Below are 57671 nucleotides of genomic sequence, written 5' to 3'. Positions count from 1 at the left end.
CAGTCCTGGCCGGAGATTTCCACATAATTTTTCCTGTTTGTGTAGAAATCGTGCCCCTCTGCGCCCGGTTTATAAAACGAACGATTGGAGTCATATACATAGATCCGTTTTTTGCCGCCTACCTCTTCTGTTGCGTACCCGATGAGGGAGTGGCCACCGCTATCCTGGGGCGAAAATTCTTTGGTAAGACTGATCGTAACAGGATCATTTTTAGAGATATAATATTGGGCCTGCGAAAAAGCGTATGAGCCATCCCGGCTAAAGGGGCTATTAAGAACGTCCAGCAGGAAAGAAAGAAAGCCATGATTGATCTGGTTACCATGTACAATCTGGATGGCTCTTTTCAGTACCGGATCAGCAGGCCCCAGGGTGTCAATACTGGGCTTCATTCCCGGATTGGTGAAAATTCTGCCTGGATATAAACAGGGTGGATAACAGAATCCCAGGTGGCCACCATTTTTCAGCAGTAACAGGGCCAACGCATTCATGCCAAAGCAATGCCCGTCTTTCACGATAGCAGATTTGAAGAGTGCATCGTAAAACAGGCCATCGAAATCAGCAGATCGTTCTGCCGATACGCCGATAAATGCTTCCCTGAAAACATTCCATGACACTTCTTCCTGTACAAAATTATCAAAGTACCAGGTATTGTTCCGTATCCAGTTGGTGTCCTGTGCGGTGGCTGGCATTGCCATGAAAGCCAGCGGTATTAAAAGGAGCCTTATATATCTGGTGATCATATCGGAAAATTTTAATAGTAACGGAGATGAATACACGTTTTTCTCATCTTTTACCCTTTAAGGCGAGATGAGCTGCGGTGATGTCAACGCGGAAAGCTGCCCGTTTTTCATCAGTAGTCCTATGCGGTACCAGTATTGTACATTGTGCACCACCTGTTTGTCTGTATAAGTATTTGTTTTCATTACGCCTGCAGCTACCGGAATAAAAGGGCCACCGGATGAGGTGCTGCGATATACCATAAATCCGGTATGCAGTGCAGGATCGAATGCAGGTGACCATTGCAGCAATATGCCGCAGGTGTCTGTCTGTAAGGTGAGTGTTTCCAGAACCGGGGCTGGGATTTCTGTTTTTGCAAAGGTAAATGTGCTGATGGCAGCGGCCTTGCTCAGCGGTGTTTCGTTACCGTCATAATCGATGCCCACCACTTTATACCAGTAAGTTTTTTTAGGTTCCACTGTTTTATCTTCAAAAAAACCTGCACTCATCCATGGAGTGGCCTGCACGGAAATACGATCACAGACCGGTATGCCTGGCGATGTATAGGGTGCTGTAAGTACCTGCGGTGGGGCCGGAGGCAACTCGATAGTCATACCACCTACCCATTTATAGGCGGTATCACCCGGCTCGTTAGCGGGAAGCTTACCAGTGGCGCGATATACATGATACGCTCTTGTGTCTTGTGTGGGAGGTCCCATCCATTCCACCCGTATCTGGTTGGCCTGTGCATACAAACCAGCAATCAGTGCTGGTTCTGGCGGTGTATGGTCGCGGAGGCGCTGACAAATGATCTGGCCTTTTTCTATCGGAGAAGGAAACGGGAAGCTACCACTCTGGTTGCCGGAAGAATCTTTTGCTTTCACCCAATAGGCGTAACAGAGCGGTGATCCTTTTGGTATAGTGTGGTCATCAATGATAACGTGATTCGCTGCAAGCGCTTTCTTTGCAGAGTCTTGTGTGACTTCTCCCAGAAAAACAAACGGTCCGCTACAGGGACAGGGCAGGAGAGTTGTTGGTCTGTTGGGTTCATCAGGTGGTCTTCCTGCTAAAGTATTATTAAACGTAAGCCCACCTCCGGGGAGATTATACAGTCGCCATTGCAGGCAACTGTCATTAGGATTACATTCTTTCCACTCGCCCAGGTGACAAAGGCTCCGATATACCATGTAACTGGCAATATCGGGTTCTGCATTGAGCTGCCACTTCACAGTAATATGTTCTTCTTCTCCCTGTGCTGTTACTCCGTGTACAATATCCGGTTTGGTTGTATCTTTTACCACCGCGGAGGTGGCAGTAGACCATGGACTGATATTGCCGGAGAGATCTATTGTGCGAACGCGATACCACCACGTTTTATCGCCGTAAGGGGCACGTAGCCCCGGTCCATAGTCAGTGGTATCCCTGGATTGTAGTCCACGGACCGGATGTACTTCTCCGATTAAAACAGCCCTCGTGGTGTCAGACATATTGGAAGAGGGGAAGCGGTATACTTTGTAATGCATGGCACTGTCGGGCTGCTCCCAGTGCCCATTGATATCCCTTACTACCTGTGTCCACCTGATATTCACATAGCCGGCTACGTTATCTGGTGTGGCAAAAATATCGATGGGTACTGCAGGTGGAGTAGTGTCTCTTGCGGTGGCACCAATAGCCGTAAGTGGGGATACTGGTCCGTGGCGTCCGAAGAAATCAACTGTGCGTATACGATAATAATACCTCACGCCATTGCGTGGCCCGCTGATGTGATTGACGATGGTTACCGGTTCCTGCGCAACTACTTCATGTGCCACAGGTTTACCGGAAACGGGATCGAAATGCTGATAATCGGTGTAGCCTTCCATTGTTGGAATAAGCGTATCTCCATTGAGATGATGACTGACGCGTCCGGTGTTTACTGCGGGATTTATCCGTCTGTAATAATTGTCAGGATTAGTCCTGAAACCGCTACCTAATGGGTTTACTGAACGTTCTACCACATAGCCGCCGGCACCGGGTACGGTATTCCAGCGTATTTGTATCATCGCATCGCCGGCTTCTGCAACAATACCTGTTGGTGCTGGCAATGGCGTGAACACACCGGCTACCACCTTCAAATCGGTACCTGCTTCTCCCAGCTGATTTCCCGCAGCATCCAGGCCTACTATTCTGTAAAAGTAGGTATTACCGGAAAGGACGGACCAATCCTCATAGGCCAGCCCTGCAGCTCTGGCAATGGGCATATTACGTGCGGTGAGTTGTCGTAGCAAAGTATATTTAGGAGAATCTGCATGGATCGTGTTCATCTGGCAGGGATCGAACAGGGCGGTGTCTGCGAGACTGCCGGCTACAATTTTCCAGCTGGCAGAATCCGGCGCAGTAATGAGCAGGGACTTGATGGTAAAACAGTTGCCGGCTGGCGCGACCGGCAGGTGATTGATTGGTGTAACCGGATACGCTGTTGTGATATTTTCCTTTCGGAAAATGTTATACTTCACTGCATGTGATACAGGTTGCCAGTTGAGTGCAATATAAAGTCCGGGACCGTCCTTACTGCTGATGGCAATGGCATTTTGTGCATAGAGTGCAGGATCAACCAGCCAGCAGAGAAGAAACAGATGTATTTTAAGGAAAGTCTTCATTATTGATGTTTGATCAGACAGATAAAAACCACTAACGGATATAGAAACCTTCTTCGGAATTCACGCCCAAATTAAGTGCTATTGATTTGCAGACAACCCAGGCCACGCATCCTTCGAGACCCACTTTTCCCTGGAAGGAAAGTGGATACGGAAGCATCAGCTGCAGGTTATAATAAGCGCCGGCAGATACCAGTCCTCCCAGTATTTCTCCATGGATACGGCCGCCGAGATTACCGATTACATAGGGCAGTCCTATTCCGGGCGTAAAGCCGCCGAAACGCCTGCCTATATCCGGTGTTAACACAAAGGCGCCGTAGCCTACGAACATATCATACTCTCCGGATACCACATAGAGGTTCACCCCATTCTGTACGTGGAGATAGCCGTATATACCAGTGAGAAGATCTGGCATGGCGGTCATATTAAGGTTATATCGGGGGTCGGCACTCATCAGCACCCATGCTCTTGATTTAGGGGCATTGTTGCCGATATAGAAACCAGCGCCAACACCAGTGCCGGCAGCAGTTCCCATTATTTTTAGTTTTACCATTCCCTGCAGCTCATGGAAATTGAGTCCCCAGTGCCAGTTCAACTGCCCTTCTGCTTCCAATGAATTGGCTGCCATGACGCTGTCCTGTACGGTGCGGAATTTCCCGGCTACTTCCCCTTCCATGAAATCATCTGCGTTGTTAAGGGTGAACTGTATGTGCCCATTCACTAATGCATCCAGCCGTGCTGCAACAGACAGGTAGGCTTCTCCATCAATCGTCAGTTTTGACAGATTGGGTGTTTGCTGCAACATGGCGGAGAGGTAGGAACCGGAGCGGGACGCGATCATCATATTGCCGGCAGCGGTTATTTCGCCTCCTATTGTCAGGTTGGAGATGCCATCGTTCTGCAGACAGGCGCAGCCCCATATCCGTTGTAGTTTGGAGATATTGGAAATAGGGCCCAGCGCAATGGAACGGTGGTCGTTCAGGTCGGATCCGATACGTATGCAGCTGCCACGGCGGGAGAGGTTGAGGAAAGAAGGCAGTGTGCCCCCGGGTATACTACGCAGGTTACTGGTGCCGATGCCGGTAAAGCCATCCTGTGCATCATCGGCATACTTCAGCGTAAAATCAAAAACACCCAATCCGTTCGACCAGTTACCTGCAATGGTGGAGTCAGTTGGATGAAACGCTCCTTCTGTGGCGCTGCTTAGTGCGATACGCCGGTTGTAATAGGGCGCGGTTGCCATCGATGGATCATAATAATCCTGGATATGGAGATAGTCACCACCGAAGAATGGAAAATGTACGGTGCCGCCTACACGAAGAAATGATTTTACACTGAGATCGGGATCATAAGTTGACAATGCTACGGCATCATGTACAAAATTGAAGCCGTCGAATTGTTGTCCGGCACTATTAAAATCGAAGAAGAAACGACCGGGAGTTCCGTTTGCCAGCAGCTCTCCCCAGGTAAGCCAGAAGGGTTGCGCGAAATGAACGCTTTCCAGCAGACCAGCAGCCGTGATGATCACCTGTCCGGTTTTCACGCTGACAAGTCCTGCATTGCTGAAACCTGGTCGGGGGAGCAGGTTTAACCCCCAGTATTTCAACGATGCATTTTTGGGGATGGTCAATTTCCCGCCGGCATTGTTGGCCGTGGACGTGAACACCATTTCTTTGAACGTCAGTTTTTCATCCAGCGGCTCTGGCAGATTGATACTGTCACGGTAATCGCATTTTACAACAGCACTTTCCACACATTGCAACGTGAGATGGCCCGGACCACCATTCCAGGTGTTGGTTATCGATGTCCGGAATGGCTCGACGCCTTTGTATAATGGATTTTTGTTGTTGCCCAGTTCCAGTCCCGGATGTTCCAGTGCCACCGTAACGATGTTGCAGTTGACTCCTTCTGTGGCAACATGCAGCCACATAGATCTGTCGCTGAAAATCATGAGCCTTAACGGGCTGCTGCTGCAGGAAAGTAATGAATCCCTGGGTTTCCATTTCCCGGGAATATCGGGAGAATTGATGATCAGGCATTTTAGGTTCTTAATGGTGGCGCCCTGCATATTGTTGGCATCCAATGATGCCACAGAAGTCAGGCTTGACGGTCCTGAAAACTGCTTACCATCATTGCTCACCGGCATAAAAGCAGGGCGTGGTTGTGCGGAAAAAAACAACCATACGGTATCAGACGAAACCCCGCCAAATGATTGGCGGTCCGCACCACCGGCTTTGACAAAGTCGCCCCAGAAAACGGCGGAATCATCTGGTATAGCCGATTGTCCTGACAGATTCATAGAGGCTCCGAAATTCAGCGTTGCTCTTTGCAGTACCACGGCATTATCATTGCCGCGTCGTATAGCCGTTCTGGGTAGGGTGACCACGCTCTCTTCCAGCAGGCCGGAGGAAATGCTGCTTGCTCTTACGATCACTTTCCCGGTATGGAATGCAATATCATAACCTGCCGGCTGAGAGCTGGCATATCTGTAAGGACTGCTTACCATGCCGGCGGTGAGGCCGTTGCTTTCTATCAGCGCAGTACTGAATGCATAATCTGCCTGCAGGTAGCCGATATTGGAGATAACACTACCTGCCGGTAGTCCTTTGGAGTGCCCGGCAAGGAGCCACACGCCTTTCCAGCTATTGGGCTGCCCGGAAGGCACATAGGCAGCGGTTGAACTGAAGTCAGCGATATAACCAGTGCCCTGTATACTGAGGGTGGTAGCACCTATACCAAATTCGCCATATGTGGAATCGGGCCGGGCTTTGTAAAATTCGCATTGTGGCGACAGGTTGATGTTGCCAAGATCCAGTGCAGCGCCTCCGCAATTTCCGGTAGCAGCAAGTGAGTTGGGCAGGATGAGTTTTGCCACTGCTGATGCGCCTCGTTGACTGATGGTAAGGCTGCTGACTTCCAGCCTGAACCCCGGATGTACATTCAGTGAAAATGGTGCTATCGGTATTGCCGGATCAGTGGGGTATTGGGCTGTACCGGTTTGCACAGTGCCAGTGGCTGCATAACGCCCGGGCACGTGCACGGTAAGATCCGTGAATCGCACCCTGATCCCCTCCGGCCTTTTAAGGCCGGCCATCTCATTCAGGTACCGGGAAAAAGAGGTAGCGGTAACACCTTCATGCGGTAACAGCAACTCCACCTTTGACCCGATGCTGGTACGGATGCCCAGCGCAGTGGCATCACGTATACTGATTTCTTCACCATTGGCATTACGTACACTATCTACTACAGCAACCATCACTGGTTGCATTACTGCAGTGGCGGAAATATAGTGCTGCCACCAGGGACTTGCGCTGCAGCTGAATTGTATCCGGGCTAAACCAGTCAGGTGTATATAACCACCTGACAAAGGACTCCATTCGCCGCTTTCATATTCTTCTACTACCAGCTTAAAGCCGCCCATTATCAGCGTATCAGGGAATTCTTTCAATAGAAAATATGGATTATTCAACAGGTTACCGGTGTTGTGCCGAACTACCCGTACGTAGGCCGGCGGCTGTGCCGATGCCCGGTAGGCACAGAGATGAAAGGCAAACAAGGATACCAGTATCCATATTATGATCCTGAATGTGAGGGGTTTCATAATATTTTTTTTGGAGTAATCAGAGCGACAAACACGCCTGCATACGAAAAATGAGTCGATATAATGTGCTACAGTGGCCGAAAAACAATTAATTGAAAAGGCTTACGTTATAGGATGATACCGTCACAGCTGTATCTTATATTTTGAGGTCTGGAGAGAAACCTGTTGTAACAAACTTCCCTATAAAGATAACATCTTTTTTAGAATTTTTCTCCCGGAAGAAAAATTATCGAAGGATAGCCGTTCATTTTTTGTTTATTTCGCGGCGATATTATTTCTGGCAGCTCCCCGGCAGGTGTATTCCCTGTTTTCTGCGTCCCGGGGATATGATTGGGGTATGGCATTGATGTAGCCAGACAATCTTTCCGGGCATATGAACGTACCTGATATGATTATTTGCGGTCAGCCATGTATCATGGCTGACCGGATGTTGCTTTAAAAGTGCAAAACAGGAAATGCTGTCTGGTATTAAATGGCGTGATATGTTCTTCCGTGATACATTTGATCTTTGTAAAACCGTTTGATAGTTGCGCTGCCAGCGCCGTTTCATCATATTGCTTAATGGTTAGTCCACTACATTTTGTCGGACCATCATAGGAAAAGGTGCCAATGGTCATATAGCCTTTTACTGCTTGCTTGGCAATGCGGAGGTACTTTTCAATTTGTTCGGAAGTCGTCATAAAGTGAAAAGCAGCCCTGTCATGCCATAAATCATAGGTGTTGGTAGGGTTAAATGTTGTTATATCGGACACTATCCAGGTCACCTTCTCCGCGAGCACGCCCAAACGTTTCTGAGCCCGTTCCAACGCTTTTTCAGATATATCCAGTACGGTAATATCTTCATAGCCTTCCCGGAGCAGGAAGTCAACCAGCTTGCTGTCACCGCCGCCAATATCAATGATCCGCGCTGATTTCGGAAGGTTCATTTCACGAATGAGTGCCAGTGAGATTTCAGGTACTTCCTGTGTCCAGCTTACTTCATTTGGCTGCTTGCCTGTATAGATATTTTCCCAATGTGCTTTCTGATCCATCATCATGTTTTCGGACCACAAAGATATCTATTCGGTAAGAACTTTCCTCAATTACACAGGTGGCCATAAAAGACCTGTCCGGCTCCATTCCCCTCAGAATGAACAAAGTGAATAGATCTTCCCGCATTAAATATCAGTAAATTTAATATAGTGGAATATTGACTTTGTCGTATATGATCACCCCATCAAATAACTATCAAATCATGAATGCCCTGGGAAAGTCAGTTAAAGGAATGTATGTGTTCTTATTCGCGCGAAGGGTTTTTTACCCGTTCAATCTTTTTTTGTACAAATTGAGCATGTGCGGGCTAGGCCTCAGGAATTACGAGAATGAGGTGGTGTCAGGAGAAAAAGCATTTATTAAATACCTGATGGCCGGGCAGCATCTTGATTCCGGTGTTATCATGGATATTGGTGCCAATATGGGCAACTATTCCATTATGCTCAGGAAAAATAATATCAGGTTACCTATTTATGCTTTTGAGCCTCATCCCGTGGCCTTCCGGAAATTGCAGGAGGTGGCTGCAGCACACGATTTTACGCCTGTGCCGCAGGGAGCAGGAGAAGTAAGTACCCAGGCTGCCATGTATGATTACCGTGGAAATGGAGGTTCAGAACATGCCACCATGTACAAAGATGTGATAGAGCATCTTCATAAAGGACAGGCAGAGGAAGTGGCTATTATGCTCACTACCATTGATGAATTTGTAGCATTAAATAACATATCAAAGATCGCGCTATTGAAAATTGACACAGAAGGTCACGAGCTAAGCGTGTTGAAAGGGGCGCAGCAAACCATTGCCAAAGGACTGGTATCCGTCATACAAATCGAGTTCAATGAAATGAACATCATCTCCAGAACATTTTTCAAGGATATTGTTGATATATTACCAGGCTATGATTTTTACCGGTTATTACCCGATGGATTAAAAGCACTGGGAGCGTATAATTCCACCGGTTATGAAATATTCTCTTTCCAGAATGTAGTAGCATTAAAACGCGACTTGAATTAATAGGCGTTTTTATCTCCCTTAATCATATTCATTAATGTCTGAAAAATGATCTGGCAGTCCAGCCAGAAACTATAGTTCTCAATATACCACAGATCAAAATCAACACGCTTTTGCATCTGACCAGATATCCTGGTTTCACCTCTGAAACCATTCACCTGTGCCCAACCTGTAATTCCCGGCTTCACTACATGTCTTAGCATATAGTGCTGTATAGTGTTCTTGGATTCCTGGTGTAAAGGAATGGGATGGGGGCGGGGACCTACCAGCGACATATCTCCCAGCAGTACATTGAAAAACTGGGGAAGTTCATCGAGATTGGTTTTGCGCAAAAAACGTCCGATGCGGGTCACCCTGCTATCGTTGCGTGCTGCCTGCTGGTATCTTCCATTTTCATCCACGATATCCGTGTTGATGACCATAGAACGGAACTTATAACAGATTATTTTTTTGTTCTTCAAGCCCCATCTTTCCTGTTTGAATAAGATGGGGCCAGGAGAAGATAACTTAATCAGTAAGCCTATAATGGGAAATAACCAGCTGAATACCGTAATAAAAAGTAAACAGGTAAAGCAAWATTCAAAAATACGCTTGAACCTTTGTTGGGTGAGATCATCCAATGGAGAGGTCCGGATCGTTAAAAGCGGGAACTTACCAAAGAAGTTCATACTGGCAGTAGACGTGCAGAAGCGATGACAATCCGCTATGATTCTTACGCGTTTGGCTTCCTTTTCACTGGCTATAATGATATTTTCCATCTGCCCGTTTAATGTTTCCGGTAAAGCGATGATCACATCATCTATTTCATGATCTTCCAGTATCCTGGTAAGATCAGACACCTTGCCCAGGTACTGCCGGTGCAGGTGATCATTGGCCTGCTCATCCACAAAACCAACACAGCGGTAACCAAAGTGATCGTTGGATAAAATTGTTTTATAAAACTTCATTCCTGTGTCGCCGGTACCTACTATGAGTATATTTTTTATGTTATAACCATTTGACCTTAACCTTAAGAGGGACTGCTTTACAAAAAATTTAACGATAGTAATACTGATGAAGATAAGAAAAGTATACAGCAGCGTGAATGTTCTGGGATAAGGATAATACTTGAAAAAATAGAAGAACAGAAATGTGAAGAAGCAGGCCTGTAACAAGACGGTCTTGAGAATCGCAACAAATTCATAAGAAAACGACCGGGTCCTGAATTCATCATATAGATGAACAGACATACCGATGGCAGTCCATGCTGCAATACTGATGCCCAGCAGTAACAAATTAAATTGGGAAAAATATACATCTCCTAAACCAGCAATATATTTTCTGGCGCAGAGGAACGCCAACGTGAGCACTATGTAATCAATGAGTAATCTCAGAGAGAAATTGATTTGGTTTCCTGGTTTCATAGTATTGTTGTTAAGTCAGTTCCCGATAGCTTCAAATACCTGCAAAAACTTGTTTTCAATATGATGGATGTCAAAATGTTTTTCCGCATACGACCGGCCATTATACCCCATTTCCTTTCTTAAAGATGCATCCGCTACCAGCTTCTCTATATGATGACAAAAACCCTGGTGATCATCCGGCGCGGTGCAATAGCCGGCTTTATTTTCCAGCACAATAGCAGCACTCAGATTGGACGGGGGAATAGCAAGTACAATGGGCTTTTGCGCACATAAATAAGTAAGCACTTTTGAGGGTACGGAATAGATGCCTGCATCATTTTCCAGTATGCCCAGTAAAATGTCCGCAGCGCCCAGTACCTGGCTCATATCCCTGAAATGCTGGAATGGTAATAATAACAGGTTGTCCAATTGTTGTTGCTCCTTTTCTTTTTGCAGAAATGCTGCACCAAGTCCTTCTGAAATGACGATAAAAACAACATCCTTATGTTTACTGAAATACGCTGCTGCGGCAGAAAGCATGGCAGGATTATGTTTTAACCCAAGTGTACCGGAATAAATAATGCAGGTTTTATCCATTACCTGGTGTTGCCTGGCCCATTGATTATTTTTATCCATCAGTGTTATTTCCCTGATGGGTGCCCAGTTGGGGATGCAGGTGACCAGGTTGGGATGGATTTTCCACTTGCGGAACAGATGGTTAAAATCCTGGGTGATACTAATAACATGTGAACTTTTCTTAAGCAGATTTATTTCGAGGCGCTTGAAATAATACCAGATCGGGAAGCTGAAGAAGCCCAGCCGCCGCCTGGCGATTTGCCTGATAGCAACTGCATAGATGTCCTGACACCAATACACAAATTTAATCCCCTTGCTGATGCAATACCGCTGCACATGTTGTTGCACAAATAAGGGCGTGGTACCACTTAACACTACATTGGGTTTAAATGCCTCCATTTTATCAATTAACTGCCGGGCATATTCAATTTCCTGTTTTCTTCTTTTTAAAAGGGAGTATTTATCAAACTTGCCTTTGATCATAATAGGCAACACTGTCAATCTGTTCCCGTCAACAGGCAGATCTTCAAAGTTTCCTTTGGGTGATTGAAAGGACACGGAGTAGGCATGCAGGACTTCATGCCCGCTTTGCACAAATTGCCGGCTTAATTGCAACGTAAACGCATGACCCGAATGATCGTTGACCACAATTTTCATACTGTCTTTCTTTTATATAATAGATCCATTTGAAGGATTTGTAATTTTTCAGATTGCAGGAAACCCACTGGGGCGATGAATTCAAATCCCAGGTCTTTAACAAAATTGTGCATCTCATCAAATAATGGTTCCCCTTCATACATTTGAACAAATGAGGTTTCGAATAACAGGTAATCAATTTGCCGGAGCGTATTCACCGCACCTTTTAATACTTCTTTTTCAAATCCCTGCACATCCATTTTTAAAAGTAATGGCGCCACTAAGGGAGAAGAAGGACGGAAGTCGTCCAGTCGCTTCACCTGCACCTGTATTTCGTTTGAGGTGGCAGTTTGGGGAAGCATGTTTTTTTGTAAAACAGATACATGAAGCGCAGAGCTGGCGTGAGAATAAGCATTGCTGTTAAATGCAAGGGTGCCTGTTGAATTACCCAAAGCAAAGTTGTAAGTATTGATCAGGGGCAACCGGCGTGTATTACGTTGTAATATGGAAAACACTTCCGGAAGCGGCTCAAAAGAATGAATGGCTGCTTCGGGATAGAAATGATTGGCTGCCAGGGCAAACTGTCCCTGGTTAGCGCCTACATCCAGGATGACACTCAATGAAGGAATGTAATGCCGGCAGTTATGTACTATCAGGGTAGAGGCAACGGATGCTCCTTTTTCCCACAAGGGTGTGAAACCCCTCCCCGAGGTCAGAAATACTTTTACTGAATCCGCAATTTTGAAAATAATACTCATTTAGAAAATTTATAATTCCAGCAATCCTGATAAAATCCAATCGTTTCCCGTACGCTTTTAGCCCATGTAAACTGTTGCACCTGTGCTAACCCATGCGTAATTACCTGTTGTCTGTAGCTGTCATTTTCAAGGCTCTGAATTTTTTCTGCGAACAGGAGAGGATCTGCTTTATCTGCCAACAACCCTGCATTTCCCACTATCTCAGGCATGGACGTAATGTTGGTAGTAACAACCGGACAGCCAGCCTTCATCGCTTCACCCGGAGGAAATCCAAAACCTTCATAAGCAGATGGATACAGCAAACAGAAAGCGTGATTGTATAAGCTATTCAGATCAACCTGGTTCACAATAGGGAAAATATGATAACGACCTGCAATTTTTTCCTGCATTCCCTGCAGTTCTTTTTTATCCCAGGGCTCACCACCTATTATTACGAGTTGATAAGCGGGCGGTAATAACTCCATTACTTTTACTGCAATGGAGAAGTTCTTATAGTTCCTGCGCGCGCCCACATATAGAATGAATTTTTTATGGAGATCCATATCCAGTGAACATCTGACCGGCAATTGCTTATTAATCGGATAAAAATCATCAGAAATGCCATGATAGATGACCTTCACTTTTTCCGGATCTATGGCCGGGAAAAAGTGAAGCAATTCCTTCCGGGTACTTTCTGAAATGCAGATGATACCATCTGCACGATTGATACCATATGCCTTTTGCAGCGTATTGGCCAGTCCCCGCGGAAATTTTGAAGCGAGTTTCCTTTCATGTGCGAAGTCATGCACAGTAAGCATATTCAGAATGTTTTTCTGGGTAGAAACCCGGAGGTAGCCAGCATGAAAAACGGAAGCTGCAGGGAGTTGATACCGCATGGGCAGGTAGCGGAGATATTTACTGGGAATCCAGCTTTCACGGATACAATTGAATGGATGATAGTTTATTTTCTGCTCAAAAATATTCTTTGGTACCGGAGAGGCATTTAAAAAACAAATGGCTTCACCACTGTTGCATATGCCCGACAGCAGCTCATACCAGTAAGCAGATACACCACCTGCTTTTTGAATAGAGAATATAATATTGTCCAAAAATATCTGCATCATGAGCTGTTCTTTATATCCACATGTGTAACATCACCGGATTGCCGGAGATGTAATGAATTCCTTTTACGAGATGGTTATATTCTGGTACCACTCCTTTTATCAGGGCTATCAGCTTTTCGTAATCCTGCCCTTCATGATAAGTGGTAATGGCTATTTTAGGCTTGCTTTCCCGGATCGTTTTCAGTGCGCCCCTGATCATGTTTTCCTCAAATCCTTCAATGTCTGCTTTCAGGTAATCTATCCGGATGCCTTTATCAGCAAAGAGACTGTCCAGCGTAACTACATCCACTTCCACAGAATGCCCGTTGTTACTATGCTGCTGGAGGGTACCATTCAGTACGGTGTAACCGGAGATAATATTCATGTATGCTTTCTGACAAACATCCCCGGCAGCTACGGGAAGAATCACTACTTTGTTTTTTTGTTGAAAAAGTTGTTGCAGGGAATCTACAAACAAGGGCAGGGGTTCCAGTACAAAAATGCGGCTGGCAGTATATTGATGCTGGAAAGCAAAAAAGCCTTCTGCACTGCCGCAGTCTACTACCACATCACCCGGAGCTACCTTTGTTTGTGGTATTTCATAGTAATGCCAGTGAGGAGGTCTTGCTTCTGCCAGTATCATCGCCAGACTATAAAATGGCGCTGAGGATGGATAGATGAATATATCATCAAACCCTTGTATCCGGTAATAGGAGTAGTGATCATCTTTATTTACGAGGACTGCCTTTTGCCTGGCTACCGCATACATGCCGGGTGAAAACAGATGATACATCATTTCACGCCATGCTGTTCGTTGCCTTACCGTTTTATTGAACAGGTAATGATATAGTAAGGCCCCCCGGAACCTAATGCCCCATAGTATATTCCGTATTTTGTTCATATTCATTTTCATTAGTTGCCTCATTTTCATATGCACTGAGCAATGCGACTATTATTAAAAAGAGATCGATCTGACTGAAAAAGAAACAGACGCCCACAAATGCAAAATAGTTGCGCTGAAAAGCGGGTGTATTTGGAGTTGTTTTAGTAAGTATCAGGAAGAAGAACAATAACGATACAGCTCCAAATTCAGCGAGAATGAAGAACCATCGCATGTTAAGATTATGACCACCAACACCATCTACCCGATTTTTGTAACTAAGCTGCCCGAAGAAGTAATTGGGAGGAATGAACGTGCTGTTTCCGGCGCCGTATCCCGATAAAAGAAGATAGGGCTCATCCTTCAGGAAATCCACTATAGGTAACTCCATATCCCTTTGGAGCGGAATACCCATGATGATATTATTCTTTTGCCATATCTCATTATCGTACCGGTAGGCAGATCTTTCAAAGAGCAGTTGATAAATAGGCTGGTTCCGGTTTTCCATATAATGTTTCAGGAAATATTCCTTGGAAGCAGCTACGATGAGGAAGATGCCTACGATCATGCCTAGTGTACCCAACATTTTCACCCTGACGGAATTGAATTTCTTAAACGTAGAAAACAGGAAGGCGCCGGCCAGTATGTTTATCCAGAATGTTTGGGAAGCGGTGAGAATACCAACAACCAATGTAACAGCTACCATTTTGTAGTTTCTGTCTTTAGCAAATAGCGGGATCGCCAACGATAAAAAGGCGCTGAATATTTTAGGCTCTGAGAAAAATGCCTGTACCCGCAACCCAAGCGGGCCATTGATTTGCTCCAGCATATACCGGCTTTGTAACCCCAGTAGTTCTCCCAATGCTATATTCCTAAAGACCAGCTGCACGGCAATCTGTATGGTGGCTACTACACAGGAGATGCCCGCTATTTTTTTTATGGTGGTGATGAATTTGTCGAATGAAAGCTGATTTCTGTCCTGCACTATCTTTGCCCCAATGGCAAATAGCGGTAAGTAAGTTTTTACGTAAAAATAGATAGGCTTGGTACAAAACGCCAATAGTTTACCTCCCGGGTAATAGAATGGATCCTTGTATAGCTGTGTAATAAGAAATACCGAAATATGGGAGAGCAGCGGCAGCAACAACAGGAACAGATATTCTTTCCGGATGTATTGTCTGCCTGTCAGCAGCTGATGAAGCTGTTCGATAAAAAAGAAGATACCGATAAAAAAAGTAGCTGTAAAGGTAGGACCTATGGCAATCATCGTGTAAGCTTCCGTAGCAAAGGCACATAGCAGCGTATCAATAATATTGATCCGCCTGTTGTAATACAGATACAGCAGTACCCCAGCTACCATCAGGGGCATACTTTCCCTGAAAGCTTCCACATATGCATTACTGCTTTGAAGACTAGTGTATCCGTTATCCATTTTATTTTTTACTAATTAGGTGATACGTTTATACAAGCCGTATAACAACGGATTCTTCTTTACTATTTTTTTGAGCCTGATAGATAAACTGCCCGGACTGTATACTGTAGCAACAGTATACCTGTCTGCTTCCTCCTGTATACTATTTTTCCCGGGATGAATGATGTCTGTTATGGATCCGTATTTTATCTTTTTGAACCATCCGGGAGTAAAACGGGTATGGGTGGAGGCTTTTCCATAACCTATATTTTTAACAAGACTAATATTCGGGGTAATCACCCATCCTTTATTAAACCAAACGCTCATAAACCATTGTATGTCCCATGTATCGGTTTTAGCATCGTATATGGATTGCAATTCGGACTGCAGGAATTTACTAAGGCCGCTCCGGGAAAGGTGCTGGAAGGAACGGAGTGAAAAATCATATTTTTGCCAGGCCCGCCGCCAGCTGGCCCATCCCCATACCTGTGCGTAACGGGAGAAGTAATAGGCAGCATCTCCCCAGTGTTTGCCTGCCTGGAAGTTACTCCCGTTGATGTGCAGGATGTTTTCATCAGACCTGTATTGTGCCAGTAGTGTGGCGCAAAAGGGGAAGAAGCTGGGATCCGGTATACAATCATCTTCCAGTATGATGCCTTCCTCTACCTGCTGAAAAAACCAGTCGATGGCAGTACTTACTGCCTTACCACATCCCAGGTTATGGTCGCGGAATAATGTTTGTACTTTACAGGGCCAGTCTATTTTATCTAAGATGCCATTTCTTGTTGCTTCACATAACGCTGCCTCTCCGGGTTTGTCCCCACGAGGGCCATCTGCAGCTATAAACAGCTGTTCCGGCCGTTGCAGCCTGATTTGACCGAATACCAGCAGTGATTGCTCGGGCCGGTTAAATATCAGCAATAAGACAGGCGTCTGTAACATTATTTGGTTGCCTCCAGTGCAACTGCGTTATTAAATCTGATTTCTTCTTCTACCCGTTTAAACATATGATCACTGCTGTCGTTAAACCCGCAGTTTCGTATGTTTTTGAACCCGGCTTCCGCTAACTGATGTGTGAGCGATACATGGTCCCACATATACAGATGTTCCCGGTTACCCAACATAAATTGTACGATTGGCCGAAACCCGCGTATCCGCTCTTCCTTGCCCAGCAACGTTTCCTGCATGAATGCGGTATTTGCCTCAGGATCATTATTATCCAGAAGATCAATATATCTCCTTGCGGCCCCGGCTAAATCAGGAAGCACGCACCTGAAGTAGCCACCTGGCTTAAGTAACCGGAAGGTATTCCGGAGGGCCAGCTTGCAATCGCTGCGGGACAAATGCTCCAGTACATGGGAGCAGTAGATGCCATCACAGGAGTTGTCGGCAATACCGGGTAACCCTTTTAATATATCACCCAATAGCACGTCAGGATGAAAAGAAACATGCATCACTGGTTTCAGCAGGTTCCCTATCAGAGGGATTCGCTGAATGCTGAGTGTAGGCGATGAATCGAAATTTTTCCAGCCAGCCGGCGCCGAAAAAGGCCCACAACCATATTGTACATATAACTTGTTACCAGACATTTTATGGTTTCATATTTTTAAAGAAATAAGTGTAATAGGTTTTCGCGAATATGCTGTATCCTTCCTGCTTCATATACTGACAGAGCTCACTCTTGTCTATTTGAAATAACTCAAATGGTTGTGATTCCACCAATACATAAGCCGGTCTGTATTTATTCCAGTTGTTGGAGCGTAATACTTCCATATCAAGGCCTTCTGCATCAATAGTGAGAAAGTCAATGGCAACATCCTTGGCCAGGTATCTATCCAATATATCTGCCAGTGGCCAGGTATCTATTTTTTGCTCTTTGATGACCCGGTATTGAGGGGCCTGTGTATACTCTTTTACTTTTTCCTGAGAAAAAGTACTTAAAGCAGGTTCGTTGAATATGAAGTACGTGAGTTGCTGCTTTACTGCAGATACCCCCATTTCCAGGTTGGTATCTTTAGGTCTGTGCCTGTTGAATAAAGCTTTCGAACCGGGAAGGGGATCTATATTTATACCGGTCCACTTTTTTTTATGAAACAGGTAGGTGTTGGATACCCGGAAGGGATGATGTGCTCCCACATCTACATAAATGCCTTTCTTTTTCTGGCCAAAGATTCTTTGCAGAATAAGATCTTCTCCCTCAGAACTGTATGCCCGCACACTGTACCTGAACTGGGGAAATAAGGAAGAGATTATTTTTGCTGCCATGTTCTTCAAACCACTCATAATGTTTTTTGATTTACGGTTAATAGCTTGCCAGTAAATACTTTAAAGCTCGAGTGTACCTGTTTCATATCTGAAATCATCCGCAATGGATGAAATATTTTTTTTGTCAGCAGATATCCCTGCCCGCTTTTGTCGAGCAACATCGTTGTTCCATAAACGGCGCTATATGCAACTACTGATGCAATAGCCGCGCCCACTCCGCCATAGGCAGGAATCAGCAGGAAGTTAATACCGGCATTGACAAGTAACCCGGAGATATTACCATAGAGATAAATTTTATACTTCCCCTCCACGAAGAGGTATTGTACTAAAACAATACAGGTAAATACCGGGATGCTGGCCCATATATGGATCATCAGTATCTGTGAAGCTGCCGCATATCCCTTACCGTATAAAAACGGAATAATGAATTGTGCCGTGAGGGTAATGAACAGGGAGATAGCAAGACTTAACCAGAATGATAAGCGCAGCCATTTTTCCAATGTAAGCAGATACCTTTCTTCGCTGTTTTTTTTCTTTTCTATCAGACCCGGTAACACCGCTACCGCCACAACAGTGGGAACGGCATACCAGAGTTCGGATATCCTGGCCGCTGCAACATACCTACCCAATTCAGCCGGACTGGAAAGGATATCGAGTAATACAAGGTCTACTTTCAGGAACAGGACTACCAGCAGGTTGGATAGTATCAGCGGCCAGCTTTGTGCCAGCAGCATTTTCGCCAGTGGTATATCCACGTGCAGGGTAAATCCGGTAGTATAATGATGCCTGTATATCAACAATATGATCAGATAGGTAATCACCAATTCGATGACCGATGCCCACAGGAAAGTAAGCAGCGTACCGTGAAAGAATATAATGAGTAGCTTAATCCCGCAAAAAGTAATGAAAACAGATACCTTAGGGATGATCACTCTTTTTAGATTGCTTTTTACCTGGTAGAAATAATCCAATACATCAAAGGATTGTAGTACAATGAGCAAGGAGGAGAAAATGGTACAATAGAGATAGAGTTGCTGATGTTTCCGGGTGATCAGCACAATACTGACACTTGCCAGCAAGCAGGTGATGCTGGCGAGCAATCTCATAAAGATAATAGTCGCAACAATTGCCCCTTGTTGCTGCTCATGATGAATTAATTCTTTTACAGCAATTTTATCCATGCCCAGTATCGCGATACTACCGATGATAGTGGTGAGCGCCAGGGCATAATTCCATATGCCGAATTCTTCGGGTCCCAGGTAACGGGCAATGAGCGCCAGGATGATAATGCCGGGGAAAAGTTTACTCAGCTTATCTATCAATAACCAACCGCTATTTTCAAAAAGTTTATGCAATTCTTTGTTTTATTTTTTTAACCAATGATGCCCAGGTATTATTATTCCGCTTATTTTCTGTGTAGGAATAATGATCATAATAGTAATATGGATAGAAAGTATCCTGCTCTATACCGTTGAAAATGATTCCTGTTTTTTTGAAGAATCCTTTCCTGATATTTTCGGATACAGGTATTAATTTGGACTTATGCGTGAAATTATACCGTACCACAAACAGGGCGCAATCTATTTGTTGCGCAATACTCTTTGCGTCAGATACAATGCCGATCGGCGACATATCAATGATCACGAAATCAAACTCCTCTTTCAGACGATCCAGCAGGTCAGCCATGCGCTGTCCTTCTATTAACTCAATCGGATTGGGAGGAATAGGCCCGGAAGAAACAAGGTAAAGACCATCTGTATGCGGTACTTTTTTGATGATCTCGTCTATCGTTTTGTTACCAATAATATAGTTGGTGACGCCAACGCTGTTATCCATTCCCAGGAACTGGGAGAGCTTTGGTTTCCTGAGATCCAGTTCAAGGAGCACTACTCGTTTATTGCTAACCGTTAGGGCATTACCCAGGTGTGCAGAGAGGAAGGTCTTTCCTTCACCTGATATGCTGGACGTAAGTAATATGGTGGGGGTACCCGTTTGTCCGGTGAGCAGGAATTTCAGGTTGGTACGCATGTTAAAGATCTGTTCTACCAGTACGGATTTATTCTGGAGAGACATATCCCTGGCACCTTCTTCCTGTTGATAGATTTCAGCGATCACCGGCAGATCAAATACCTGTTCAATTTCCTTTTTACTAAGTACTCTTGGATTTAAGAAATACTTAAGATAAATGTAGGCGCTGGTAAGAATCAGTCCTACCGCCACGAAGCCAACGAATACAATGGTTTTTCGCGGGGAGATGGGTTTGTCAGGTATAAAGGCGGGAGCAATGACTTTGTTGTCTACTACATTGCTGGCATACGCTACCGCCGCTTCTTCCTTTTTCTTTAGCAGGTAGAGATATAGATTTTCCTTTACCCCCTGTTGTCTTTTAATATTGATATATTCCTTTGCGTAGGTAGGTATATTCGCTATTTTCTGTTGAATCTGGTTTACCTTATCCTGTGTTTTCTTTTGTACAACGCCCGCATTCCGTTTATAGCCTGCGATATAGTCTTTAATGGTTTGCCTGGTGTCGGTGATCTGTGATTCCACATTTTTTAAGATATCGCTGGTAGGCTTCAGGGAGAGCGACAATCGTTTCTTTTCTCTCAGTGCTTCTTCATACCTGTTGATCATGGCCGTGAGCGTTTGATCAACGTTGCCTAACATGGGGGCAAAAGGATAGTCGCTGGAAGGATTACTGATGTAGTTTTCTACCTGGTTAAATACAGACAGCTGCATATTGGCTTCGCTCAGGCGGATGTCTGCGTCTTTTACCTGTTCCAGTGCCAGTTTTGAGCTGGCATCAATATCTGTAATGCCTCTTTGTATTTTGAAACTTTCTTCCTGTTGTTCCAGCAGGCCGAGTTCTTCTTTCAATGAATCAATCCTGACGGTCAGGAAATCTACTGTCTTGAATGTGACTTTGTTTTTATCATCGAGGGTATATCCATTATAGGCATCGAGTAAAGCATTCAGGAAGTCGGCGGTTCTTTCGGGAATAGGGTCCTTGAAACTTACCAGTATGACGGTAGCATCCCTGTTGACCAGTGCAGTGCCTATCTCATCTATCTTGTCATAGGCAAATTCCATTACGGAATCCACGCGTATACGGAAGTTCCGGCTTCCTCCTTCTGAACCGGGTGCAGGATAGGTGATGACGAATTTATCTTTTGCTATTGCAAATGGTTCTCCTGAACGGACGGTTAATTGTGTGCTGGAGTCAATTGTATCACTGATTCGTTTTATCCTTAGTTCGCCATTCGCTGTTGTTACATCAAAAATGTAATTGCCTACTTTTGAAGGGTCGCTCAACACGCGGATGGTGAGTGGTGGATGATTATAAACCTCTTCATTACTGACGGTGCCCTTTACATAATAGCGCAGGTTAAAGCCATTATTGGCGATTACTTTTTCGAGGAGTATGGGAGATTTGAGGACCTCCATTTCATTCTCAATATTTTTGCTGCTGTTGAACATTGTCAGCGATTTCAGCGCATCCATTTCTTCTCCGCCACCTTTTTTCTCGTCTTTGAGGTACAGTTTAGCGGTAGACATGTATATCGGTTTCTTGTACTTCAGGTAAAGCATGGCCGCAGTCACTGCAGCTATTATTACCAGGAGGTATAACGGCCAGTGAAAAGTTATTTTCTGGAAGAGATCATTCAGATCTATAACAGGGTTCCTGTTGTTGGTGGCTTTATGCTGATTCATATATTGCTGATCATTTACTTAGAATGACAATCGTGGTAAGAAGTGATATTACACCTATAATAGCTGGTAATAGCTGTATCGTTTTGGACGTGGCAAACGTACGGTCAGGGCCAGGCTTCACATAAATAACATCATTGTTGCTGAGATAATAATAAGGAGAGGAGAGTGTTTTGCTGTCGTTCAGGTTGATGGTGGCATACGTTTTTATACCATTTACTTCCCGAATAATCATGATATCGTCTCTTTTAGCAGTTACATTGAGATCACCTGCCATACTCAATGCATCCAGGAGAGACGCTCTTTCTGCGCCTATACGAAAAGAGCCCGGATGGGCAACATCTCCCAATACGGATATCCTGAAATTAACCAGGCGGGTGGATACATAAGCGCTACGGACTGTTTTCTCCAGCTCATGCGATACCAGGTCATTAATTTCAGCAGTTGTTTTGTCTTTTACATTTATTTTGCCAATAACGGGTAAGGCTATATTTCCGATGCTGTCTACCAGGTAACCCTGTTCCATGCCATTGTTGGCAGTGGGACCGGCCGCAGCCGCATTGGGATTGAAGATCTGCGATATTTCTTTGTCGAGCGTGGTAATGGTGATCTGCAGAATATCGCCCGGCTGTATTTTTAGTTGTTGCAGCCGGTTAAGGGAGTCGGCTCCCGAAGTGGCGGCCAGGTCATTGAAGTAGGTCAGTTTGCGGCTGCTGGAGCACCCGTAAATGAAAACCAATAACATGATCAGTGGTAATCTGAATTTTAATCCCATATTTAGTAATTAATATATAAATGCAGGTATTGCGTGAAAAGTGAACCATGAAAATATTCATCACTACACACATCGGGAGGCTCAGCGTAGACAGCTGTAAAGCCAGTTTAAACAGGATCCTTCTACGTTGTTATTTCGACTTCGGTAATACTAATATTTGGTTTATTCGTTTTGAAAAATGTTGCCCTGATTTTTTCCTGGGCAGGTAATTCAAAATAGTAGTAAGCGACAAAGCTGAGCGGTATCAGCACCATGAAAAATAATAATAAAGCATATGGTGAATGCAATGCCATGCGGTTGATACCGAACAGGTCAATGGCCAGCGCGAAAGTTATCATTAAGGGAAAATGAAGGAGATACATGGCATAACTACAGTTGCCCATGATTCCCCATTTGCTGTTAATCGTACCTTTGGCCGTTTCCCATAATGTGAAGGCTAAAATGGTACATGGTGCAACAGCGGTACGGAAGAAGAAGTTTCTGAGTAGTCCAAATGCTACCAGTGCGGACTCAGGGGTTTTTCCGGGCATTACCTGCGGGTAGTACTTTAACCAAAGGTTCTGCATGAAAGACAGGTGATACTCGGCAAGTATCGTGACCCATATCAGTACGGTGATGGTGACGAGCAGGGGTAAGGTTTTATGGCCCCTGTTTTCTTTTACCAGCCAAACGTACCAATAGTAAACAAGTGCACCTAAAAAGAAGGAATACATTCCCTTTCCAATCAGGCTGAAATAATATTGCACGAATGCGCCAATAGGGACGAGGAGCAGCAACAAGAGCTTTTTGTTTTGCAGTCTCAGGTAGCAGACCAGGAAAAATACTAAATACAGGAACACTTCCACAGAGGCAGACCAGGCTGGGCCATTAAATGATGGCCCTTTCTCCAATCCCCAGTTTTGTATAAAAAAGAGATTCAATACAAAATGATAGGAGTCATTAAATTGACCAATGAAATAGTGGCCCATTGTTTTTAACATCAGCCACTGCAGTATGGCCACCAGTATTAAGGTAACGAAGTGAATGGGGTAGAGCCGGCTAAGCCGGTATCCCATAAACTTCCTGAAAGTCAGTTTATGATCGGCGACTTTGTCTGCGTACAACCAGAAGAATATAAAACCTGATAGCAGAAAGAACAGGTCAACCGCTACCGGGGCATCATTATAGAATAGGGAGAAATACCGGTATAGTGGAAGTGCTGTTTTATCATATCCTCCGGCTACGTAGGTATAGTCTGCATAATAGAAAAACTGCCAGTGATACATCACAACGATCATGGCGGCAATGCCTCTGAATGCATCAAGTGTGTAGAAGTGCTGGGGTGGTTTTGGGTAGGATGCCATTTGGATTTTCGATAGCTAGTTGATTGATGATGATCCTAATTCACTTTTTATCTCAGATTTTGATCGAAGTAGTGTTAATAGACACGATAAAAACTCAACTTGATAATGTTAATTTAGATATAATAATGAAATGTACTCTGATAGCGGGATGGAAAGGATAAAATGGATGCCTGGGTACAGAATGAACAAAATGAACAGCGTTAGGCAGCGCTTCCTTCGGCTATCTCAAAGGACGATGGTTAACTCCGATGCCTAAACGTTTGTCCGCCGTTGCTTATCACCTTTCTGAAAGAAAATAACTTATTGGTTTAGTATTTATAAACTTTAGGAGCGCCCTGAATAGCCGGCTAAAGGCAGGTGATGCCGGAGCACAAGAGGAATATGTAGCAGCGTCATATCTTAAATGGAAGTCGTAAAAAAATTCGGGAAGGCAGTAGGGTTTTCTTCTCCTGAAAGTGTATTAATAGCATCTGTCAAATGTCCCCGGCGATACTGATAGATACATGATTAACAGGAACCAGCTTTTATCATTAAAATATCTTCTGCTCTGCTATGGAACGGGCTTTTTACTATGCGATTATCGCCTGGAAAATGATGGCTATCATTTTATTTATTCCACTGTCCCTCGCTTATTGCTTTTTTAACCACTGCTGCAGACTATTCAGAAAAGCCGTTTGCCTGTCCGCAAAAAGATAATGCGACGCACTATCCAGGTATTCAAAATGGGAGTCACCCACTATATTCCGGAGACTGGCTATTTGTGCCATAGAAAAGATGCCATCCTGCATGCCATACAATGCATATATGCGCATATTGTGGTGCTTTAAATCAGACAGTATCGGCTTTACATCAATATTTGTACGCTTTTCGTTTTTATAGAAAAGTTCGGGTGCCTGATCATTTCTGATATCTTTTAAGCCGCCTGCATCATAGGTAGCATAAATCTTTTTTGCCTCCTCTGTGCCATTGGCGACTTTGAAGAATCCATTTTCAGCAGCCAATGAATAACATTCTTTGCGATACGCTGCTGAATTTTTAGAAAGATTTGAGACCGATAATACCTGTTGTAATTTTAACGTGTCATGTTTTCGTGTATAAATAGTTTTTACGGAATCCAATATGTGATCATAAGTTTCCTGCTGAGAGAAGAGGCCACTCGTCAGAATAAGGGCATCTATTTTCTCCGGATGTTTTTGGGCAAACAGCGTAGCCACCAACCCGCCAAAGCTGAAGCCGATGAGGTCCGCACGTTTGAGCCGGAATCGTTGATAGATACCATTCAGGTCGTCAAATGCTTCCTGGTAGGTCACTTTTGCATTTTCATAGCTGGACCGGCCTTCGCCTCTGCGGTCATATACAATGACATAAAAGCCTCTATTAGCCAGTTGTTGCGCAGTAGTTGCTTCAAAAAGCAGTGAGTTGCCCCTGGGGCCACCATGAATAAATATGACAGGGATGCCGTTTTTATGCCCAAACGTTTTAATGTAAAGAGATTGGCCGTATGCCGGCAAAAGCAGCAGAAATAAGGCTGTTAATAAAAAAAAGTGTTTCATGTTGTTGTTTAACGCAGCGGCCGCAAATTATTTTATCTGCAGGAGATATCAGCCGGAAACCCCTGGTATTTTTTTATGCTTGACAATATGAAGAGGAATAGATCATGCAGCAGTTGCTTTTAATGAACGGCCGCTGAAAAAGGAAATGTAACGAAGTTTATTCGCCCTCAGCTTTCTCCCAATAAAACCTTCACCATGTTTTCATGATTATTAATAAACTGCCGGGATGTTTTATAATTCTCCGTTTCCGTATAACTTGTTTTACGTATCCCCTTTTCGCTGAGCTCATAAATAGTAGCATCAGGATAAGCCATTACAATGGGGGAGTGGGTAGCAATGATGAATTGGGCATCCTGTTGGATCAGTTCATGCATTCTCGTCAGCATCGCCATTTGCCGCATGGGGGACAGGGCCGCCTCGGGTTCATCCAGGATATATAGGGCATTTCCGGAGAAGCGATGTATGAACAGCGCCCAGAACGCTTCTCCATGAGATTGTTCATGTAAAGAAACGCCTCCATAATCCTGGATCACCCGGCCTGTTGGACCTTCGTCTAAATGTTCAATATTGGTTCCTACATTGAAAAAGCTTTCACTTCTCAAAAAGAAGCCATCTTTTGGGCGTATCGGTGCCCGGGCTATCCTGATATACTCGTGCAATACAGAATGGGAAGCACGGGTAGCAAAATTGAAATTTTTGGAACCACCTTCCGGATTAAAACCGCAGTTGACAGCAATGGCTTCAATCAGGGTAGATTTACCCATTCCATTTTCACCGGAGAGGTAAGTGACTTTAGGATGAAATTCAAGGGAGGAAAAGTTTCTCAGCGCAGGAATATTAAAAGGATATTCCCTGGAAGATGCAATTTTATCCCTGTTGAAACTCAATGTTAACAGTCCTCTTTTTTTTACCATCACCGATCCTTGTTTTGCGCAAAAGTAAGGGAAAGATTGTTAGCTATAAATCTGCGCTACCACATCCTTGAATTTTTCCATGACTGCCTTGCGTTTCAGGCTGAGTTTCGGTGTCATTTCTCCACCGGCAATGCTCCATTCTTCTGTGAGCAGTTCAAATTTTTTGATCTGTTCCACATGATTAAAGAATTGGTTGTATTTATCTACCACTTCCTGGTACATTTCCAGTACCCGCGGGGTTTTAATGGCTGCTTCGTTGGTAGTATAGGGAATATTCTGCTGATTCATCCAGTACTTCAGGTAGGTATAGGCAGGCACTATCAATGCACCCGTAAATTTTTGTCCGGCGCCTACTACCATGATCTGTTCAATAAAGGGACTTTCCTTGAACTTATTTTCAATCGGCTGCGGGGCCACATATTTTCCACCGCTGGTTTTAAACAGTTCTTTTTTCCGATCCGTTATTTTCAGGAATTTATCATCTACCCAAACGCCTACATCACCCGTGTGCAACCAGCCATCTATCACTGTTTCTGCGGTGAGGTCGGGACGTTTGTAATAGCCTTTCATCACGCTGGGCCCCTTTACACAAATCTCCCCATCTTCTTCCAGCTTTACTTCCAGTTCATTGATAGGGGGGCCTACGGTGCCAAACTTCACCCCGCCGGGTGATTTCCTGTTCACAGAAATAACCGGGCTGTTTTCGGTAGGTCCGTATCCTTCGTATACCGGGATGCCGGCGGCATTAAAAATGCGCAGTAACTTTTCCTGGCAGGCAGCACCACCCGTCACGATAAAACGGATATTATTGCCCAATGCCTGTCGCCATTTACTAAATACCAGCTTGTTGGCAATGGCCAGCTGCAGGTTGTACCAGGCGCCTCCACTTATGTTGTTATCGTATTTGGACGCCAAAGCTACCGCCCAGAAAAACAGGCGGCGTTTAATGCCGGTTAAGCCGTTGCCGGTGGCCATGATTTTTTCGAATACTTTTTCCAGCAGCCTGGGTACCGTGGTAAAGCCATCCGGGCTGATTTCCTTCAGGTTGGCGCTCAGGGTATCCATACTCTCCGCATAATAAATGCTGATGCCGCTGAACAGGTATATATAGGTAACCAATTTTTCAAAGATGTGATTCAACGGCAGAAAGCTTAATACCTTAAACGGCTGAGGGGCATCTTCAAATGGAAAAGATGCCTTTGACATCATCAGGTTCCAGACAATGTTATGATGCGTCAGCATTACTCCTTTAGGCGTTCCCGTAGTACCGGATGTATAAATAATGGTCGCCAGGTGATCCGGATCAATGCTGTCTTTTATCTCTTCCACACGGGCCAGCAGTTCGGGCGTGGATTGAGCCGTAATATCGGACCAGTGTGTAGTACCAGGTATTTCATCAAAGGTATAAACACGCTGTAAAGTAGGCACCCCATCCCGTATACTATTCACTTTATCCAGCAACTCTCTACTGCTAACAAACATATATTTTACGGCGGCATCCTGCAGGATGAACTGCAATTCGGCCGGATTGGTAGTAGGATATATCGGGACCAGTACCGCACCGGTTTGTTGAACGGCAATGTCTGTGAAGATCCATTCCGGGCGGTTGTTACTGATAATCGCGATTTTATCGGCGCCCTCGGGGGTAAAATCATTTCCTCCCACACCCAGCTGCAATAGTCCTGCGCTGAAACGGTTTACTATGTCGCTGACACTGGCCGTATCATAGGTTTTCCAATTTCCATTTACTTTCGCCGCCAGCATATCCGGTTTAGGGAATTGTGATAACTGCCAGCTGATTGCATCAAAAAGTCTTTGCTTCTTCGGGATATTGTTCATAACGCGATTTTAATGAAAGTTCGTTCTTGTTCCTGTTGTTCTAAATATACTAAATAAACAATATAATTTATTAAAGCGATCTCCCTCATGGAGATATTTTGAGCAGCCAACATTTTATACCTGTTTCCTTTGAATAATATATCTTTTCCCTCAGCTGCGCCCGGGTGTTGAAGAATCGCTGCTATGGCCAATTATGACTTTCCTGTCATCTGCCGATTGGGGGATACATCTGAAAGTCATCCCCGCATCAAGTCCACCTCACCTCCACCTCAGCCCCATCTTTACCGCTGTGCTACTATATATACATAGTTTGTTCCAGGCATAGGATCAACGGAGCCAACATAATGACTACACTTATTGCAGATAATTTTAATGCACTATACCGCTTGCTGTCAGGAGTGGAGAACAACAAAATACTTCGCCTTTTAAAGACAATAGCCGGCCCTTTTTAAAAGGCCGGCTATAATTAAATGATGCGGAGCGATCGTATTATTAATCAATGAAACACGGCGCCGTATTGGTTTCACTGTACGGGCCATTGGTAGATCCATCGCTGAATTCATAGTGGAATTTGCAGTACCAGCGTCCACCGCTGCCGGGAGTGGAGCTTTCGTTTACCCTTATGCCGGTTTCGCAGACACCATTGATCAGTTTTTTATTACGCCCGGTACAATCAAACATCACGGTAGAACCGTACATATATTTCAGCGTTACCTCGTCATTATAGGCGAGGGCATACTTGCCGGGAGTGGCTGCTTCCAGTGTATTGGCAACCGGGTGTACGCACGGCAGGATACCAGATTTTTTGCTGACAATAAAAATAGCACAAAACAGGAATAAGGCGCCTATGGCGCGCATCAGAGTTTTCATACCTACTTTTTTAAATGTGAGGAATTACGGGTTAAAATCGGTTATTTGAGCTACCGGGTAACTATATCAATTTAGGAAAACTCAGAAAGATGAGCAATTTAATTTTGCACTGGGAAAGATGGTATTTGCCGGCATCCTGGCAGCGATAGCGCGGGCCTTATTTAAAATGACTTTTATACTCCAGTGGCCTTTTTCCTGTGATTAATTTGAACATGTTGATGAAATGAGACAACGTGTTATAGCCGCAATCATAGCAGATCTCCGTGATGTTTTTATCTGAGTCAATGAGTTGCTGGCACGCATATCCAATTCTTAATTCCGTGAGAAACCGGACATATGTTTTTCCTGTTTTAACCTTGAAGTACCGGCAAAATGAAGTGCCGGTCATATGCACCAATGCGGCTGCATCTTCCAGGGTTAGTTTACTCCTGAAGTTGTTGCGCGTGTATTCAATCACGGTTTTCAACCGTTGGTTATCATGCTGAGAAGGATCAAAATTGAAACTTTCTGTTGATAGCAACGTATAGTCACCACTTTCCGCTATCAGGTACAGTATCTGCAGCAAGGTGAGTAATCTGCTGCCGGGCGACTGTACCAGCAGGTCTTCCATCATACTGGCAACGTTGCGGCAGGTGTCGCCTTCCAGCTTAATACCCTGACGGGAGAGTGACAGCAGTTGGGTGAGTTTACGCATTTCAGGCCAGGCAGACAAGGTGCCGCTGGGTATATCCTGTTTGAACAGGGCTACTACCGCCTCACCGGATTGTCCTTTCTGTTCACGGATAAAAGTATCTTCATGACGAAAGGAGTGGGGCAGGTTAGCACCAATTAAAACAACATCGCCGCTTTGGAAAGGGCCGATATAGTCGCCTATCAGCCAGGTACCTGAGCTTTTCTTTATAAACAGCAATTCCAGTTCAGGGTGAAAATGCCAGATGTTACGCATGTTTTCCCCTACATCTTTTCTTACAGTAAAGGAACTCTCTGGTGGCGGAGTAACTTTTTTCAGTACTGCTTTCATAATCGTGCTGTGGCCGGAATGGAAATAAAAATGGTTTATACTTACTCTTAAATGTAAGTATTTTTTCTCATTTTTGTATGAATCAGGAAAGAAGTTCCTCCCGGCCACCTCTAAGGAAATCGTTTGCAACAGCGATAACAGCTGGCATTCTTATTTAAAACCGAATTTGAAACCAATTACTTTCCATGACGGCAGGTGAGCGGGTTTGCTGATCACCAGGGCATCATTTTCCTCTTTCCACTGCACTTTTTCATTGCTGCCCAGCATTTTTACCGAAGCAATTGTTTTATTATTCAGGCTGCCTTTTTTACCTAATGATTTGATGCGGATATCACCATCAGGCGTGTCCAGGAAGTAGGCATACAGGTAGTTGCCTTTGCTGGTAAAGCGGATATCTTCCGCTGTGTATTTTACTTTTTCTTCGTTAAAATTACCTGCTTTAACAGTGGTGGCATTGGCCGGTTTTTCTCCGTATATTTTCCAGGGCCGGCTGCCGTAGATGCCTTCGCCATTGGCCGCTATCCAGTTGCCTATTTCATCCAGTGTTTTCAGCATATCGGGTTCCAGGTCGCCTTCCGGTGTTTGCACGATGTTGATGAGGAGGTTTCCGTTTTTGCTGACAATGTCTACGAGCATACGCAGCACGTCAGTGGCGGATTTGTAATGCTGCCCGGTGCGATAATACCAGTCGCCGATGGAAGTATCCGTTTGCCAGGGGAATGGACTGATGGTATCCTGTACGCCTCTTTCCAGGTCCTGGGCCCACATTCCCTCGGAGGGTTGCTTACAATTATACACGGCGGTAGGTTTCCCTTTGTGCCAGGCAGTATTATCATTGTAGTAGTTGGCCAGCATACTGCGGCCAATTTCGTCAAAGGGCAGCTGACTGTCAGAATAGAGGAGGTCAGGATGATAGGTTTCTACCAGCTCTTTTACGTAACTATACCATAGTTTCATCCATTCCGGATTGGTGGTGAGCCAGCCATTGTCATTGGGTGCAGCGGCGGTATGATAAAGATCAGCATAGGCGGGATCGTTTCCATCGTAAGGGACGCCTTTTAAATTCCCGTCTTTATCTGCCCGGTGGCTCGGCTGGTACCAGGTATAGCTGGCCGCAAGATGCTCTGATACACCGAAATACAGCCCTTCTTTTTTAGCTGCCTGCTGCCACAAGCCCACTACATCTTTTTTAGGTCCCATATTCACCGCATTCCATTTGTGAATTTTAGAGTTCCAGAGGAAAAAATTATCGTGGTGGCTGCCCATGCTGACAAAGTACCTGGCCCCGGCCTTTTTATAAAGTGCCATCAGCTTTTCCGGATCCCATTTTTCTGCCTTCCAGAGAGGGATGATATCCTTATAACCGAATTTGGAAGGATGTCCGTAATGGGCCACGTGGTATTTATAGTCCGCGCTGCCTTCTTCATACATCGCCCTGGCATACCAGTCGCCCATGCGCGGCACCGCCTGTGGCCCCCAATGCGCCCATATACCAAACTTGGCATCGCGGAACCATTCGGGGTATTGGTATTGTTTTAAAGATTCATTGGTAGGTTGATACGGACCTTTTGTTACCGGCAGTTGTTGAGCGGAAACAGTCAGCGTTGTTAAGGCGGCAACTGCACCGGTTAGCAGGGAATGCTTCAGCAAGTGTATTTTCATACGCAGATACTATTTAGAATAAGGAGTCTCCAAAAGTATCGTTATAATAAAAAACACCTGTTGACAAAATTGCCTGTTTACTATGGTATTTTGCCTTGCCTCCGGTGGGTGGGAGATAAGATTGTTGCGATGCAACGAGGAGAAGTAGGAGCATCCTGTCTGAAGTAAACAGCTTACTTCAGACAGGATGAATAAATTATTTAAAAAGCGGGGTCCTCTTCATGAGAAAATTTATATAACCTTTCCACAGGTCATCTTCCAATGTAAGTTCAGGACCAAGATCCAGCGGTTTCACGCGACGTTGGTATACTACTGTGCCATCGCTTTTATAGAGCGATACTTCTGCGCTGATGTTATAAGCGTCTTTATCTGTAGCGGTACTGGTGACGGAATGATCGTTGCTATTTCTTTCTGCACTGCTGTAAGTGCTTTGTTGTCTTTCCTTAAAAGTTTTAAAAAGATCAAACATCAATATATATTCTGTACCTGTTTTTTGTGCGAGGGCAGCAATATCATAACTGTTAATCGCAGTGAGATCAATGTTGCCACTTCTTAATCGTGTATTTATAACCCTTATATCTACCGGTGTAACACTGATCTTTTTCTTATTCTTACGCATAAAGTCCATGATATGAGATTGGGCAAGATCACTGAGGTCTTTACGATAAACACCTTCCTGTGTAAAGTAGGGAGGTATGATGGCAACACTGTTAGGTGCAACAGGTAATGTGCTGTTATTACCGGGTTCTTTCAGCGGAGGAGCTGGGGCATCATTAGTAACAGGAGGTTGACTATTATTTTTGGGAGGAGGTACACTGCTGCTAAAGCTTTGTTCCCGGCCGCTCGAAAAAACGATCTTGTTGATTTCTGTTGTTGGTATTACATTCTCAACAGCTTCTCCCGGATACCTGAAACTGATGGTGCTGTTAGTGACTTTAAATACCTGTACTTTAAGAATGTCGCCGCTTGTTTTAATCACCATATCTGTTTTAGTGGTTTGCTGGGCAACAGATGCTAATGCCAGTAATAGCAGGCAAAAGAGGAGAAATGGATTTTTCATTATAAAAATGGGTTTATGAAGATAGGATAATAATGATAGTTCCGTTTTGGGTTAGCTTTAATCAGGATGCAAAGTAAATGGATATCGTTTAAGTAAAAAAAATATTTTCATTTAGTTCGCTATTTGCAGCGCTGCGTTGTTTTAGCAGTGGATTTAGTTAAATACGCCTGATCTTTTGGTTTAGTATTATTCTGAAAAAAGTTAGTATTACTAATCAGCATCGGGTGTTAATGTTTTTTTAATGTGGAAATAATTTTTATTGGGCATGGAAATTTGGTTATATCGTGTTTTTTCTCGTATTTTACGCCCAGATTGTTCTTTTATACACGGAAATTATGGAACATTCACACTTACTGAATTAAAGGTTAATCCACCACACCTCAATGTAGACATTGCTCCATGTGATGATAGTAAGTTCCTTAAGTATTGTTTTGGTTACTTGAAAAACATGTTGCGTTACATCTTTTATTTAGCTGTTTTATCGAGTTACTGAGAAAGGTTAGGATAGTATACACGGAATATACTGTATTAATCTGCAGGTTTCCCCTGACTTTAATTCACCCAAAAGAAAAATGACTTATGAGACCCTTGAATAGCTGTTGCTGTTAATACAAAACATTATTATCCCCCAGGACATAAGATTATGTGCCGTGAAGAAACCGCCTCTTCTTCGCTGTATCGATAATTATGTTACAAAATGACATTCTATGTCGTATAGCTTTACTATGTCACACAATGGTGATAACTGTACGCTTATTTATAAAATGCAGGCGCCACCTGCATGTCGGAGCTTTATTGTATCGTTAAAGTATATAAACAACGACTAGAATTTAAAGAAACCCTATTGATGATTAGATTAGAGCAAGAAGTATGATGTTAGTATCCTGAAAAAAGAGTTCGTCACATTGATCATGGAGGAAATTATGCCTGTCAGGAAGATAAGTGTACTGTAACTGAGCCGTGATGTCACACCCTGGCATATAGTAATTATTCCATTGATCAACCACCAGAGAAATCTCTTCACTTAAACAGAGCTAAACGTTTGCGGCCCGGCTAACAGCGCTGGTGGAACATTGCTGTGATACCTGATGCTTCAAACGTCTGCTATAACCCTGCTGCACCTTTCCGGTGTGGTGAGGGTGATGCTTGCCAAAAACGTGCGCCATTTTATTTCCGTGAATAAAATGTGCGCCGTTTTGGCTCAGCATTCTATTGCTTCTTTTGCCGATTTTATTATATAAAATATAGAACGATATAGCCCTATGAACAATACTTTACATAAGGAATGTGTACTGCTGACAGATATGTTGTCACGACTGCAGCAGGAAGAAAATAAGGGAATTGTTTTCATTAAAAGCGGAGAGCAGGAAGTATTTGTTTCCTATGCTTTGTTATTCAGAAAAGCAAAACAATGCCTTTACTACCTCCAGCAGGAGAAAGGTCTGCATGCCGGAGATGAACTGATCATACAGGAAGATGACAGCGAAATATTACTGACTGTTTTCTGGGCCTGTATATTAGGAGGTATCATCCCTATTCCCGTATCCACCGGTAATAAAAATGAACACAAACTGAAAGTGCTGAAGATCCGCGAAAATTTAAAGCGTCCCTATCTTTTTGCAGGGAGTGATCATGTACAGCGATTGATTACCTATATACAGACTGATTTACCAGGAACAGATGTGCTGGCGCTGCAGCACAGCATTATAGACGCCGGGATGTCATTTGACGAACAGCCCGACACGCCTGAGTTACATACCCCTTTGCCAGACGACCTGGCATTTGTACAATATTCTTCCGGATCTACGGGGTCACCCAAAGGAGTCATGCTCACCCATCGCAATCTCTTTTATAATACTACTGATTTAGCGGAACGCAAACAGCTCACTGCCGAAGATAAAGAGCTGAGCTGGATGCCGCTCACGCATGATATGGGGATGATCTGTTTTCATCTGACCGGCGTACTCACAGGTTGTACCCAATACCTGATGCCTACTGCTTTGTTCATCCGCCGTCCACTGCTTTGGATGGAATCTGTAAATAAGCATAAGGCCACCATTCTCTATTCTCCCAATTTTGGATATGAATATTTCCTGGAAGCACTGGATAATAAACCGGTGGGTAACTGGGATCTGTCTTCCGTGAAAATGATTATTAATGGTGCAGAGCCTATTTCTGCGGAAGTATGCCGGCGGTTTACCAGCAGGCTGCAAAGCTACGGCTTATCGCCTGTTTGTATTGCACCAGGGTATGGACTGGCAGAAGCATCTGTGTGTGTAACGCTGAGTAAGCAGGGAACACCTGTACGGGAACTGTACCTGCAACGGGATGCATTAGGAATAGGTGACGAAGTGATTGCGGAGGAAAATGCACATACCGGCACAGTAGGTTTTGTTGAAGTGGGATTTCCCGCAACACATTGCAGGGTAAGGGTTTGCGGAGATAAGGATGAAGTGCTGCGATCTGGTACTGTAGGACATATTCAGATAAGCGGATTAAATGTTACATCCGGTTATTATCGCAACGAGGCCGCTACAAATGCGATCCTCACCTCCGATAACTGGGTAAGAACCGGTGACCTGGGTTTCCAGCAAGCCAACGGAGTGTTGGTGATCACCGGCAGGCATAAAAACATGATCATCCTGCACGGACAAAATTATTACCACCACGATATTGAACGTATTCTTTTTGATGTACCCGGTATTTCCGCCGGAAAAGTAGTGGCAGTGGGAATTCCCGGAGGTGGTAATGAAAAGGAAAAGTTGGCGGTATTTGTATTGTTCAAAGGACAGTTACCTGCATTTGCTGTTTTGGAAGAAGCCATCACAGAGAAACTGGGTGATGTACTTTCTATTGTGCCGGATCACGTAGTACCCGTAAGGGAAATTCCTAAAACTACCAGTGGAAAAATACAGCACTATGAATTGATACAGCGTTTCCGCAATGGAGAGTTTGACGATACACTGAATGAACTGAAGGCATTGTCCGGCGATGTTTTCCTGCGGCAATGGCAGGATGAACCGCATGCTGCGCGGGTGCAGGCAATAGCGCAGTGGCTGCGGGAAACAGTAGCACTGCTCATAAAAGTATCTGCGCCGGAAATAGATCTGTTGCAGCCACTTACGGACCAGGGCCTGAAATCATTGCACGCCATGCAGCTCAAAGGAATACTGGAACGCAAACTAAACATCCCGGTAGGTATTGGGGTGCTATATAAATATCCTGTTATAGAAAGATTGGCCCTGTTCATAGAAAAGACATTATTCCCGGCGGCTGTGCATATATCATCCGCTACCATTGCCCGGGAAACTGCTGCTGTGGGTTTGCTCGAAAGAGTAGCCTCCTTATCTGATGAAGAAATTGCTTTACTCCTTAATGAAAATTTACTATGATAACCCGGGAAGAAAGAATAGCGAAACTTAGCCCGCTTCAGAAAGCGTATCTAAAAATTGAAGAATATAAAACAAGGTTAGGCCAGCTGGAAGATAAAAGCCGTGGCTATGCCGATGTTGCGGTGATTGGCATTGCGCTGCGTTTCCCGCAGGCAGATACGCCTGCAGCTTATTGGGAAAATCTGATTGCAGGGCGTGATCATATAAGACCCTTTCCGGAACAACGGGCCACAGACGCGCTGGATTACCTGCGTGCTGCCGGCAAAGGCGCTGTAGCACCCCTGTTCAGGGAAGCGGCCTACCTGGAAGATATCGATAAATTTGATCCCCGTTTTTTTAAATTCAAACAGAAGGAAGCGGCATTGATGCATCCGTTGCAACGCATGTTGCTGCAAACATCCTGGCAGGCAATGGAAGATGCCGGCTACCTCGGTAATGACCAGGCAGATGATCGTACCGGTGTATATATGGGCGTGTCCGGAGATCATACCTACAGCCAATACCTGGACATGATTGCCAGCGGATACCAGGATGTAAGTGCTTTAGCACTCACCGGTAATAACAACGCGATTACTTCCAGCCGCATTTCTTATTTCCTGGATCTCAAAGGTCCGGCAATTACTATTGATACTGCCTGTTCCTCTTCCCTGGTGGCTATACACCAGGCATGTAAAGGATTAATGAATGGCGACTGTGAAATGGCGCTCGCCGGTGGCGGACGGGTATACCTCGTACCCGAAAAGGGAAAATACGAAGTAGGTTTTGAATCACCTGCCGGCAGAACAAGGGCATTTGATATTGCTGCCGATGGCGCCGGAGTAGGAGAAGGGGTGGCAGTCGTACTGTTGAAACCACTGGATAAAGCCATCGCTGATGGAGACTGCATACATGCAGTGATCAAAGGTTCCGCCATTAACCAGGATGGCACCTCTGCCGGTATCACTGCACCTAATCTCGCCGCGCAGGAAGCAGTGCTGAAAAGTGCATGGGCAGCGGCTTCTATTGACCCTGCTACGATTACTTATATTGAAACACATGGTACCGGTACCGCTCTCGGAGATCCGATAGAGTTCCAGGCCCTGAGTGATGCATTTGGTGTAAATGCACCTGTGCAGGGTTGTGCTTTGGGCGCCGTAAAAAGTAATATCGGTCACCTGTTTGAAGCTGCCGGTATTGCAGGTTTGATCAAGTGTATACTGGCATTACAGCATAAACAGCTACCTCCTGTCATTAATTATACTGCACCTAATCGTGAAATTACACTCAGGGATTCTCCTTTTTATATCAATACGGAAAGCATTCCCTGGAACCTGACAACAGCAGATATCCGCCGTTGTGGTGTCAGCTCTTTTGGTATCAGTGGTACCAATGCACATGTGGTGCTGGAAGAATACATTCCGGCAGCAACTAAAGATCAGCGTCATACAGTTACACCACAGCTGTTTACATTATCAGCTGCCAGCAGGGAAGACCTGCTGGTACTGACCAATAGTTATGTAGCGTGGCTGGAAGATAAAAAAGAAGACAACCTGGAAACGATCTGTTATGCCGGCAATACCGGCAGGGCACATTATTCCTGGCGGCTCGCAGTAGTAACAGATAACGTAGCACAACTGCAGGAGGCATTACGGAAAGCAGATACGTTGTTATTACAGACAGAAAGGCGTTCCCATATCAGCGATCAGCATTATGATCAGCTGCAGGAGCTGGCTGCATTGTACCTGGAAGGGGGTATTATCAACTGGCGGTTGTTATATAAAGGGAAACGTATTACACGGATAGCATTACCCACTTATCCACTGAACGAAGTACGTTGCTGGGTTACCTACGATCAGGCAGCTCCTGTAACAGCTCCTCTGCAGGTTGCAGCGGTGGTAACGGCTACGCATACACGTGAGGATATTTATAAGGCAGTGCGGACAATGATCGCCAAGGATACCGATCTGAAGCCGGAAGATATAGGCGAAGATGCCGACTTTTTTCAGCTCGGACTGGATTCCCTGATCATTATGCAATTGATTCAGGGCATACGTAAAGAGTGGAAACAGCAGGTGGAATTATCGCAGTTTTATGATAAGCTGACAACGCTGAGCAGGCTCGCAGATTACCTGCTGGAACAACTCGCAGCAACAGGCTCGGTACAACCCGCATTGACGGTTACGCCGGCAGCAACAGCCACTGTTGCTGCTGCAAGGCCATCACAGATTAACTACTTTGTGCCTTATAGAGAAGTAGAGAAAAAATCTGATCATAACCTATCTCCCCAACAACAACAACACCTGCAGCAGCTGGCTGCCCGTATTAATCAACGTACAGCCAGAAGTAAAACATCTACCCAGCAATATCGCGGCGTACTGGCCAATAACAGGAATGTAGCAGGCTTCCGTCCTGAGCTGAAAGAGATCACTTACCAGATCATTGCAGCAGAAGGTAGCGGCGCCAATATTACAGACCTGGATGGCAACCAGTATGTAGATCTTACGATGGGCTTTGGGGTGAACCTGTTGGGATATAATCCTCCGTTCATAAAGGCCGCTTTGATGGCCGAACTGGAAAAGGGATTCCCGGTAGGCCCGATGGTGGATACAGCTGGAAAAGTAGCATCGCTCATTTCAGAAATGACTGGTGTGGAAAGGGTGGCATTTTATAATTCAGGTTCCGAAGCAGTAATGGTTGCACTCAGGCTGGCCAGAGCCACCACGGGTCGTAATAAGGTAGTGCTTTTCAAAGGCGCTTACCACGGTACATTCGATGGCGTGCTGGCACTGGCTAACGCGCTTGATCCTGCGTCTTCCATTCCTTTGGCACCAGGCATTGCGGAAAATTACGTGAGCAATGTAGTGGTACTTGATTACGCTACGCCGGCGTCCCTTGATTTCATCAGAGAACACGCTCATGAACTGGCAGCAGTATTGGTAGAACCGGTGCAAAGCCGCAGACCGGATATACAACCGCGCGATTTCCTCCATGCGGTAAGAGATATTACCGCTTCGGCAGGTGCAGCTATGATCATAGATGAAGTAATCACCGGTTTCCGTATTCACCAGGGCGGCGCACAGGCCTGGTTCGGCGTAAAAGCAGACCTGGTTACCTACGGGAAAATTGTAGGTGGTGGTATGCCGGTGGGCGTAGTGGCAGGTAGCGCAAAATTCATGGATGCGATAGATGGTGGTATGTGGCAGTTTGGTGATCAGTCTTACCCCGAAAAAACCACCACTTTTGTAGCCGGTACCTTTAACCAGCACCCGCTCACCATGCAGGCCGCGTGGCAGATATTGACATATCTGAAACAACAGGGCCCCGGTTTACAGGAAACACTGAATGCCCGCACAGCTAAACTGGCAGCACGCCTGAACCAGTTCTTTACTGAAAAGCGTGTACCCATTTCCGTTGTAAATTTTGGTTCGCTGTTTCGTTTTGTGCTGAAAGGTAACTGGGAACTGTTTTACCAGCATCTGCTGGCCAACGGGGTATATGTATGGGAAGGACGCAACTGTTTTATTTCTGCGGCGCATTCAGAAGAGCAGATAGATTATATCTACCAGGCTGCTACCAGGTCAGTAACAGAGATGCTGGATGGTGGCTGGGTAACTGCCGGACCAACAGTCACGGTGGCAATATCGGAGATACCCTTTACAGAAGAACAGGAGCAACTGTATGCGCTCGCCGCATCTGATCCGGAAGCATCCAGCGCCTTTAATGAAAACCAGGTGGCTACCCTCACAGGTACGCTTGATAAAAACGCTTTGTATGAAGCCATTGATATTGTTGTAAACAGGCACCAGGCGCTGAGAACCGTTAAGGTGAGTGCAAAGGGTATGCTGGTAGCAACAAAAGCAGCAGCTATTGTTAAAACGATCACGGCGGCGGAACTACTGGCCTTACAGGAACAGGGCATCACCACCACAGATCTGTTGCGCGAAAACGGGCAGCAGGCTTTTGATCTGCAACAAGGCCCCTTCATACGTTTTCTTTTACTGGAAAACGATGAAACACACCACAGCCTCCTGATGACTGTTCATCACCTCGTGGCAGATGGCTGGTCCATCGAAGTCATCTGGAGTGAAATCGGGCAGGCCTATTCCGCTATCACCGGCAAAGAACCGGTATCCCTGCCATCTGCGGTGGCGATAGAAAAATTCAACGAATGGCAACAGGTGCAACAACAGGATGAAGCAGGTAAAGCATTCTGGAAAGCAGCATTTCAGCAGGACTATCCGGCTATAGAGCTGCCGGCAGACCGCCTGGTGACAGCTAATACAGGCAAGCAGGGGAGCAGCTTTACGATCACCCTGGATGCATCCCTCCGGAAACAGCTGACCACATTGGCACAGCAGGAAAAACTGACCTTGTTCAACCTGTTATTGGCTGCCTATAATATTCTGCTCTACAAACTGAGCGGACAACATGCTTTTGTTATTGGCATTCCTTCCGCAGGACAGGCTCGTATGGGCGAGAACTGCCTGGTAGGGCAATGTGTAAGCATGCTGCCATTTTACAGCCACCTGCAGCCTGAAACACCGCTTAAAGACTACCTGCTGGATATACGTACCAGGCTGTCGGATATTATCCGTTACCAGGATTGCTCTTTTTCATCACTGCTGGCGGCAGATACTACCCTGGCGCCACCGCGTATTGCTACCGAAATAGATATGAACAGCGTGAAAAACCACTTCCGTTTCAGAGACCTGGAAGTAGCCGTTACGTTTCCACCTGTAGAGCAGGTAAAATATGATCTCAGTATCAGCATCATTGAAATGGAAGAACAATTACATGCAGGCTTCTACTTTAATACTGCCCTGTTTAACAGGGAAACAGTGGAAAGCTGGGCGGATGGCTACGTAAGCCTGTTGAGTGATATGGTGGCAGATCCATTAAAAGCAGTAGGAGAACTGGTGATGAATAGCGAAGAAAGCGAACGCATTTCTTCTGCATGGAACAATTTATAGTTTACGGGGCAACAGGCGGTATTCACTGCCTGTTGCCGCAACCCGGTAATATAACATGAACATCAGATCAGGAAAAATTTTACCTGCGGTAGAAGCAGATAAAATAGCAGTTATACATGGGAGTACAACGCTCAGTTACGGCGGACTGGCAGAAGCGGTATGGAATAATGTGGTGATGCTGAAAGTGACGGCAGGTCGCCCTGTATTTATCGTGGCAGATGATCCCATTACACGGTTAACGCTGGCGTTAAGTGTAATAGAGGCAGGTGGCTATTGTTCCTTCCTGCACCCGGATGCAGATCATGTCTTAAAACAGGAAATCAGCAACTGGAAAGAAGCGGTGATATTATCAGAGAAATGTTACAGCGGACAGTTTGCATCCGAACGAATGATTATATACGATGCGGAGGGGTACATACTTCCTTCCAGCCTGGTGCTGGCAGAAGATGAACCACCATACGCAGCAACAGGCGGCATCGTTTTGCGTAATACCCTTCCGGGAAAAGCCGCCGCTTTTGTAGTAGATTATCCGGTGCTCACAGAGCACTTACAACATATCATCCGTGAATTCGGGATCACTGCTTCTCAGCGATTGCTGACGGATACCGTCCATCAGTATCACGATCTGCTGGAGTGGTGGCTACCGGCTATTTCCGGAAAAGCAACGCTCCAGTTCATGGACAAAAATACGCCAGGTGGCAGTCATGGCGAAGTGGCGCTAAAACTGAATGTAAAAGGAGTGAGAGAGTGGTTGCACCGCCCCGGATCATACCGGCATATCATCAATGGTGATACCGCCAGGCTGATCATTAGTTGCCATCACCGTGTTAACCGTCACCTGGTGAAAGCATGGAAAAAGCAGTTCCCTCATATCCCGGTGGTGTCACATACCTACCAGTTATCGGGTCTGCCGGTATCCATTGCCAGCGGGCATATGGACGCAGTGGAAGTAACGGATACCGATATCACAGACAGCTTATCCTTACACCGGCCATTTGGCAAAACGAGGATCGCTATACTGGATGAAAAAGGCAAACCGGCACCAGTGAATGTAAAAGGTAGTCTGCAGGTAGAAAACAGTTGTCTTACTAACCCGGTACTTTTCAATCAGGATTCCCCTGTTTCGCAGAAATTATTTCCCACGGGATACAATGCCCGCTTTATACCCGGTGGAAAAATACAGCTGATCAATCAGCAACACCGGGAACTACGCAGTGGCAACCAGGTGATCACGCCGGATGAAATAGAGGAAATCGTTTACGCACATCCGTTAGTATACCAGGCAGCAGTAATGTTGTCATTCGGACACGCGCATCCTGGTGTAACGGTATTTGTAACGCCAAAAGAAAATGAAGAGATAACTCCTGCCGGTTTGCGTCAGTGGCTGAGTGTATACGTGCCCGCAGCGCGGATGCCGCGTTACTTTGTGGTACTGCCATCTTTCCCGGAACTGGCGGATGGTCAGCTGGATATCACTGCCCTGCGGTTGCCGGAAGATCATTACGACAGCCAGGCTACCGCTAACGAAACAGAAGCCCGGATCATCAGCATCTGGAAAGAAACGTTGAAACAGGAAAATATAGGGCCGGCAGATGATTTCTTTTCACTGGGCGGACATTCTTTACTGGCAGCACGTACCACGGCCGTAATGAACGATGCGTTTGGTCTTACTTTATCTCTCAAAGATATTTTTATACACAGTACGCCGGCATTGCTGGCGGCTTTTATTGCCAACCTAACGGGAACGGATACTGGAGAACGCCCTGTTCCGGGTGAACGTGGCAACCACATACCGCTTTCTTTTTCGCAGGAAAGGGTATGGTTCATTCATCGTTTGCAGGGCAGTGTACCCTTTCATTTGCCTGCACTGCTGAAGTTGTCGGGGAAGCTGGATATCGCGGCATTGGAATATGCTTTGTCAGGCATTGTGCAACGGCATGAAGTGATACGTACACTGATCCGGGAGGAGAACGGCGAAGCATTCCAGGAGGTAATACCTGCCGATACCTGGCAAATGCAATACACTGATGCTACAGCGCTGAACGGAGAAAGCGCCTTGCAGGAGCTGCTTCATCAACAGGTGATGCTGCCGTTTGACCTGCGAAAAGATATGATGCTGCGGGCTACCCTCATCCGCCGCTCTGATAACGAACATCTCCTGCTGTTGGTGATGCACCATATTGCTACAGATGGAGGATCTTTTCCGGTGATCATGAATGAGCTGGTGGCATTTTATGTAGCCCATACAGAACATCGGGAGCCTGAACTGGCACCACTGCCCCTGCAGTATGCGGATTATGCCATATGGCAGCGCAAACTGCTGACGGATGCGGTGCTGGACAAAGAAGTGGGCTTTTGGAAGCAACAGCTGGAAGGACTATCACCGCTGGAATTACCCACCGATTTTGCGCGGCCGGCTATTCAAAGTACCGCCGGTGGAATGGTGTATTTCCATCTCGATAAATCGTTACACAAACAATTAAATATGCTGGCGCGACAGGAAGGGGTAACCCTTTACGTGTTGTTGCTGTCGGCATTTAAAATAGTGTTGGCGCGCTACAGCGGGCAGCAGGACATCTGCGTGGGTGTACCTGTGGCCAACAGAACGCATGCCGAACTGGAACCGCTGATAGGCTTCTTTCTCAACCTGCTGGCCTTGCGTACGCAGGTAGGTGAGGCAGGCAGCGGCAGGGTACATGACCTGCTGTTATCGGTAAAAGAATCTCTCCTGCAGGCCTATGCACACCAGGAAGTGCCTTTCGAAAAAGTAGTAGGCACACAGCGGGATCTCAGCCGCAGTCCTGTATTCCAGGTGTCGTTTACACTGCACAGTGGTGGCGGGGCAGAGTTGTTCCGCATCCGCGATCTTGCACTCAGTGAAATAGACCTGGMAGAGCGGGCCATACAATTTGACCTGGATGTGGCAGTAGTGGAAACAAAAGGTGCGCTGCAGGTAAACCTCGGTTATTGCAGTGATCTTTTTACGCGGGAAACAATCCTGCGCATGGCGCAACACTACCAACAGGTATTGTTGTCGATACTGGAAAATCCTTATCGCAAGATTGCAGACATGCCGTTTATGACAGCATCGGAAGCTACGCTGTTGAAGGATTTCAATGACAAGGTTTATCCGTTCCCGCAGGATAAAACCATGGATGAACTGATAGATGAAATTGCTATCCGCTATCCTCACCGGATTGCCATAAAGCATAATAATAACGTGGTCGACTATACGCAACTTAAACAGGGGGCGGAGCAATTGGCCAACTACCTGGTGTCCGCCTCAAAGTTGCAGCATGAGGATATTGTGGGAGTATTGTCAGACAGAAGTCCTTTACTGCCACAAGCCATTTACGGTATATGGAAAGCCGGTGGAGTATACCTGCCCCTGCATCCGGAGTTACCGGAGGAGCGGTTGAAAATGATACTGGAAGATGCAGGCGTAAAAGTATTGATCACAGAAAAAAAATATAGTACGGTAGCTACAGCTTTGCAGGCAGCCTGCCCCTTGCTGGAGCATATTGTATATGCCGACAGTCCGGAAGCATATCAGGAAGGCATCTTCCTGAAAAGGAATACCGGAAAAGATAACAGCCAACTCGCTTATGTAATATATACTTCCGGCTCTACGGGAAAGCCCAAAGGAGCGATGGTAGAGCATAAGGGGATGATCAATCACCAGTATGCACGTCTCAGGGAGCTGGAAGCAGATGATCAGTGCCGTATAGCGCAGAATGCTTCGCAGAGTTTTGATATTTCTATTTTCCAGTCGTTTGCCGCGCTGTTGTATGGCGGAACTACCGTTATTTATAGCCAGGATACGGTATTAAGACCGGACGAATTCCTGAGGCAGGTTACCGCAGATGGCATTACGATGATGGAAATAGTGCCGGGATATTTATCGCTGGTGCTGGATGAACTGCCGGTACAGAAGCAGTCGGTGTTTACTGCCCTGAAGTATATGCTGGTAGGGGGAGAAACGATGAAGAAGAGCCTGGCAGAACGATGGTTTGCTGCCTTCCCCGGTATAAAGCTGGTGAACGGTTACGGACCTACGGAGGCATCGGATACTATTACACAGCATATCATGGAGCAGGTTCCTGCCGGCAGCAGTATTCCTGTTGGTAAAGTATTGCAGAACCTGCGTATTTATATTGTAGATAAAAATGGAGAACTGTGTCCGCTGGGAGTGGTGGGTGAAATATGGGTAGCCGGTGTTGGCGTAGGCAGAGGATATTTGAATGATCCGGTTAAAACAGCCGCCTCATTTATAACCGATCCATTCACGCAGGACGGTGGCCGTTTATACAAAACCGGTGATCTGGCCCGTTACCTGCCTGATGGCTCCATTGAGTTTACCGGTAGAAAAGATTACCAGGTAAAGATCCGTGGTTACAGAATTGAACTGGGAGAAATAGAGCAGCGGCTGAATAATTTGCCTGGTGTAAAAGAAACGGTAGTAATGGACAGGGAAGGTGCAGATCATCAGCCGGCATTGTTTGCTTATGTTACACTGGATGCCGGGTGCAGGATGGATGAACAACAGCTCAAAACCTTGTTGTCCGCACAGTTGCCAGCTTATATGGTGCCCGCACATATCATGGTGCTGGAGGCGTTTCCGCTGAATGCCAATGGTAAAGTAGATCGCAAAATATTACCCATGCCGGATGCAGCGGCCATCGTTGCAAAAGATATGGTGTTGCCGCGCAACCGGGTGGAAGCTGGTATGGCGGCTATCTGGCAACGATTGTTGCAGGTGGAAACGGTGAGTGTGACCGCTGATTTTTTTGAACTGGGTGGCCACTCTTTACTGGCGGTGCGGGTATTGTCCGCTATCCGCAGTGAGCTGGACCTGGAAATCAGTATCAGGGACTTTTTTACTTATACAAGCATCGCGTCGCTGTCTGCGTTTATTCATGACCGTGAGGATGTGCCAACAACCGCTGCTCCACTGGGTGTACAGGAAAGAGATGCATTTATCCCTTTATCTTTTTCGCAGGAACGGCTCTGGTTTGTAGACCGTTTCTCTGGTTCCCTTCCTTATCATCTCCCATTTTTGCTAAAGCTGACAGGTGTTATAAATGCACCGGCATTACAGTATGCCTTACAGCAAATCGTGAACCGGCATGAAGTGCTACGTTCGGTGATACGGGAAGAAAATGGCAGGGGATATCAACAGGTATTGCCTGAAAATGGCTGGCAGCTGGAGTTTTTAGATGCCGCTTATTTTACTGATGAAACGGAATTACAGGCATTTATCCGGGAGGAAATACAAACTTCCTTTAACCTGGAAGCAGATCACATGATGCGTGCAACACTTATTCGCCTCAACAGGAAAGAACACCTGCTGCTGATAGTGATGCATCATATTGGATCGGACGGATGGTCCATACCGCTGATGGCCAATGAGCTGGCGGTTTTATACAGCGCCAGGGTACAGCAACATACCCCCGTTTTACCGGAGTTGTCGTTACAGTACGCAGACTATGCGATCTGGCAACGCAAAAATATCAAGGAAGAACTGCTGGCGACACAGCTGAATTACTGGAAGGGACAACTATACGGGGTAGAACCTTTGCAGCTGCCAACAGATTTTATACGTCCCGCCATGCAGAGCACCCGTGGGGCTGTAAAGCATTATCATCTTGCAAAAAATATCTGTGAAGCGCTGGAATCATTTTCAGATAAACAGGGTGTAACGTTGTTCACCACTATGCTGACGGTGTTTAAAGTACTGCTGCACCGACACAGCAATCAGCACGATATCTGTGTGGGTATTCCTGTTGCCGGCCGCCTGCGGCCAGAACTGGAGTCATTGATTGGCTTCTTCGTAAACACAATGGCACTGCGCAGTGATTTTACCGGCAACCCGCTTTTTACCACTATGCTGCAGCAGGTAAAAGAAACTACTATCGCGGCTTTCATGCACCAGGACGTGCCCTTTGAAATGGTGGTGGACCAGTTGACTATTCAGCGGGATATGAGCCGCAATCCGGTATTCCAGGTAGCCTTCGGATTAAATAATGTGCCGGCTGCTGCAGGCACGTTGATGCTGGATCAGCTCGAGGTAGAAGAAGTGCTGCTGGAAAAGGAACACGCCAAATTCGATATCAGTTTTGAATGGTTTGTTACCGGCAACGGATTGCAGCTGAGCGTGGAATATTGCACAGACCTTTTTACCGATGATACCATCACCCGTCTGGTGCATCATTATATGAACCTGCTACAGGCCATACCTGAGCAGGCACACCTGCATGTACTTGAATTGCCTATGCTGTCTGCCGCAGAAATACAACAACAGCTGGCAGACTTTAATGATACCAAAGTACCTTATCTCCTGGAGCAAACCGTTACCGGTTTACTGGATATACAGGTACGCAACAACCCTGCAGCTATTGCTATTGTAAGCGATGACCGGCAGATTTCCTACAGAGAACTGGATGAGCGCTCCGGACAGCTGGCTAATTATCTCCTTCAGGAAGGAATTGGAAAAGGTTCACTGGTAGCGGTTTGTATGGCCAGATCTCCGGAACTGATCATCAGCATTACGGCTATTCTGAAAGCAGGGGCGGCATATGTACCCATAGATCCTGCCTATCCGCATCAGCGCATTGCCTTTATCCTGTCAGATACAAGAGCAGCACTGCTCATCACAGATGATGCGCTGAACACTACGCCGGATGAGCAACTACCTGTCAGGATATTGCATGTCAGTGATCATTGGCAACAACGGGTAGCGTCACTACCTGCTGCCATCCCTGATGTATCTATTGTGCCGGAAGACCTGGCCTACGTGATCTATACCTCCGGATCTACCGGCGAGCCCAAAGGGGTAATGGTAGCGCACCGGTCTTTACTCAATCTCTGTTACTGGCATACCGATGCCTTTAATGTAACGGCTGCTTCCCGTGGTACGATGTATGCAGGTATTGGCTTTGATGCAGCAGTTTGGGAAATATGGCCCTACCTGTTGAATGGTGCTGGTTTGTATCCTGTAGCAGAAGAATTGAAACTGGATATGGACGGCTTGCTGCATGTCTTCCATCATAACGGTATCACCCATACGTTTTTACCTACCGCTATTTGCGAACAACTGGCGGATCACATAACGGCAGTGGATGAAACACTGCCCCTGATACTTACCGGTGGTGATCAGCTGAAAAAGGCAAGCCCGTATTTAAGGATCATTAATAATTATGGTCCCACGGAATCTACCGTGGTGGCTACTTCTATACCGCTGAACCCAACCGGTGAAAAAGGCGCGCTTACTATTGGCCGCCCTATCAGCAATACGCAGATTTACATCCTGAATGATGCCCTGCAGCTCATGCCGGCAGGAACCTCCGGTGAAATATTTATTGGTGGCGACAGCCTGGCCATAGGATACCTTAACCAGGAGGAACTAACGGCCACCCGTTTTATCGTCAATCCATTTGAACAACATACCCGCCTGTATCGTACCGGAGATCTTGGCCGCTGGCTGCCGGATGGTACCATCGAGTTTATGGGAAGGAAAGACAACCAGGTGAAGATAAGAGGCTACCGGGTAGAATTGGGCGAAATAGAAAATGTTATACAACAAAGCGGACAGGTAAGTCAGACAGTGGTGCTGGCGAGAGAAGATAATGCCGGTCATAAACAACTGGTGGCCTATATCGTATCGCCTGATTCATTGAACAAGGATAGCTTAACAGATTATCTCAAAGCAAAATTACCCGCTTATATGGTGCCGGCATTGCTGGTACCACTGGATAGTATGCCACTGACGCCCAATGGCAAAATAGACCGGAAAGCATTACCGGTACCGGATACAGCTGCACTTTCCGGCAGCGTATATACGTCACCGAGAAATGAACTGGAACAACAACTCGCCAATACCTGGCAGGACCTGCTGGGAATAGCATCAGTGGGAATACACGATAATTTCTTTGAATTGGGAGGTGATTCCATCATCTCCATACAACTGGTCAGCCGGTTAAAACGCCTGGGATATTCACTGCACACAAAAGATGTGTTTAATAATCAAACGATCGCCAGACTGTCGGCATTGCTGATAGAGCGGCAAACCGTTACGCCTGCATTTATTGCAGAACAGGGATACCTGACAGGCCCCAGCGGACAGTTGCCGATACAACAGTGGTATTTTGAAACCCAGCCGGCAGTAGTATCACATTTTAATCAGAGCATTCAGCTGAATATCAGTAAAGCCGTAACAGCGGCAGTGATGCAGGAGGTAGTAGTACAACTGGTGGCACACCACGATAGCCTGCGTTTTTCATATAACCATTACAGTGATAGCTGGATACAGGAATATACATCAGCAACGAACATCCAGGTGCAGGTGGAAGATCTGAAGCACGTTTCCTCCCAGGATTTGCCGGCGCTGATCACCGCGTTGGAGGAACGACACCAGCAAAGCCTGGATATTACATCCGGACAGGTAATGCGCGTGGTATTACTGGAAACCCCGGCGGAAGTACGTGACAACAGGTTGCTCACCATCATCCATCACCTGGCAGTAGATGGCGTATCCTGGCGGATATTACTGGAAGATACCGAACTGCTGATTACCGCAGCTATCAACGGCACCGTAGCAGACCTGGGTAAAAAGACAGGTTCTTACCGTCAATGGTACCAGTCGCTGGAACAGTATGCAGACTCTTCAAGGTTATCGTTACAGCAACCCTACTGGGAAAAAATCACCCAGGCATATACAGTGTTGCCGGTAGATACTTCTTACCCTGATGCTATAACGGTAAAGGATGTACGCCGGATAATCACCTCGCTGGATACTACATTGACCCATCAACTATTACAGGATGTTTCAAAAGTATACCGTACAGATATCAATGACATGCTGCTGGCGGCGCTGGCAAGATTACTGACAGATTGGAGTGGCCATCACAACGTAGTGATCGGACTGGAAGGACACGGCAGGGAAGAGGTAGGGACAGACACGGATATCAGCCGGACGGTAGGATGGTTTACGAATCTTTATCCCGTATTGCTGGATGTAACACGCTCCGAAAACGAAAAAGACCTGATCCGGAATGTGAAAGAGCAACTCCGCAGCATCCCGGACAAGGGCATGGGATACGGCGTACTGAAGTATATCCGTAAAACGGCACAACTACATGGCAATGACCCCTGGGATGTTGTATTTAACTACCTCGGACAGCTGGACAACCTGGTGAGCAGGAGTCAATGGTTTAACGGTATGGATGAAGCAGATACTTCCAATGCCAACGTAAGCCCGCTGAACAGTGTTGGTGAAAAGATAGCCGTAACGGCTATGGTAGAAGGTGGGGCGCTGGTGCTGGTATGGAATTACAGTAGCCGGCATTTTAAAACAGCCAACATTCAACAGCTGGCCAACCGTTACCTGGAAATACTGACAGCATTGATACAACACTGTATAGAACAGTCCGGCACCGTATACACGCCTTCTGACTATGGGTTATCTGCTGAAGTGAGTAATGAAGAGCTGGATCTCTTCTTTATGAAACAGGAAACAGATGACGAAGAAGCCGACATGGACAGTATTCTGAACTTCTAAAATCAAGTATAAAAATGACTATCCAGGAATTTGTGGAATATATTGAAAGCATGCATTTCTCATTGGCAATAGAAGGCGATACCTTAAGCCTGAAAGCCAACAGGAAGAAGCTGAGTAAGGAAGAAATCAATGCCATCAGGCAAAACAGCGAAATCATCACCTACATTAAAACAAATAAAGCAGCCCTGATGGATTATGTGGCTGCTACTAAAAATAAAAAGCATACAGAAACAGTCAACGCTTTATATCGTTTGAGCGGACTGCAGGAAGGGATGCTATTTTACGGTTTGTATGATGACGGCACCGGTGCTTATATCAACCAGTTGTCGTGCGACCTGTTGCTACCAGATGAAGCCATTTTTATCAGGAGCTGGCAACACCTGTTCACCAGGCATAGTATCCTGCGCAGCAGTTTTTATTATGATGCCTTCAGCATTCCGGTGCAATGTGTGTCCCAGTCTGTTACCCTACCGGTTACAAAACTCGATTTCAGTCACCTCGATGCAAACGCGCAGCAGGACGCACTGAAAGCATATGAAGAGGCTGACAAGCGAAAAGGATTTGATTTCAGACAGGCTCCTGTGATGCGCCTGGCCCTCATCCGCCTGGGTGAGCAGCGTTACCGGATGGTATGGACACATCACCACATCCTGCTGGATGGCTGGTCTGTGCCCACCCTGATGGAAGAGTTTATTGATACCTATGAGCGGTTGACAGCCGGCAGGGAATTGCTGGAAGAAGAGGAAGACAGGTACGAAGATTATATCCGTTATATAGCAGCCCGCGATAAGGAAGCAGATGAGCAATTCTGGCGCAATTATCTCCGGGAGGTGGAGGAGGGTTGCCTGCTGCCATTTGTAACAACTACGGCTGAACGAACAAAGGGATTAGGTGTGTATGCGGTGGAGCAACTGAAGCTGGGAACCGCCGTAACCGCACGTATAGCAGCATATGCACAGCGTAATCATATCACTGTAAACACCCTGATGCAGGGCGTGTGGGCGTGCCTGTTACAACATTATACCGGCCGTGCAGCGGTTACTTTTGGCGTAACAGTTTCCGGTAGACCAGAGGAATTACCGGGCATTGAACGCCGTATTGGTATGTACATCAATACACTGCCGGTATTTACGCAATGGCAGCCGGAGCAGGAAGTAGCCGCATGGCTGCAACAAATACAGCAGGAACAGTTACAGTGCAGAGAGCATCAATACACGGCGCTGAATGATATACAACGCCTGACAGGCATACAGGGTGATCTCTTTGATACCATACTGGTATTTGAAAATTACCCGGTGTCAAAAGTAGCCGCGTCCGGAGCTTCTTCCCTGCAACTGGACAATATCAGTTTTCATGAACAAACAAATTACCCGTTGGATATTATGGTGGAATTAGCTGCAGAAACAGTTGTTTCCTTTAACTATAATACCCTTTTGCTGGAAGCATTTTATGTGAAGCAACTGGTAGTTCATTTTGAACATGTATTGTTGCAGATAGCAGACGGTGCTGCGCAACGCTTATCTGATATTGTGCTGATCACAGCGGAAGAAAGGAAACAGCTGTTGCTGGATTTCAATGATACCGCAAAGCCATTTGATCTGAGCAATAGTTTCCATCACTATGTAGAAAAGTATGCCAGGGAAACGCCTGATAAAACCGCCATCATCTGCGATGACCGGCAGTTGACCTATCAACAGTTAAACAGCCGCGTAAACAACATGGCTGCCGCCCTACAGGAACAGATCACTATCCGCGAGGATGATTTCCTGGCGGTATTCATGGATCGTTCAGAAAATATGGCAGCAGCCATTCTGGCTATATGGAAACTTTCCGGTGCCTATATTCCCATTGAAAAGAAATTACCTGACAACCGGATTATCTCCATCCTGGAAGATGCCGGGATAAAGGCAGTAGTGGCAGAACGGGCACTTGTTAGCCCGGGAATGGCTGAAAGGATACAACAGTATTGCCCACTCATTTATGTGGAAGACTTGCTGGAGCCACGTATGGTGGCAGATAGAAATCCGGAGCTGCTTTTGAATCCGGGAAGCTTATCTTTTTCTGTATTCACCTCCGGTTCTACCGGCCGCCCTAAAGGGGCTATGAGCGAACATGCCGGCATGATGAATCATGCATGGGCCACCGTGGAGTACCTGGGCATGAACGAAGAAAGTGTATTGGTACAAAATGCTTCTCATAGTTTTGATATCTCTGTATGGCAGTTCTTTACTGCTTTCATCAAAGGAGGTACCACATTGGTATTGAACGATGATATCGTTCACAATGCAGAAGAATTTCTCCGCAGGGTAGTGGCACATCAGGTGACCGTATTACAGGTAGTACCCACTTACCTGAACCTCTTACTGGATATACTCGAAAAAGAGCCACAGCAATATCTGCTGCCGGTGCAGCGGCTGGTGTGTGGTGGGGAGATCCTGAAGCCGGAAACAGTCAAGCGTTGGTTTGCGCTGTATCCCGGCACCACGGTGGTGAATGACTACGGACCCGCAGAAGCATCAGACGGTACCTGCTGGTATGTATTTGACAGCATACCGGATGATATGCAGCAGATACCGATAGGTACTTCTATCTACAATATGCATACTTATATCGTTGACGACTATATGAATTTATGTCCCGTAGGTGTAGTGGGAGAAGTGTGTGTGGCTGGTGTGGGCGTAGGACGGGGATATATCGGTGATCCGGAAAAAACGGCCGCCGTTTTTATGATGGATCCTTTTGCTGCAACACCGCAGCGACTTTATAAAACCGGTGATCTGGCACGCTATCGGCCGGATGGTTTACTGGAATTCCATGGTCGTAAAGACTACCAGGTAAAGGTAAACGGACAACGGATAGAACTGGGAGAAATTGAAGCGAAGCTGGCCCATCTTCCGGCCGTAAAAGATGCAGCAGTCATTGCCGCTGATGATACGAACGGCCGTAAATATCTCTGCGCTTTTGTGGTATTTCATGAAGGACAGGCACAGGAAACAGTTCGTTTGAAGGAATTGTTATCCAAAGAACTGCCGCCGTATATGGTACCCCGTGTTTTCCAGGAACTGGAAATATTACCAGTGAATGCCAATGGAAAAGTAGACCGCAAACTGTTGTCGCGTATGAATACGGCCACCGTAACCACGGCAGCTGATTATACTGCACCGGTGCTGGATGTGGAGAAAGTGCTGGCAACTGCGTGGCAGCTGGTACTGAAAAAAGAAAGAATTGGCCTCACTGATAATTTCTATGAGTCAGGTGGTGACTCCATCAGTGCCATACAGGTGGCTTCGCAGATTTATAAGCAGGGCTATAAGGTGGAGATCAAAGATATTATGAAGTTGCCCACTATCCGCGAACTGGCCCTGGTGGTAAAACCGCTGAAAGTAACGGCAGAACAGGGAGCCGTAACAGGAGAGGTGCCGCTCATACCTATTCAGGCTGATTTTTTTGCAGCGAAAAAAACAGCACCACATCATTATAATCAAACGGTGTTACTGCAATCAAAACAACCTTTGAACAACAGCGCCGTACAAAAGGCCATCAATGAGCTGGTTGATTTTCACGATGTATTAAGAAGCGTTTTTAAAACAGTAGCAGGAAAAGTACAACAGTATACGCGGCCAACAGGTATAGGTGTAGTCGTAGAAAGCTATGACTGGCGCCATGCGGAGGATGCTTCTTTGTTGATGGAACAAACAGCGGATCAGCTGCAAGGTTCCCTCGATCTGGCGGAAGGCCCTTTATTACAGGTAGCCATTTTCCGGCTGCCGGAAGGAGATCACCTCTTTATCACGATACATCACCTGTTAATAGATGCTGTGTCGTGGAGAATATTACTGGAAGATTTTTCCGCTTTGTATGAAGCCGCGCTGCAATCACTTACCGTTAGTCTGCCTGCTAAAACAGATGCTTTTAAAACCTGGGCAACACGTTTAACGCAATATGCGAATTCTCCTGATTTCAGGAAAGAAATCGCTTACTGGCAGTTGCTGCAGCATCAGGAAGCAGGTAGCTTCCCCTGCGATGGGCACGACATCCGCTCTGCTGTGGTGAAAGATATTACTACTTACAGTGTGCGGCTGGATGAGCATACCACCCGCTTACTGACTACGCAGGCACACAAAGCATATAATACGGATATCAACGATTTACTGTTGGCAGCACTGGGGCTTGCTACTGCCCGTGTGTTTGGTCTGCAACAGCTGCGGTTGATACTCGAAAGTCATGGCCGTCCTGATATTTTTAATGATATCACAGTAGCCCGTACCATCGGCTGGTTTACCAGTGAGTATCCCGTTTGCCTGAACCTGGAGGAGGTACATGACCTGCCGAAGCATATTAAACAAACCAAAGAATTGCTGCATAAGGTACCACACGGCGGTATCGGATATGGCCTCGCGAAATATCTGGCTGCCGGTGATCCGCTGCCACATACAGAAAAGCCACAACTGGTATTTAACTATCTCGGCGCTACCGGTGATGATCTGCCGGATGGAGATTTTATCCTGCTGGAAGATGCGCCCGGTGCGGTAGAATCGCCGCTCAACAATAGCGACTACTCGCTGGAACTGATTGGTTTCCTCCGTCAGCAACAGCTGGTATTGACGGTATATTATCATCCTGCACAATTCAGGGAAGAAACTATCAGCGACTGGATGCAGGCTTACAGGGATGCCCTGGAAGAAGTAGTGGCGCTTTGCTCGGGTACCACCACTCAGGAGCTTACACCCAGTGATTATGACTATAAAGAATTATCCCTGGAAGAATTGGATGCGCTGAATTCAATGTTTGAATAACACCAACAAACCAAACTATCTAAACCCATAAACCAATAACTATCATGTCTGTTTTCTCTGGATTTCATCTCTCTGAAAAGCCCCGGATTGTTACACCGGCTATCCCAGGTACCCGCTCACAGGAATTGCTCGCATTACAGCAGCAAATAGAAGGAAGTATCGTGTCGTACCCCAGGAGTATTCCTATTGCCATCGAACGTGCCAAAGGCGCTATTATAGAGGATGTGGACGGCAATCAGTTCCTCGACTTCTTTGCCGGTGCCGGCGTGGTGAATCTGGGTCATTCCAATGAAGAAGTATTGGCCTATGTAACTGCCCAGCAGGAAAAGCTGATCCACGCACTGGACTTTCCTACTGAAAATAAATTATCTGCTATTCAAAAAATACTGGCCCATCTGCCGGAAGAACTGAGGGATCAGTACAAAGTCAGCTTTGGCGGACCTACCGGTTCAGACGCCATCGAGGCGGCTCTCAAACTGGCTAAGATCAAAACCGGTCGGGATACCATCATTGCTTTCACCGGCGGCTATCACGGTATGACGGCAGGTGCGTTGTCACTCACCTCTGATACCGGTTTCCGCAACCGGATTACCTCCCTGATGCCTAATGTACACTTTGTGCCCTATAGCTATTGCTATCGCTGCCCTTTTAAGCTGGAGGAAAAGAACTGCAAAATGGCCTGCGTGGATTACCTGAGAAATGTGCTGGAGAATGGACATTCCGGCGTTCCTAAACCTGCTGCTATTGTGATTGAGCCTATACAGGGCGAAGGTGGCAATATTGTGCCAAGAGAAGGTTACCTGGAAGCATTGGTGAAACTGGCACATGCACATGATGTGCTGGTGATCTTTGATGAAATACAAAGCGGCTTTTTCCGCTCCGGCGAATTTTTAGCCTGGATGCATACCGGCGCTGTTCCGGACATTATTACCGTATCAAAAGGTCTGGGTGGCGTAGGTCTCCCGCTGGCAGGAATCATTTACCGTAAAGACGTGGAAGCCTGGGGCCCAGGTGCACACATCGGTACCTTCAGAGGTAATCAGGCTAGTTTGGCAGGTACCAACGGCGCTTTCGACTTCGTTGATAAGTATAACGTAAACGATCATACGAAAAAAGCAGGTGAATACCTGATTAACGGATTGAAAGAATTGCAGGAAAACAGCAGTTATATCGGTGATGTAAGAGGCCGTGGACTCATGATAGGAGTGGAGTTTGTAAAAAATAAACATACGAAAGAACCTTTCCCTGGCATGGTAAAACATTTCAGGAATGAGTGTATGCAACGCGGATTGATCTTCGAAGTGGGTGGCCATTATAACAATGTAGTTCGCCTGGTACCTCCGCTGATCATCACCATGCCTATTATTGATGCTGCCCTTGATGTAATGAAAGCCGCGCTGGAAATATGCGAATCCGCTGTAAACGGAGAAAGGGTGGCGGTATTATAAGTACGCCGGCTGCCCGCTAATATTTGCCCTATAAAAAACTATCCAATGAACGACAAGCATAATATACAGAAGATATATCCGCTGACCGCCATGCAGGAGGGAATGCTGTTCCATACACTATATGGTGGTAATCATGCCTACTTTAACCAGGTGTGTTACCGTACCTCCGGTCACCTGGAAACCGCTTTGCTGGAACAAAGCCTGGATGTGCTTTCCCTGCGGCATGATATACTCAGAACTTCTTTTGTATATGAGAAGAATGAAAGACCGATACAGGTAGTATTAAAAAATCGTCGTATTGCTTTCTATACCACTGATATTTCTCACCTCGACACCAGGGCGGCAAAAGCATTCCTGGAAGACTTCCGGCAGCAGGATATTCTCAGCAGCTTTGATCTCGTAAAAGATCCATTGATGCGGCTGTCTGTGATAAAAATGGCCGACAATGAATATGAGTTTGTATGGAGCCATCATCACATCCTGCTGGACGGATGGTGTATACCTGTGCTATTGAATGAGCTGGTTACCATTTATAGGGCGTTGGCGGCCGGGCAGCCGGTAAAATTACCCCCGGCGGTATCTTTTGCCGCTTATATACAGTGGCTGGAAAAACAGGATAAAGCGGCAGCATCCAGCTATTGGACTAATTACCTGAATGGATATACGAATATAGCTGCCGTGCCTCCCGTACTCTTTCCTGAAGGAAAAGTTGCGCATCATATCACGGCAGTAGAAAAACTACAGCTGTCAAAAGAGAAGACCGCTCAGCTGGAAACGTTGGCCAGGAAAGAACATACCAC

The 57671-nt window shown here is 45.9% G+C and carries 31 protein-coding genes (2 of these 31 running past the window's edge); 7 read left to right on the top strand and 24 right to left on the bottom strand.

Going from position 1 to position 57671, the window contains the following annotated elements; genetic code table 11:
- The 4 genes from AB4Z08_RS28850 to AB4Z08_RS28835 all read right to left on the bottom strand — a co-directional run.
- A protein-coding gene (locus AB4Z08_RS28850; RefSeq protein WP_441577257.1) for a hypothetical protein crosses the window boundary here: on the bottom strand, positions 1-740 show its 5' portion. Its footprint begins 523 nt before the window's first position; the window shows 740 of its 1263 coding nt (coding positions 1-740); it begins with the start codon at positions 738-740; its stop codon lies off the left edge, out of view.
- A gap of 57 nt (positions 741-797) precedes the next feature.
- Positions 798-3356: a hypothetical protein gene (locus tag AB4Z08_RS28845; RefSeq protein ID WP_441577256.1), complete on the bottom strand. Its 2559-nt coding sequence runs from the start codon at positions 3354-3356 to the stop codon at positions 798-800.
- 31 nt (positions 3357-3387) lie between these two features.
- Positions 3388-6954, bottom strand: coding sequence for a hypothetical protein (locus AB4Z08_RS28840; RefSeq protein ID WP_441577255.1), 3567 nt, complete (start codon positions 6952-6954; stop codon positions 3388-3390).
- A gap of 413 nt (positions 6955-7367) precedes the next feature.
- Positions 7368-7985: a class I SAM-dependent methyltransferase gene (locus AB4Z08_RS28835; protein ID WP_441577254.1), complete on the bottom strand. Its 618-nt coding sequence runs from the start codon at positions 7983-7985 to the stop codon at positions 7368-7370.
- Between the two features lie 299 nt (positions 7986-8284).
- Between AB4Z08_RS28835 and AB4Z08_RS28830 the strand changes: the two genes are divergently transcribed.
- A complete protein-coding gene (locus tag AB4Z08_RS28830; RefSeq protein WP_441577253.1) occupies positions 8285-8998 on the top strand; it encodes an FkbM family methyltransferase in 714 nt (237 codons plus the stop codon).
- On the opposite strand, the gene AB4Z08_RS28825 is transcribed toward AB4Z08_RS28830, so the two are convergent.
- From AB4Z08_RS28825 to AB4Z08_RS28730, 20 genes are all read right to left on the bottom strand, one after another.
- On the bottom strand, positions 8995-10398 hold the full coding sequence (locus AB4Z08_RS28825; RefSeq protein ID WP_441577252.1) for an undecaprenyl-phosphate glucose phosphotransferase: 1404 nt from the start codon (positions 10396-10398) through the stop codon (positions 8995-8997). The two genes, AB4Z08_RS28830 and AB4Z08_RS28825, sit on opposite strands and share 4 nt — an antisense overlap.
- A gap of 15 nt (positions 10399-10413) precedes the next feature.
- Positions 10414-11610, bottom strand: a complete 1197-nt coding sequence (locus AB4Z08_RS28820; RefSeq protein ID WP_441577251.1) for a glycosyltransferase family 4 protein — start codon at positions 11608-11610, stop codon at positions 10414-10416.
- Entirely contained in the window at positions 11607-12347 is a 741-nt protein-coding gene (locus tag AB4Z08_RS28815) for an FkbM family methyltransferase (RefSeq protein WP_441577250.1), read from the bottom strand. Before AB4Z08_RS28815 ends, AB4Z08_RS28820 begins: the two co-directional genes overlap by 4 nt.
- The gene (locus AB4Z08_RS28810; protein WP_441577249.1) at positions 12344-13450 is read right to left on the bottom strand and encodes a glycosyltransferase family 4 protein; all 1107 of its coding nucleotides are present in this window, start codon (positions 13448-13450) and stop codon (positions 12344-12346) included. Before AB4Z08_RS28810 ends, AB4Z08_RS28815 begins: the two co-directional genes overlap by 4 nt.
- 10 nt (positions 13451-13460) lie before the next feature.
- Positions 13461-14330, bottom strand: a complete 870-nt coding sequence (locus AB4Z08_RS28805; RefSeq protein ID WP_441577248.1) for an FkbM family methyltransferase — start codon at positions 14328-14330, stop codon at positions 13461-13463.
- Positions 14296-15741, bottom strand: a complete 1446-nt coding sequence (locus AB4Z08_RS28800; protein WP_441577247.1) for a hypothetical protein — start codon at positions 15739-15741, stop codon at positions 14296-14298. Before AB4Z08_RS28800 ends, AB4Z08_RS28805 begins: the two co-directional genes overlap by 35 nt.
- 15 nt (positions 15742-15756) lie before the next feature.
- Positions 15757-16662, bottom strand: coding sequence for a hypothetical protein (locus AB4Z08_RS28795; protein ID WP_441577246.1), 906 nt, complete (start codon positions 16660-16662; stop codon positions 15757-15759).
- A complete protein-coding gene (locus AB4Z08_RS28790) occupies positions 16662-17309 on the bottom strand; it encodes a class I SAM-dependent methyltransferase (RefSeq protein ID WP_441577245.1) in 648 nt (215 codons plus the stop codon). The genes AB4Z08_RS28795 and AB4Z08_RS28790 overlap by 1 nt, the downstream gene beginning before the upstream one ends.
- A gap of 1 nt (position 17310) precedes the next feature.
- A complete protein-coding gene (locus tag AB4Z08_RS28785; protein ID WP_441577244.1) occupies positions 17311-18003 on the bottom strand; it encodes an FkbM family methyltransferase in 693 nt (230 codons plus the stop codon).
- The gene (locus AB4Z08_RS28780; RefSeq protein ID WP_441577243.1) at positions 18000-19340 is read right to left on the bottom strand and encodes a flippase; all 1341 of its coding nucleotides are present in this window, start codon (positions 19338-19340) and stop codon (positions 18000-18002) included. The genes AB4Z08_RS28785 and AB4Z08_RS28780 overlap by 4 nt, the downstream gene beginning before the upstream one ends.
- Positions 19333-21696 carry a GumC family protein gene (locus AB4Z08_RS28775; protein WP_441577242.1) on the bottom strand — a complete coding sequence of 788 codons (2364 nt, stop codon included), beginning with the start codon at positions 21694-21696 and terminating at the stop codon, positions 19333-19335. The genes AB4Z08_RS28780 and AB4Z08_RS28775 overlap by 8 nt, the downstream gene beginning before the upstream one ends.
- 10 nt (positions 21697-21706) lie before the next feature.
- Positions 21707-22468 carry a polysaccharide biosynthesis/export family protein gene (locus AB4Z08_RS28770; RefSeq protein ID WP_441577241.1) on the bottom strand — a complete coding sequence of 254 codons (762 nt, stop codon included), beginning with the start codon at positions 22466-22468 and terminating at the stop codon, positions 21707-21709.
- Between the two features lie 122 nt (positions 22469-22590).
- Positions 22591-23811 (bottom strand): acyltransferase family protein, encoded by a 1221-nt coding sequence (locus tag AB4Z08_RS28765; RefSeq protein WP_441577240.1) that lies wholly within the window; start codon positions 23809-23811, stop codon positions 22591-22593.
- 629 nt (positions 23812-24440) lie between these two features.
- Positions 24441-25364, bottom strand: coding sequence for an alpha/beta fold hydrolase (locus AB4Z08_RS28760; protein WP_441577239.1), 924 nt, complete (start codon positions 25362-25364; stop codon positions 24441-24443).
- A gap of 167 nt (positions 25365-25531) precedes the next feature.
- Complete coding sequence (locus AB4Z08_RS28755) at positions 25532-26278, bottom strand: AAA family ATPase (RefSeq protein ID WP_441577238.1); 747 nt, start codon at positions 26276-26278, stop codon at positions 25532-25534.
- Positions 26279-26317: 39 nt separating this feature from the next.
- Positions 26318-28117 carry an AMP-dependent synthetase/ligase gene (locus tag AB4Z08_RS28750; RefSeq protein ID WP_441577237.1) on the bottom strand — a complete coding sequence of 600 codons (1800 nt, stop codon included), beginning with the start codon at positions 28115-28117 and terminating at the stop codon, positions 26318-26320.
- Positions 28118-28609: 492 nt separating this feature from the next.
- Positions 28610-28987 (bottom strand): hypothetical protein, encoded by a 378-nt coding sequence (locus tag AB4Z08_RS28745; protein WP_441577236.1) that lies wholly within the window; start codon positions 28985-28987, stop codon positions 28610-28612.
- Between the two features lie 157 nt (positions 28988-29144).
- A complete protein-coding gene (locus AB4Z08_RS28740) occupies positions 29145-30008 on the bottom strand; it encodes an AraC family transcriptional regulator (RefSeq protein WP_441577235.1) in 864 nt (287 codons plus the stop codon).
- A 150-nt stretch (positions 30009-30158) separates the two neighbouring features.
- Positions 30159-31670, bottom strand: a complete 1512-nt coding sequence (locus tag AB4Z08_RS28735; RefSeq protein ID WP_441577234.1) for an alpha-L-fucosidase — start codon at positions 31668-31670, stop codon at positions 30159-30161.
- Positions 31671-31866: 196 nt separating this feature from the next.
- Positions 31867-32730: a hypothetical protein gene (locus AB4Z08_RS28730; protein ID WP_441577233.1), complete on the bottom strand. Its 864-nt coding sequence runs from the start codon at positions 32728-32730 to the stop codon at positions 31867-31869.
- A gap of 1262 nt (positions 32731-33992) precedes the next feature.
- Here AB4Z08_RS28730 and AB4Z08_RS28725 point away from each other — a divergent pair.
- The 6 genes in view from AB4Z08_RS28725 to AB4Z08_RS28700 are tightly spaced (at most 55 nt apart) and all read left to right on the top strand, a layout consistent with a single transcriptional unit that may run on beyond the window.
- Positions 33993-36122 carry an AMP-binding protein gene (locus AB4Z08_RS28725; protein WP_441577232.1) on the top strand — a complete coding sequence of 710 codons (2130 nt, stop codon included), beginning with the start codon at positions 33993-33995 and terminating at the stop codon, positions 36120-36122.
- The gene (locus AB4Z08_RS28720; protein WP_441577231.1) at positions 36119-41071 is read left to right on the top strand and encodes an aminotransferase class III-fold pyridoxal phosphate-dependent enzyme; all 4953 of its coding nucleotides are present in this window, start codon (positions 36119-36121) and stop codon (positions 41069-41071) included. Before AB4Z08_RS28725 ends, AB4Z08_RS28720 begins: the two co-directional genes overlap by 4 nt.
- A 55-nt stretch (positions 41072-41126) precedes the next feature.
- Positions 41127-50627, top strand: coding sequence for an amino acid adenylation domain-containing protein (locus tag AB4Z08_RS28715; RefSeq protein WP_441577230.1), 9501 nt, complete (start codon positions 41127-41129; stop codon positions 50625-50627).
- Positions 50628-50641: 14 nt separating this feature from the next.
- Positions 50642-55423 carry an amino acid adenylation domain-containing protein gene (locus AB4Z08_RS28710; protein WP_441577229.1) on the top strand — a complete coding sequence of 1594 codons (4782 nt, stop codon included), beginning with the start codon at positions 50642-50644 and terminating at the stop codon, positions 55421-55423.
- A 44-nt stretch (positions 55424-55467) separates the two neighbouring features.
- Positions 55468-56871: an aspartate aminotransferase family protein gene (locus AB4Z08_RS28705; RefSeq protein WP_441577228.1), complete on the top strand. Its 1404-nt coding sequence runs from the start codon at positions 55468-55470 to the stop codon at positions 56869-56871.
- Positions 56872-56916: 45 nt separating this feature from the next.
- Positions 56917-57671, top strand: partial view of an amino acid adenylation domain-containing protein gene (locus AB4Z08_RS28700; RefSeq protein ID WP_441577227.1) — the beginning only. The gene runs 7657 nt beyond the window's last position; only the first 755 of its 8412 coding nucleotides appear in the window; its start codon is at positions 56917-56919; its stop codon lies beyond the right edge, outside the window.

The organism is Chitinophaga sp. RAB17, from assembly GCF_052114225.1.
GTDB lineage: Bacteria > Bacteroidota > Bacteroidia > Chitinophagales > Chitinophagaceae > Chitinophaga.
Note: the sequence above shows the minus strand (reverse complement) of the source record. Positions and strands in the feature narration are given on the sequence as shown.

Bases quoted from the DNA above. Each gene is read 5' to 3' on its own strand.
- AB4Z08_RS28810 (WP_441577249.1), bottom strand. From the start codon at position 13,450: ATGATGCAGATATTTTTGGACAATATTATATTCTCTATTCAAAAAGCA.
- AB4Z08_RS28840 (WP_441577255.1), bottom strand. From the start codon at position 6,954: ATGAAACCCCTCACATTCAGGATCATAATATGGATACTGGTATCCTTG.
- AB4Z08_RS28765 (WP_441577240.1), bottom strand. From the start codon at position 23,811: ATGGCATCCTACCCAAAACCACCCCAGCACTTCTACACACTTGATGCA.
- AB4Z08_RS28730 (WP_441577233.1), bottom strand. From the start codon at position 32,730: ATGAAAAATCCATTTCTCCTCTTTTGCCTGCTATTACTGGCATTAGCA.
- AB4Z08_RS28725 (WP_441577232.1), top strand. From the start codon at position 33,993: ATGAACAATACTTTACATAAGGAATGTGTACTGCTGACAGATATGTTG.
- AB4Z08_RS28845 (WP_441577256.1), bottom strand. From the start codon at position 3,356: ATGAAGACTTTCCTTAAAATACATCTGTTTCTTCTCTGCTGGCTGGTT.
- AB4Z08_RS28745 (WP_441577236.1), bottom strand. From the start codon at position 28,987: ATGAAAACTCTGATGCGCGCCATAGGCGCCTTATTCCTGTTTTGTGCT.
- AB4Z08_RS28785 (WP_441577244.1), bottom strand. From the start codon at position 18,003: ATGAGTGGTTTGAAGAACATGGCAGCAAAAATAATCTCTTCCTTATTT.
- AB4Z08_RS28710 (WP_441577229.1), top strand. From the start codon at position 50,642: ATGACTATCCAGGAATTTGTGGAATATATTGAAAGCATGCATTTCTCA.
- AB4Z08_RS28720 (WP_441577231.1), top strand. From the start codon at position 36,119: ATGATAACCCGGGAAGAAAGAATAGCGAAACTTAGCCCGCTTCAGAAA.
- AB4Z08_RS28740 (WP_441577235.1), bottom strand. From the start codon at position 30,008: ATGAAAGCAGTACTGAAAAAAGTTACTCCGCCACCAGAGAGTTCCTTT.
- AB4Z08_RS28755 (WP_441577238.1), bottom strand. From the start codon at position 26,278: ATGGTAAAAAAAAGAGGACTGTTAACATTGAGTTTCAACAGGGATAAA.
- AB4Z08_RS28790 (WP_441577245.1), bottom strand. From the start codon at position 17,309: ATGTCTGGTAACAAGTTATATGTACAATATGGTTGTGGGCCTTTTTCG.
- AB4Z08_RS28800 (WP_441577247.1), bottom strand. From the start codon at position 15,741: ATGGATAACGGATACACTAGTCTTCAAAGCAGTAATGCATATGTGGAA.
- AB4Z08_RS28770 (WP_441577241.1), bottom strand. From the start codon at position 22,468: ATGGGATTAAAATTCAGATTACCACTGATCATGTTATTGGTTTTCATT.
- AB4Z08_RS28835 (WP_441577254.1), bottom strand. From the start codon at position 7,985: ATGGATCAGAAAGCACATTGGGAAAATATCTATACAGGCAAGCAGCCA.
- AB4Z08_RS28805 (WP_441577248.1), bottom strand. From the start codon at position 14,330: ATGAACAAAATACGGAATATACTATGGGGCATTAGGTTCCGGGGGGCC.
- AB4Z08_RS28760 (WP_441577239.1), bottom strand. From the start codon at position 25,364: ATGAAACACTTTTTTTTATTAACAGCCTTATTTCTGCTGCTTTTGCCG.
- AB4Z08_RS28705 (WP_441577228.1), top strand. From the start codon at position 55,468: ATGTCTGTTTTCTCTGGATTTCATCTCTCTGAAAAGCCCCGGATTGTT.
- AB4Z08_RS28750 (WP_441577237.1), bottom strand. From the start codon at position 28,117: ATGAACAATATCCCGAAGAAGCAAAGACTTTTTGATGCAATCAGCTGG.
- AB4Z08_RS28830 (WP_441577253.1), top strand. From the start codon at position 8,285: ATGTGCGGGCTAGGCCTCAGGAATTACGAGAATGAGGTGGTGTCAGGA.
- AB4Z08_RS28735 (WP_441577234.1), bottom strand. From the start codon at position 31,670: ATGAAAATACACTTGCTGAAGCATTCCCTGCTAACCGGTGCAGTTGCC.
- AB4Z08_RS28815 (WP_441577250.1), bottom strand. From the start codon at position 12,347: ATGAGTATTATTTTCAAAATTGCGGATTCAGTAAAAGTATTTCTGACC.
- AB4Z08_RS28820 (WP_441577251.1), bottom strand. From the start codon at position 11,610: ATGAAAATTGTGGTCAACGATCATTCGGGTCATGCGTTTACGTTGCAA.
- AB4Z08_RS28795 (WP_441577246.1), bottom strand. From the start codon at position 16,662: ATGTTACAGACGCCTGTCTTATTGCTGATATTTAACCGGCCCGAGCAA.
- AB4Z08_RS28775 (WP_441577242.1), bottom strand. From the start codon at position 21,696: ATGAATCAGCATAAAGCCACCAACAACAGGAACCCTGTTATAGATCTG.